The 56,445-nt window shown below is 70.2% G+C and carries 53 protein-coding genes and 1 pseudogene (2 of these 54 cut by a window edge); 27 read left to right on the plus strand and 27 right to left on the minus strand.

Annotation, left to right across the window (positions count from 1 at the left end):
* Positions 1-413, minus strand: partial view of a discoidin domain-containing protein gene (locus AC5WRL_RS14535; RefSeq protein ID WP_496089153.1) — the 5' end (the start) only. It extends 1,333 nt beyond the left edge of the window; the window shows 413 of its 1,746 coding nt (coding positions 1-413); its start codon is at positions 411-413; its stop codon lies off the left edge, out of view.
* A 329-nt stretch (positions 414-742) separates the two neighbouring features.
* Between AC5WRL_RS14535 and AC5WRL_RS14540 the strand changes: the two genes are divergently transcribed.
* From AC5WRL_RS14540 to AC5WRL_RS14555, 4 genes are read left to right on the plus strand one after another with little or no spacing between them, the layout of a single operon-like run.
* Positions 743-2,122: an extracellular solute-binding protein gene (locus AC5WRL_RS14540; RefSeq protein WP_496088916.1), complete on the plus strand. Its 1,380-nt coding sequence runs from the start codon at positions 743-745 to the stop codon at positions 2,120-2,122.
* Complete coding sequence (locus AC5WRL_RS14545) at positions 2,097-2,999, plus strand: carbohydrate ABC transporter permease (RefSeq protein ID WP_496088917.1); 903 nt, start codon at positions 2,097-2,099, stop codon at positions 2,997-2,999. The genes AC5WRL_RS14540 and AC5WRL_RS14545 overlap by 26 nt, the downstream gene beginning before the upstream one ends.
* Positions 2,996-3,829 carry a carbohydrate ABC transporter permease gene (locus tag AC5WRL_RS14550; RefSeq protein ID WP_496088918.1) on the plus strand — a complete coding sequence of 278 codons (834 nt, stop codon included), beginning with the start codon at positions 2,996-2,998 and terminating at the stop codon, positions 3,827-3,829. The genes AC5WRL_RS14545 and AC5WRL_RS14550 overlap by 4 nt, the downstream gene beginning before the upstream one ends.
* Complete coding sequence (locus AC5WRL_RS14555) at positions 3,829-4,905, plus strand: ABC transporter ATP-binding protein (RefSeq protein WP_496088919.1); 1,077 nt, start codon at positions 3,829-3,831, stop codon at positions 4,903-4,905. The genes AC5WRL_RS14550 and AC5WRL_RS14555 overlap by 1 nt, the downstream gene beginning before the upstream one ends.
* A gap of 80 nt (positions 4,906-4,985) precedes the next feature.
* On the opposite strand, the gene AC5WRL_RS14560 is transcribed toward AC5WRL_RS14555, so the two are convergent.
* From AC5WRL_RS14560 to AC5WRL_RS14600, 9 genes are all read right to left on the minus strand, one after another.
* Positions 4,986-5,600, minus strand: coding sequence for a DUF4232 domain-containing protein (locus AC5WRL_RS14560; RefSeq protein ID WP_496088920.1), 615 nt, complete (start codon positions 5,598-5,600; stop codon positions 4,986-4,988).
* A gap of 182 nt (positions 5,601-5,782) precedes the next feature.
* Complete coding sequence (locus AC5WRL_RS14565) at positions 5,783-6,874, minus strand: protein-L-isoaspartate O-methyltransferase family protein (protein ID WP_496088921.1); 1,092 nt, start codon at positions 6,872-6,874, stop codon at positions 5,783-5,785.
* On the minus strand, positions 6,871-7,005 hold the full coding sequence (locus AC5WRL_RS14570) for a hypothetical protein (protein WP_496088922.1): 135 nt from the start codon (positions 7,003-7,005) through the stop codon (positions 6,871-6,873). The genes AC5WRL_RS14565 and AC5WRL_RS14570 overlap by 4 nt, the downstream gene beginning before the upstream one ends.
* 129 nt (positions 7,006-7,134) lie before the next feature.
* A complete protein-coding gene (locus AC5WRL_RS14575) occupies positions 7,135-7,938 on the minus strand; it encodes a helix-turn-helix domain-containing protein (protein WP_496088923.1) in 804 nt (267 codons plus the stop codon).
* A gap of 20 nt (positions 7,939-7,958) precedes the next feature.
* Complete coding sequence (locus tag AC5WRL_RS14580; protein WP_496088924.1) at positions 7,959-8,483, minus strand: DUF6879 family protein; 525 nt, start codon at positions 8,481-8,483, stop codon at positions 7,959-7,961.
* A complete protein-coding gene (locus tag AC5WRL_RS14585; RefSeq protein ID WP_496089154.1) occupies positions 8,467-8,658 on the minus strand; it encodes a hypothetical protein in 192 nt (63 codons plus the stop codon). Before AC5WRL_RS14585 ends, AC5WRL_RS14580 begins: the two co-directional genes overlap by 17 nt.
* Positions 8,659-8,765: 107 nt before the next feature.
* Complete coding sequence (locus AC5WRL_RS14590; protein ID WP_496088925.1) at positions 8,766-9,134, minus strand: hypothetical protein; 369 nt, start codon at positions 9,132-9,134, stop codon at positions 8,766-8,768.
* Positions 9,131-9,481, minus strand: coding sequence for a hypothetical protein (locus tag AC5WRL_RS14595; protein ID WP_496088926.1), 351 nt, complete (start codon positions 9,479-9,481; stop codon positions 9,131-9,133). Before AC5WRL_RS14595 ends, AC5WRL_RS14590 begins: the two co-directional genes overlap by 4 nt.
* Positions 9,478-9,891: an ATP-binding protein gene (locus tag AC5WRL_RS14600; protein ID WP_496088927.1), complete on the minus strand. Its 414-nt coding sequence runs from the start codon at positions 9,889-9,891 to the stop codon at positions 9,478-9,480. The genes AC5WRL_RS14595 and AC5WRL_RS14600 overlap by 4 nt, the downstream gene beginning before the upstream one ends.
* A gap of 262 nt (positions 9,892-10,153) precedes the next feature.
* On the opposite strand from AC5WRL_RS14600, the gene AC5WRL_RS14605 reads away from it, so the two are divergent.
* Genes AC5WRL_RS14605 through AC5WRL_RS14620 form a run of 4 tightly spaced genes read left to right on the plus strand, consistent with a single transcriptional unit; the run spans position 10,154 to position 11,633 of the window.
* Complete coding sequence (locus AC5WRL_RS14605; protein WP_496088928.1) at positions 10,154-10,984, plus strand: helix-turn-helix domain-containing protein; 831 nt, start codon at positions 10,154-10,156, stop codon at positions 10,982-10,984.
* A gap of 9 nt (positions 10,985-10,993) precedes the next feature.
* On the plus strand, positions 10,994-11,197 hold the full coding sequence (locus AC5WRL_RS14610; protein ID WP_496088929.1) for a DUF397 domain-containing protein: 204 nt from the start codon (positions 10,994-10,996) through the stop codon (positions 11,195-11,197).
* A gap of 26 nt (positions 11,198-11,223) precedes the next feature.
* A complete protein-coding gene (locus AC5WRL_RS14615; protein WP_496088930.1) occupies positions 11,224-11,424 on the plus strand; it encodes a DUF397 domain-containing protein in 201 nt (66 codons plus the stop codon).
* Between the two features lie 17 nt (positions 11,425-11,441).
* A complete protein-coding gene (locus AC5WRL_RS14620; protein ID WP_496088931.1) occupies positions 11,442-11,633 on the plus strand; it encodes a DUF397 domain-containing protein in 192 nt (63 codons plus the stop codon).
* A gap of 56 nt (positions 11,634-11,689) precedes the next feature.
* Here the strand turns inward: AC5WRL_RS14620 and AC5WRL_RS14625 are convergent, their stop codons facing one another.
* On the minus strand, positions 11,690-12,292 hold the full coding sequence (locus AC5WRL_RS14625) for a DUF4232 domain-containing protein (RefSeq protein WP_496088932.1): 603 nt from the start codon (positions 12,290-12,292) through the stop codon (positions 11,690-11,692).
* A gap of 229 nt (positions 12,293-12,521) precedes the next feature.
* Between AC5WRL_RS14625 and AC5WRL_RS14630 the strand changes: the two genes are divergently transcribed.
* Entirely contained in the window at positions 12,522-13,769 is a 1,248-nt protein-coding gene (locus AC5WRL_RS14630; protein WP_496088933.1) for a CehA/McbA family metallohydrolase, read from the plus strand.
* Positions 13,770-13,783: 14 nt separating this feature from the next.
* Here the strand turns inward: AC5WRL_RS14630 and nhaA are convergent, their stop codons facing one another.
* The 3 genes from nhaA to AC5WRL_RS14645 all read right to left on the minus strand — a co-directional run bounded on the left by nhaA (position 13,784) and on the right by AC5WRL_RS14645 (position 17,293).
* Entirely contained in the window at positions 13,784-15,007 is a 1,224-nt protein-coding gene (nhaA, locus tag AC5WRL_RS14635; RefSeq protein WP_496088934.1) for a Na+/H+ antiporter NhaA, read from the minus strand.
* 81 nt (positions 15,008-15,088) lie between these two features.
* Positions 15,089-15,820, minus strand: coding sequence for a potassium channel family protein (locus AC5WRL_RS14640; RefSeq protein WP_496088935.1), 732 nt, complete (start codon positions 15,818-15,820; stop codon positions 15,089-15,091).
* Between the two features lie 21 nt (positions 15,821-15,841).
* On the minus strand, positions 15,842-17,293 hold the full coding sequence (locus AC5WRL_RS14645; RefSeq protein ID WP_496088936.1) for a TrkH family potassium uptake protein: 1,452 nt from the start codon (positions 17,291-17,293) through the stop codon (positions 15,842-15,844).
* Positions 17,294-17,453: 160 nt separating this feature from the next.
* Here AC5WRL_RS14645 and AC5WRL_RS14650 point away from each other — a divergent pair, with 160 nt between their 5' ends.
* From AC5WRL_RS14650 to AC5WRL_RS14675, 6 genes are all read left to right on the plus strand, one after another.
* Complete coding sequence (locus AC5WRL_RS14650; RefSeq protein ID WP_496088937.1) at positions 17,454-18,050, plus strand: hypothetical protein; 597 nt, start codon at positions 17,454-17,456, stop codon at positions 18,048-18,050.
* Between the two features lie 183 nt (positions 18,051-18,233).
* Positions 18,234-20,264, plus strand: a complete 2,031-nt coding sequence (locus tag AC5WRL_RS14655; protein WP_496088938.1) for a flotillin family protein — start codon at positions 18,234-18,236, stop codon at positions 20,262-20,264.
* A gap of 301 nt (positions 20,265-20,565) precedes the next feature.
* The gene (locus AC5WRL_RS14660) at positions 20,566-25,308 is read left to right on the plus strand and encodes a DNA repair ATPase (protein ID WP_496089155.1); all 4,743 of its coding nucleotides are present in this window, start codon (positions 20,566-20,568) and stop codon (positions 25,306-25,308) included.
* Positions 25,309-25,403: 95 nt separating this feature from the next.
* On the plus strand, positions 25,404-26,060 hold the full coding sequence (locus AC5WRL_RS14665) for a hypothetical protein (protein ID WP_496088939.1): 657 nt from the start codon (positions 25,404-25,406) through the stop codon (positions 26,058-26,060).
* A gap of 66 nt (positions 26,061-26,126) precedes the next feature.
* Entirely contained in the window at positions 26,127-26,849 is a 723-nt protein-coding gene (locus AC5WRL_RS14670) for a Clp protease N-terminal domain-containing protein (RefSeq protein WP_496088940.1), read from the plus strand.
* 42 nt (positions 26,850-26,891) lie between these two features.
* Positions 26,892-28,412: a N,N-dimethylformamidase beta subunit family domain-containing protein gene (locus AC5WRL_RS14675; protein WP_496088941.1), complete on the plus strand. Its 1,521-nt coding sequence runs from the start codon at positions 26,892-26,894 to the stop codon at positions 28,410-28,412.
* 9 nt (positions 28,413-28,421) lie between these two features.
* Here the strand turns inward: AC5WRL_RS14675 and AC5WRL_RS14680 are convergent, their stop codons facing one another.
* The 9 genes from AC5WRL_RS14680 to AC5WRL_RS14720 all read right to left on the minus strand — a co-directional run bounded on the left by AC5WRL_RS14680 (position 28,422) and on the right by AC5WRL_RS14720 (position 35,981).
* Complete coding sequence (locus AC5WRL_RS14680) at positions 28,422-29,210, minus strand: hypothetical protein (RefSeq protein WP_496088942.1); 789 nt, start codon at positions 29,208-29,210, stop codon at positions 28,422-28,424.
* A 254-nt stretch (positions 29,211-29,464) separates the two neighbouring features.
* Positions 29,465-30,133 carry a hypothetical protein gene (locus tag AC5WRL_RS14685; RefSeq protein WP_496088943.1) on the minus strand — a complete coding sequence of 223 codons (669 nt, stop codon included), beginning with the start codon at positions 30,131-30,133 and terminating at the stop codon, positions 29,465-29,467.
* A gap of 143 nt (positions 30,134-30,276) precedes the next feature.
* Complete coding sequence (locus AC5WRL_RS14690; RefSeq protein ID WP_496088944.1) at positions 30,277-31,314, minus strand: hypothetical protein; 1,038 nt, start codon at positions 31,312-31,314, stop codon at positions 30,277-30,279.
* Between the two features lie 3 nt (positions 31,315-31,317).
* Positions 31,318-32,037 (minus strand): DUF8017 domain-containing protein, encoded by a 720-nt coding sequence (locus AC5WRL_RS14695; RefSeq protein ID WP_496088945.1) that lies wholly within the window; start codon positions 32,035-32,037, stop codon positions 31,318-31,320.
* 223 nt (positions 32,038-32,260) lie between these two features.
* The gene (locus AC5WRL_RS14700) at positions 32,261-33,220 is read right to left on the minus strand and encodes a hypothetical protein (protein ID WP_496088946.1); all 960 of its coding nucleotides are present in this window, start codon (positions 33,218-33,220) and stop codon (positions 32,261-32,263) included.
* Positions 33,217-33,879: a hypothetical protein gene (locus AC5WRL_RS14705; protein WP_496088947.1), complete on the minus strand. Its 663-nt coding sequence runs from the start codon at positions 33,877-33,879 to the stop codon at positions 33,217-33,219. Before AC5WRL_RS14705 ends, AC5WRL_RS14700 begins: the two co-directional genes overlap by 4 nt.
* 5 nt (positions 33,880-33,884) lie before the next feature.
* On the minus strand, positions 33,885-35,249 hold the full coding sequence (locus tag AC5WRL_RS14710) for a putative T7SS-secreted protein (RefSeq protein ID WP_496088948.1): 1,365 nt from the start codon (positions 35,247-35,249) through the stop codon (positions 33,885-33,887).
* Positions 35,246-35,545: a hypothetical protein gene (locus tag AC5WRL_RS14715; protein WP_496088949.1), complete on the minus strand. Its 300-nt coding sequence runs from the start codon at positions 35,543-35,545 to the stop codon at positions 35,246-35,248. The genes AC5WRL_RS14710 and AC5WRL_RS14715 overlap by 4 nt, the downstream gene beginning before the upstream one ends.
* Before the next feature lie 136 nt (positions 35,546-35,681).
* Positions 35,682-35,981 carry a WXG100 family type VII secretion target gene (locus AC5WRL_RS14720; protein ID WP_496088950.1) on the minus strand — a complete coding sequence of 100 codons (300 nt, stop codon included), beginning with the start codon at positions 35,979-35,981 and terminating at the stop codon, positions 35,682-35,684.
* 214 nt (positions 35,982-36,195) lie between these two features.
* On the opposite strand from AC5WRL_RS14720, the gene AC5WRL_RS14725 reads away from it, so the two are divergent.
* The 12 genes from AC5WRL_RS14725 (at position 36,196) to clpX (ending at position 51,896) form a co-directional block, all read left to right on the plus strand.
* On the plus strand, positions 36,196-40,749 hold the full coding sequence (locus tag AC5WRL_RS14725) for a type VII secretion EssC family protein (RefSeq protein ID WP_496088951.1): 4,554 nt from the start codon (positions 36,196-36,198) through the stop codon (positions 40,747-40,749).
* Between the two features lie 155 nt (positions 40,750-40,904).
* Positions 40,905-41,606, plus strand: coding sequence for a hypothetical protein (locus AC5WRL_RS14730; RefSeq protein WP_496088952.1), 702 nt, complete (start codon positions 40,905-40,907; stop codon positions 41,604-41,606).
* 22 nt (positions 41,607-41,628) lie between these two features.
* Positions 41,629-42,531, plus strand: a complete 903-nt coding sequence (locus tag AC5WRL_RS14735; protein ID WP_496088953.1) for a hypothetical protein — start codon at positions 41,629-41,631, stop codon at positions 42,529-42,531.
* Positions 42,528-43,829, plus strand: a complete 1,302-nt coding sequence (locus AC5WRL_RS14740; protein WP_496088954.1) for a TadA family conjugal transfer-associated ATPase — start codon at positions 42,528-42,530, stop codon at positions 43,827-43,829. The genes AC5WRL_RS14735 and AC5WRL_RS14740 overlap by 4 nt, the downstream gene beginning before the upstream one ends.
* Before the next feature lie 7 nt (positions 43,830-43,836).
* Entirely contained in the window at positions 43,837-44,775 is a 939-nt protein-coding gene (locus AC5WRL_RS14745) for a type II secretion system F family protein (protein WP_496088955.1), read from the plus strand.
* A complete protein-coding gene (locus tag AC5WRL_RS14750) occupies positions 44,772-45,740 on the plus strand; it encodes a type II secretion system F family protein (protein ID WP_496088956.1) in 969 nt (322 codons plus the stop codon). The genes AC5WRL_RS14745 and AC5WRL_RS14750 overlap by 4 nt, the downstream gene beginning before the upstream one ends.
* 21 nt (positions 45,741-45,761) lie before the next feature.
* Positions 45,762-45,992 (plus strand): hypothetical protein, encoded by a 231-nt coding sequence (locus AC5WRL_RS14755; RefSeq protein ID WP_496088957.1) that lies wholly within the window; start codon positions 45,762-45,764, stop codon positions 45,990-45,992.
* A gap of 222 nt (positions 45,993-46,214) precedes the next feature.
* Positions 46,215-46,655: a TadE family protein gene (locus AC5WRL_RS14760; RefSeq protein WP_496088958.1), complete on the plus strand. Its 441-nt coding sequence runs from the start codon at positions 46,215-46,217 to the stop codon at positions 46,653-46,655.
* Between the two features lie 5 nt (positions 46,656-46,660).
* The gene (locus tag AC5WRL_RS14765) at positions 46,661-47,074 is read left to right on the plus strand and encodes a TadE/TadG family type IV pilus assembly protein (RefSeq protein ID WP_496088959.1); all 414 of its coding nucleotides are present in this window, start codon (positions 46,661-46,663) and stop codon (positions 47,072-47,074) included.
* Positions 47,071-47,505, plus strand: a complete 435-nt coding sequence (locus tag AC5WRL_RS14770; RefSeq protein ID WP_496088960.1) for a Tad domain-containing protein — start codon at positions 47,071-47,073, stop codon at positions 47,503-47,505. The genes AC5WRL_RS14765 and AC5WRL_RS14770 overlap by 4 nt, the downstream gene beginning before the upstream one ends.
* A 26-nt stretch (positions 47,506-47,531) precedes the next feature.
* Entirely contained in the window at positions 47,532-50,522 is a 2,991-nt protein-coding gene (locus AC5WRL_RS14775) for an AfsR/SARP family transcriptional regulator (protein WP_496088961.1), read from the plus strand.
* A 96-nt stretch (positions 50,523-50,618) separates the two neighbouring features.
* Positions 50,619-51,896, plus strand: a complete 1,278-nt coding sequence (clpX, locus tag AC5WRL_RS14780) for an ATP-dependent Clp protease ATP-binding subunit ClpX (RefSeq protein ID WP_496088962.1) — start codon at positions 50,619-50,621, stop codon at positions 51,894-51,896.
* A gap of 8 nt (positions 51,897-51,904) precedes the next feature.
* Here the strand turns inward: clpX and AC5WRL_RS14785 are convergent, their stop codons facing one another.
* The 4 genes and pseudogenes from AC5WRL_RS14785 to AC5WRL_RS14800 form a co-directional block, all read right to left on the minus strand.
* Positions 51,905-52,234, minus strand: coding sequence for a heavy metal-responsive transcriptional regulator (locus AC5WRL_RS14785; RefSeq protein WP_496088963.1), 330 nt, complete (start codon positions 52,232-52,234; stop codon positions 51,905-51,907).
* Positions 52,235-52,275: 41 nt separating this feature from the next.
* Positions 52,276-53,131, minus strand: a pseudogene (locus AC5WRL_RS14790) (ABC transporter ATP-binding protein); the annotation flags it as partial.
* Positions 53,132-53,171: 40 nt separating this feature from the next.
* Positions 53,172-54,557: a dihydrolipoyl dehydrogenase family protein gene (locus tag AC5WRL_RS14795; protein ID WP_496088964.1), complete on the minus strand. Its 1,386-nt coding sequence runs from the start codon at positions 54,555-54,557 to the stop codon at positions 53,172-53,174.
* Positions 54,558-54,566: 9 nt separating this feature from the next.
* Positions 54,567-56,445, minus strand: the 3' portion of a protein-coding gene (locus tag AC5WRL_RS14800) for an MMPL family transporter (RefSeq protein WP_496088965.1). Its footprint extends 386 nt past the window's final position; only the last 1,879 of its 2,265 coding nucleotides appear in the window; its start codon lies beyond the right edge, outside the window; it ends in the stop codon at positions 54,567-54,569.

The following is a 56,445-nucleotide window of genomic DNA, read 5'->3' on the forward strand; positions in this document are numbered from 1 at the left end:
ATCCAGCCCTTGTAGTCGTAGTCACTGATGTAGTCGACGCAGCCGCCGCTGCCCGGGCCGCCGCCCGGCTGGAGCCAGAAGCCGGCGATCACCTTGATGCCGTGCGCGGCGGCGGCGTCCAGCAGCGGGGCGCTGGCGGCGTCGGTGCCCCAGGTGCGGATGGTGTTGACGCCCATGGCCGCCAGGTCGGGCATGTGGCGGGCGGCGTCGGCGGCGGCCGGGCCCCAGGTGAGGCCCTTCACCTCGTACGGGGCGCCGTCGACCTGGAGTTGCCAGTTGCCCTGGCCGCCGGTGACCCGGACGGTGCTGGCGGCGGCACTCGGTTCGGCGACGGGCTCGCCGGCCGGCCCGGCCGCCGACGCGGGCAGGGCCAGGGCGAGCAGGGCGGTGGTCAGGACGGCCGGGATCGCCATCGCCAACCTGGGACGGGTACGGCGGCGGTGCGTCGTCGGCTCGCGATCGTTCGCTTGACGCGGCACAACCTCTCCTTTTGGTGGGGGTTGATGGTGGGGGCGCGCGTTGCACCGGGGCTCTGAGAGCGCTCTCAGAGCCCCGGCCGGCTGGCAGCGTCGCGTGCCGGGACCGCGCTGTCAACGGCGGTTGGCCGAAACGAGCGGCCCGCCGTACACCCCCATCCGCCGGGCGCGCGGGTGTTGTTCACGTCCGCGGCCCTTTACGATGATCCGTTCCTCGGGTAGTTCTCCCTCATCAGGCGTCTCGACGACGAGAGGGGCTGAGGGCGATGACGGTACGGGCGGTGTCGTACGCGGGCGGGGCGGTGGCCCTGGGACTGCTGCTGGCCGGCTGCGGGGGATCGGGCGGCGGTGCGGGGGACGGCGCGGCGCGGCTCACCATCAGCGCCAACGCGGTGGCCGGCGGCAAGAACGCCGAGGAGGCCCGCTGGATCGAGGAGTGGGTCATCCCGCGCTTCGAGGAACAGCAGGCGGCGGCCGGGGTCGAGGTGTCGGTCTCCTTCGAGCCCAGCGGCGTGGACGACGAGCAGTACAAGACGAAGACCGCACTCGACCTCCAGGCCGGGGCCGGGCCCGACATCATCACCCTGGACGGCATCTGGGTGGGGGAGTTCGCGCAGGCCGGTTACATCGAGCCACTGAGCGCGGGCCAGTCGGCGTGGGAGGGCTGGCAGCAGATACCCGAGGCGGTGCGGCAACTCGCGGGTTTCGAGGGCGAGCTGTACGGCATCCCGTGGGGAACCGACGGCCGCGTCCTCTACTACAACAAGGACCTCTTCGCGCAGGCCGGGCTGCCGGCCGAGTGGCAGCCCACGTCCTGGGCGGAGATCCTGGCCGCCGGGGAGGCGCTGAGCACCCTGGACGGGGTGATCCCGATCCAGCTCAACGGTGGCACCGCGATGGGCGAGGCGACCACCATGCAGGGCGTCCTGCCGTTGCTGGCCGGGGCCGGCGGCGAGATCTGGGACGGCGGGAAGTGGCTGGGCGCGGGCCCGGCGCTGGAGGCGACCCTGGGCCTGTACCGGGACATCTACGGCGGCAGCGGCCTGGGCGATCCGCTGCTCCAGCGGGAGACGCAGGGCCGGGACAAGTCCTTCCAGCGGTTCGCGGAGGGCCGGATCGGGATTCTGGCGGAGGGCGACTACTTCTGGCGCGGGGTGCTTGACCCGGACAGCGGTACGGCGCCGATGGCGGACCGCGACACGGTCGTCGGGTACGCGAAGATCCCGGCCCGCTCCCCGGGCGCCGGGGCCGGCGGGCAGGACTTCGTCAGCATGTCGGGCGGCAGCGTCCGGGTCATCAACCCGGCCGGCGACCACCCCGATCTCGCCTTCGAACTGCTCGCGTTCATGAACTCGGCGGAGGCGCTGCAAGCCGCCATGAGCGGTCAGGACGCGCGGATCACCGCCCGGACCGATGTCAACGAGATCGTGCTGGCCGATGACCCGATGCTGTCGTTCGTCTCGGCGGAGGTGCTGCCGCTCACCTTCTACCGGCCGCCGCTGGCCGAATACCCGCGGGTGTCACAGCTGTTGCAGGAGGCCACCGCCGAGGTGATCTCGGGCGGCGATCCGGCGGCGGCGGCCGACGCGTACCAGGACGCACTCACGGGGATCGTCGGCGGTGCCGGGCATATCGCCGGGCGGTGACGCGGCCGGCCTCGGCCGGGCCAGGGCCGGGGCCTTCGCCGCGCCCGCGCTGCTGCTGATCACGGCGTTCTTGCTGTTCCCGGCGCTGTGGACGCTGTATCTGGGGGTCACCGACTACCGGTTGACGGGGCTGTCCGCGGCCGATCCGCAGAACGTCGGCCTGGACAACTTCGAACGCGCGCTGGGCGAGGACCGGTTCACCGACTCGCTGTGGCTCACGCTTCAATTCGTGGTCGGTTCGGCGGTGCTGGGCCAGGCGGTGCTCGGCTTCGCCATCGCCTGGCTGCTGCGCGACCGCACCGGGCCGCTGCGCCGGCTGGTCGAGGCGCTGGTGCTGCTGGCCTGGATCCTGCCCAGCTCGGTGGTCGCGTTCCTGTGGATCGCCCTGCTGGACCGCGACGACGGGACGCTCAACGCGCTGCTGGGCACCCCCGGCAGCGCGTGGCTGCTGGAGCACCCCATGGCGTCCATCATCGTCTTCAACATCTGGCGCGGCACCGCCTTCTCGATGATGCTGTACGCGGCGGCGCTGGGGAGTGTGCCGCCCTCGCAGCTGGAGACCGCGCGGCTGGCCGGGGCGTCCACCTGGCAGCAGTTGCGCGATGTGGTGCTGCCCCGGATCAAGGGCCATGTGCTGACCAATCTGCTGCTGATCAGCCTGTGGACGTTCAATGACTTCACCCCGTTCCTGCTGACCGGGGGCGGGCCCGACGGCCGGACCGAGATCATGCCGGTGCTGCTCTACCGCACCGCGCTGACCGGCGGTGAACTCGGTTACGGGGCGGCGCTGTCGGTGCTGATGCTGCTGGCGAATCTGGTGATCGCGCTGGTGTATGTGCGGCTGCTGCGGTCCAGGAGCAAGGAGCCGGCCGCATGACGATCAACGAGACCGTGCGCGGAACACTGCGCACCACGGCCCGCTACACGGCTCTGTCCGCGCTGCTGGCGTTCTTCTCCCTGCCGCTGCTCTGGCTGGCGTTCGCCCCGTTCGACAGCAACCCGGGCATCACGGCGTCGCTGCCGGAGTTCACGCTGGACAACTTCCGGCAGCTGCTGGACAACCCGGGCGCGATCCGCTCGCTGCGCAACTCGGTGCTGCTGGCGGCCGGCACCGGCGCGCTGGTGGTGGTGACCTCGGCGCTGGCGGCGTACGCGCTGAGCCGGGTCCGGCTGCCGGGCCGGGACGCGCTGCTGTACGTCCTGCTGCTGCTGTCGTCCATCGTGACGGGGACCGCGGCGATGGTGCCGCTGTTCAATCTGGCGTACGAACTGAAGCTGATCGACTCGCAGTTGGGGGTGATCCTGGTGATGGGCGGCGGGCTGCTGCCGAGCGCCGTGTTCATCCTCAAGGACTTCATGGACGGTACGCCGCGCTCGTACGAGGAGTCGGCGCGGGTCTTCGGCGCCTCGCCGCTCCAGATCGTCCGCCATGTGGTGGTGCCGCTGGTGCGGCCGGGGCTGGCGACGATCGGGGTGTGGTCGGTGGCGCAGGTGTGGGGGAACTTCCTCATTCCGTTCCTGCTGCTGCGCTCGCCGGAGAAGGCCCCGGCGGCGGTCGTCATGTACACCTTCTACACCGAGGGCGGCCGGCCGAACCTGGCGCTCATCGCCACCTTCTCACTCCTCTACTCGCTGCCGGTGGTGCTGATGTTCCTCTTCGTCAGCTCCCGCTACGGCTTCCGCTTCCACGGAGGGATCAAAAGCTGATGGCGGCCATCACGCTGACCGGGCTGACGAAGGTGTACGGGAGCGATGTCACCGCGCTGGACGCGCTCGATCTCGCGGTACGGGAAGGGGAGTTCTTCGCGCTGCTGGGCCCCTCGGGGTGCGGCAAGACCACGTTGCTGCGGACGATCGCCGGCCTGGAGTCCGCCACGGCGGGGACGGTGGCGATCGGCGGGCGGGAGGTGACCGCGCTGCCGCCGGGGAAGCGGGATGTGGCGATGGTGTTCCAGGACTACGCGCTCTTCCCGCACATGACGGTGCGCGAGAACATCGCCTACCCCCTGAAGATCAGGAAGACACCGGTCGCGGCCCGCGCGACGAAGGCGGCGGAGGTAGCGGCAGAACTGGCCCTGTCGGACTATCTGACCCGGCGCCCTGCCCAGTTGTCCGGCGGCCAGCAGCAACGCGTGGCGCTGGCACGAGCGATGGCCTGCCACCCCAGCGTGTTCCTGTTCGACGAGCCGCTGTCGAACCTGGACGCGCGGCTGCGGCTGGAGGCCCGTACCTTCCTCAAGCGGCTGCAACGCGAACTGGGCGTCACCACCGTGTTCGTCACCCACGACCAGGCGGAGGCGCTGGCGCTCGCCGACCGGATCGCGGTGCTGGAGCGCGGCCGTATCCGGCAACTCGGCACCCCCACGGAGATTTTCCGCCGCCCGGCCAATACCTTCGTGGCCTCGTTCATCGGCTCCACGCCGATGAACCTGCTGCCGGGAACGGTGCGCGGCGAGTGGGTGAGCGTGGGCGGCGGCACCCTGCTGCCGGGCCCGATGGGCGGCGGCACCGGCCCGCTGCCGGACGGTGCGGAGGTGGTGTACGGCATCCGCCCGGAGTACCTGCGCTACACCACGCATCACGCCCCGGGGTCGCTGCCCGGCCGGGTCACGGTGATCGAGAACCTGGGCAGTACCCAGCTTCTCACCCTGGACACCGACGAGGCCGGGGCCTCGCTCCAGGTGACCGTCCCCGAAGACCTGCCGGTGACGCTGGGCGAGAGCGGCTACGCGATCCCCCGCCCCGAACGCGTCCTGATCTACCGGGACGGTGAACTGCTGTGAACGGGCGGCTGCCCGGCGGCCGTCATGACCGCCGGGTGGCAACCCTCCCCGTGTACCGCTCTGGTTGTCGCGCGACGGCGTCAGCCGCCCATGTAGCCGGCGAAGTCCGACTGGTCCACGGTCCAGTTGGAGGCGATGGGGCCGTTGATGAGGGTGGCGGAGATCGGGAACTCGGCCGCGTCGCCCGCCTCGTCGCCCGCGATGCTGATGAAGATCTGCTCGAACTCGATGCCGTTATCCTCGTCGTTGGTCTTCGGGTTGATGCCGGCGTAGGCGATGACATCGCCGGACAGCTCGATGTCCGCCCCCGGGGACTCGATGGCGATGGCCTCGCTCTCCTCGGACGAGCCGAAGAACGCCACGGGGTTGGTGCCCTCCAGGGTGCAGGAGACCCCTTCGGCGGCCTGGGCGGAGACCACGAGGTAGGGGTTGCCGTCGACGGTCTCCTCGCTGACCGACAGCTCCAGGTCGCTGTTGCCGCAGCCGCTGACGACGGGCTGGCCGTCGTAGCCGGAGCCGGGAGCGTCCTCGTCGGAGCTGTCGCTGTCGGAGCCGCCGCCCGAGCCGCCGGTGGAGGGGGCCGCCGGAGTGGTGCCGGCCTCGTCCTCACAGGCGGTCATGGTGGCGGTGAGCGCGACGGCCGCGGCGGCGGCCAGGACGAGACGGGCGGGGCGGGTGGCGAGACGCGAACGCATGGAAATTTCCTTCGAGTTGAGGGTTTATTCGGTGTGTCGTCGTGCTGACAGGGAAAACATTAGGCCCGATGCGTTCATCAAATGATCGCGTCCATGTCCGCGTTCTGTCTCACCCCACCGCCCCCACGACCGCGCCGACGGCCCATCGGGCCCACCGGGTTGCCCTTCCCGGCCCACCCGGCCTACCGCGACGGCGGACCCAACCGGACCTCCTGCCCCTGCGGCCCGACCCGCACCCGGAATGCGGTCAGCTCTGGCCGCCCCGCCTGTTCCCACCACCGCCGGGCGGCGACGATCTCATCCCAGAGATCCCGCGCACCACGTTCATGGACCTCGCCATCACCGTGCACGGTGGCCTGAGCCCCCTCTCCATCCCAGAGAGCAAGCCGCCACGTCCCCTGCGGATCTCCCTCGTTCCACTCCTCCCGGTACCGCACCCCGGGCACCCGCAGCCCGATGGCGAAGGCGGCATGCACGGATTCGAGCGCGAGCCGGGGCTCGATGGGGGAGCGGGACGTACGACCCTCACCCGCCACCACAACAGGCTCCCTTGGGGGCCGCTGCCCCCGAACCCACATGAAGTTGACGTTGTCGACGAACCCTCCCTCGGCGGTCCCGTCGTCCATCACCCGCAGCTTGAGCAGCCCGGCATTGCAGTACGGCGTCCCCCACGGTGTGACGATCACCCCACCCGGCCGGCACTGGTCCACCCAGGCGTACGGGACGCGCGCGACGGCGGCGGTCGAGCTGACCCGATCGAAGGGCGCGTGCCCGGCACAACCGAGCTCCCCATCCCCGACCAGAAGCCGAGGCCGCAGCCCCACCCGGTCGAGCGCGCCGGCGGCACGGTGCGCGAGGGCCCCGTCGATTTCCACGGAGCTGACCTGCCGGTCCCCGACCCGGGCACAGAGCAACGCGGTGGACCACCCGGACCCGGTGCCCACTTCCAGCACTCGATCGCCGTTTCTGAGTTCCAGATGTCCCAGCATGCGGGCGACGAGCGAGGGCATGGACACCGAACTGCTGGCCACCCCCTGATCGAGCTGGGTCACCACCACTTCGTCGGAGTTGACCTTCCCCCACCACTCACCCGGCTGCTGTCGCCGGCTGACTGCCCGATACCCGCTGCTGCCCTCCTCGACCCAGATGGAGTCAGGAACAAAAAGACTGCGCGGGGTACGCAGAAACGCCCCCCGCCAGCCCTCCGCGAGATCACCGGCCTCGCCCATCCGCACGACGAGCCGCTGATACTCCGCGTCTTCCTCAAAGGTCACTTCTTCCCGCCCCCGGGCTGCTCGGGCCCGGCCGGCGGAACCGGCCGGTTCCACTGCCCATCCGACTCCCGGGGCGACTGCTGCTGATCCCCTTCGGAGCCACCCTTGCCATCACCGTGCTTGTCACTCATGACACCAATTCCCTTCCCTTTGCCGAACCGACGCCACCAGCATGCCCACCGGGAATGCCTTCGATCAGCCACTTTCCCGTTCCGTCAAGAAATCCTCACGGAAGGGCTGCCCGAAGCCATTTCCCTTGATCATCTGTTCCTGCCGTTCAGTAGTTCGTCGCGAATGGAGCTCAAGGCAGCCCGTAGCTCATCGTCGGCAAGGGCTGATTCCTCAAACCTTGCGAACTTCCGAATGTAGAGGCTGACATCCCGGGGATCTGTGACCGTCAACTCGGCATGGACCGTTTCGACGGTCACCACACGATCGTCGCGGATGACGAAGGAGTGGTTCGCGATATCCGTCTGCCGGATCGACAGGGGAACGCATCGGACATTTATATGGGGCAGCCTTGACAGGGAAATGATGTGGTCCAGTTGCAGCGCCATGACATCTGGGGGAACGATCAGCCAGCGAAGGACCGTCTCTGTGATGACAAAATGGAACGTCTTGCTGGTGTCGTAGAGAACTTCCTGTCTCTCCAGCCGGGCAAGCAGGGTGCGCTGTAAGGAATCATCGCTCAGGTCGTGCCGGCCCAGAATGGCGCGAATATAGTCAGGGGTTTGCAGCAGCCCAGGGATCAGGGCCGGCTGGAACAGCCGCAGGGTCGTCATCTGTGCTTCAAGGGACTTCAGTTCTCGCTGGGCCTTGTGCACTCCGGAACGTTTCAGAAGACGCCAGGCAAGTGCCTCTGTGGCCTGCGATCGGGCAGCTTCCAGATACCGGTCTCTCACTTCCCCGGTGACGTCGAGTGCGGAGAGGAGGAGTTCGACATCGGCGACACTCGGGGTGAGCTTTCCCGTTTCGATCTTACTGAGCTTGCTCGGGGACATGACTGCGCTGCGGGCCACGGTTTTGGCCTCCTTTCCGGACGCCAGCCGCAGTTCCCGCAGCACACTTCCAAGCTGCGCTCTGTTCACTCCCCGTGCGCTGCCCACCACTCCGCGAACGGGCGAGCGTGGGCCAAGGCCGTCTCCCGATATCCGATGAACTCTTCCGCCCGATCCACCGGAATCGCCTCCGCACCCAGAAAGGCGCCGGTCCCGTCGTAGTTCATGACAGCGGGTCGTTCGGAATCGAAGAACCAGAAGTCGCCGACGTCGGCCAGGGGGTTGGGCTGATCGGTGGTGTCAAGGATGAAGAACTCCTCGCCACCCGTCATGTTCTTCCGGTAGCCCCAGCCCAGTTCGTACCGGAGGTACGGAGTGAGCGGCCGGGACAGGATGTGTACGCGGTAGACCCGCTTTCCCACGCTGGTGTGGGACCGGACCTCCGCCACCCATCCCGCGTTGTAGTCCTCCGGCTGCGGCTTGCCGTCCAGGAATGCCTGGAGGTTGGCCGCACTCCGGGGGATGTTGTACATGTTCAGCGTCTCCAGCCGGAACGCCTCGTGCTTGAAGGCGGCGAAGAGATCCACGAGGGTCTCAGATGAGCTGGTCACGAATTGCCTTTCGGATCAGGTCCACCGGGATCTCCACAACCGTCTCATGTGCCGGCAGCCGCAAGCCGTGGTCCTCGGGTGTCACTCCCTGCACGAGCAGGGTTCCCCGGTCCGTTGCGTAGAGGGTCGGGCAGTCTCCGAGCTCGCACTCACTCACCAGCCGGGTCACACGCATCGCTATGAAAACCCCCATGTCCGTGGCGGTACACATCGCGCTGTGATCCTCGCAGGGAATTTACGCAGTGCACAAGGCGATGCGGTTTCCGTAACGGGAAAGTGCGGTCAGTCGGGGGCGTGCCAGCGGTGGCGGATGGTGAGTGCTGCCTGGAGTTGGGGGAGGGTGGCCGGGCGGAGGGTGCCGGGGGGTGCGTGGAAGGGGAGGTCGTCGGCGACGGCCCGCAGCCGGACCAGGTGTCGCTCGCGGGCGAGGACGACGCCGACGCGGCGTTGCCTGGCGCACCACAGGAGGCTGCCGGGCGCGTAGAGGCGTCCGGCCCCGGCGAGGGTTCTTATCAGCAGGTCGGCGCCACGGGTGGTGAGGGCCAGGGTGATGAGCTGCCGGCCCTCGGGTCCGACCGTGGACGCCCGGGCGCCGGTGACGAGATCGGCCAGGGCCCGGGCGAGCACCGGGGCGGTCGCGGGGACTCTCATCGCGCGCCCAGCCAGAGTCCGGCGGCGGTGGAGGTGAGGGAGAGGACGCCCGCGATGGTCACCGCCGCGAGGGAGTTGACGGTGATGTCGTAGCGCCGTTCATAGCCGGAGTCGCCGTGGGTGTACGTGGTGGGCTCGCACGGTTCGGGTTCGGCGCCCCGCACCCAGCGGGCCAGCCGGACCGTGCACGGTTCGCACGCCTGGAACGGTCGGCTCCGTCCGAACCCCACCACCGGCCCGAGCCACATCACCATGACGCCCGCGCGCTGGCACATCAGGCAGTCCCCGTCCTCCGCCCACCCGGAGATCACATCGGTCTGCACCCAGACCTGTGTCGAGAGGTTCACAGGGCGCACCGGAACCAGACGATCTTCCCGGCACAGCGGTGGGTGCGTTCGCACCCGAAGGCGTCGGCCATCTCCCGCAGCATCCACAGTCCACGGCCACTTTCCGCGTCCCAGTCGGGCACGCCTTGCACGACGGGCAGTTGCCGGGAACGGTCGAAGAGCTGCACCGTCACCTCCACCCCGATACGGGTCATCCGCAGATAGCAGCGCGGGTTGTCGACGTGGCGCCAGACGTTGGTGATCAGCTCCGTGACGCCCAGCCGGACCAGTTCCGCGGCATCCCGGCCACCGCCCCATGCCAGCACCACGTCCCCCGCCACTGCCCGCCACCGCTCTACCTCGACAGCACACGCCGTTAATGACTGCCCGTACACGTTCTTGCCGTAGGCGACCTGCACCGGATTCCTCATCACACCTCCAACGCATCGGGTGAGAGCAGGCGTTGGCGCGCATGCGAAGCCACTGGCTGTAGCTGGTCAGGGGCGCAACGTCAGCGTCACCAGACTGGCCTAGCTGAGGGCGGTCCGCAAGGCATTGCGTCGCAACTTGCGATGATTCACCCTGCGGAGTGAATAGAGCCCCAATGCGGTCAGCGGGTGCGGCACACTGAGCCGAACGCACCAGACACGAAGGGAGGTTGCCGTGGGGCAGCCAGTGATGACGGTCCGAAGGATGCGGCTGGGGATGGAGCTGCGGCGCCTGCGGGAGCACGCCAGCAAGTCACAGCTGGAGGCCGCCGAGGCCATGGACGCGAGCGACACGAAGATCAGCCGGGTGGAATCCGGGAAGACGGGCCTGAGCCGGCTCGAACTCGTGGCGCTGCTTGACTTCTACGATGTCGAGAACCAGGAGTTGCGCGAGGGTCTGGGCGAGCTCAACCGCAACAGCCGCAAGCGCGGGTGGTGGCAGCAGCGCAAGGATGTCCTCACGCCCAAGCTCATGGAACTGATCGAGCTTGAGTCAACGGCCAGCCACATGTTCGAGTACGAAGCGACGGTGATTCCGGGCCTCTTCCAGACCGAGGCGTACGCTCGCGCGATCATCAGCGGCTTCCCGGAGCCTCATAATCCGTCTGTGGATCAGGCGGTTCAGGTCCGTCTGGAGCGACAGAAGATCCTGGGGGGTCCCAATGCTCCCCGCATCATCTGTGTCCTTGACGAAGCGGCCCTCCATCGAGAGGTCGGAGGCCCGTCTGTCATGGCCGAGCAGCTTCGCAAGCTTGTTGAGATTGCAAAGCCGCCTCATCTGTCCATCCAGGTGATCCCCTACAACGCGGGTGCTCACGCTGGCATGGGTGGTCCGTTCCTGCGCTTCGTGTACCCGTCTCCCGGGCACATGGACATCGTCTTCCTCGAACAGAAGACGAGTAGGCTCTTCATCGAGGAAGAGTCCGATCTGGAGCCGTACCGGATCGCTGAGGAGCACTTGCGGACTCAGGCTCTGTCTTCCGCTGACTCGATGAAGTTGATCTCTGCCATCGCGGCAGAACTCGATCGCACATAGGGGATCGTCATGCGACATGGCCTGCCGATAGCGAGGTGGCGCAAGTCCAGCTACTCGGACGGGGGGAGCGGCAGCTGCATTGAGACTCAGCTCACGGACGACGGTCTGTTGGCGGTCGGTGACAGCAAGGACCGCTCGCGCGGGGCGTTCGTGTTCCGTGGCGCCGAGTGGTCCGCCTTCGTGGACGCAGTGCGCGGTGCCCACTTGTGCTGAGCGCGCCCGGTGCGTATGGAGGTGACATGGAACAGAACCCTCACAGCCTGGTCATATGGCGCCGCAGCAGCTACAGCAGTGCCAACGGCCAGTGCGTCGAGATCGCCGAGCTGCCGCAGACGCAGACGCTGACTGTCGCGGTTCGGGACAGCAAGGACACGTCCCTCCCGGCAGCGGTGCTCCCCGGTTCGGCTTGGACCGCGTTTCTGAACCACCTGAAGAGCTAGTCACGTGGAGACAACGCATGCGACATGACCTGCCGTCGTCCAGGTGGTGCAAGTCCAGCTACAGCAGTGGTGACACGGGGGCCTGTCTGGAGACCCAGGTCACGGACGATGGGCTGGTGGGGGTCGGGGACAGTAAGGCCCGGTCGCGGGGGGCCCTGGTGGTTCGTGGGGTGGCCTGGGCCGCTTTCGTTCGTCACGTCAGGGGCTGAACGGGGGGGTGCCCGGCGGTCGTTGTGGCCGCCGGGTGGCGCCCCCCGTGTGGCGGTCAGACCATGGGGACCGCGTCGATCTCGCGCAGGCTCCAGTTGGTGGCCTCGGGCTGGTCGACGAGGGTGGCGGAGATCGGGAACTCGGCCGCTTCGCCGTCCTCGTCGCCCAGGATGGTGATGAAGATCTGCTCGTACTCGGCGCCGTTGTCGTCGTTGGTGGTCTTCGGGTGGACCCCGGCGTAGGCGATGGTGTCGCCGGACATCTCGATGGGGTCGTCCAGCGCCTGACCGGCGGGGGAGACGTGGCTCTCCTCCGCGGAGCCGAAGAACGCCATGGGGTAGGCGCCCTCCAGGGTGCAGGTGACCCCCTCGGCGGCCTGGGCGGCGACCAGGAAGTAGCCGCCGGCCTGGCTCTCCTCGCTGACCGTGAAGGTCAGGTCGTCCGTGCCGCAGGCGTTGGTGATGGGCTGGCCGTCGTAGCCGCTGCCCGGTGCGTCCTCGTCGTCCGCGCCGTCGTCGTCCGCGCCGCCGCCCGGGTTGGAGGGGGCCGCCGGGGTCTGCGCCTCGTCCTCACACGCGGTCATGGTGGCGGTGAGCGCCACCGCTGCCGCGGCGGCCAGGACGAGGCGGGCGGGGCGGGTGGCAAGGCGGGAACGCATCGGATGCTCCATCACGGGGGGTGGGTTGTGCTGCGGTGTCGTGTTGACAGGGAAAACATTAGGCCCCGAGCGATCATCGGACGGTCGCGTACAGGTCCGGGTTCTGTCTCACCGAACGGTCCCGGGTGACCTCACAGACCGCCCTTTGGGTCCCTCCCACTGCCCTCCCGGGGCAGGGCGGGGTGTTGCGGCCGGCGGGGATTGGGGGAGGCTGGTGGTGGGAGGTGGTGTGGGGTTGAGCGAGGTGGTGCTCCGGGGCAGATGGAGCGTTGCGGACCGGGTGGCGGGGGAGGTACGCCGGCTGCCGTTCGAGGTGGGTGGCGGGGTCGCGGGCGTGCGGGTCGAGCTGGACTACGACCGGGACAGCGGTGGCGTGCTCGATCTCGGCTGCTGGGGAGCCGCCGGGTTCCGGGGGTGGTCCGGCGGCGCCCGGGACAGTTTCACCGTCGCCGCCGACTGGGCCACGCCCGGCTATCTGCCGGGCGAGCCGGAGCCGGGCCTGTGGCACGTACTGCTGCGGTTGCACCGGGTGCCGCCCGGCGGAGTGGCGTACACGCTGCGCGTCGTCACCACCGGGCGGCGGCCCGTACCGCCGGCCCAGTCCGTACCCCCGTCGCCGCCCGTGCGGCCGCCGCGTGATCCGCTGCCCGGCGTGGGCGGGATGCGCTGGCTGGCCGGGGACTTCCACACGCACACCGTGCACAGCGACGGGGCGCTCACCGTGTCCGAGCTGGCGGCGCTCGCCGTGACCCGGGGGCTCGACTTTCTGGCCGTCACCGACCACAACACGGTGTCGCACCACGCGGAGTTGGCGGCGGCCGGTGCCCGGTACGGGATCACCTTGATCCCCGGGCAGGAGGTCACCACCGACCTGGGGCACGCCAATGTGTTCGGCGACACCGGCTGGGTCGACTTCCGCGAGCCCGCCGACACCTGGGCCGCGCAGGTCGAGCGGCGCGGCGGGGTGGTGTCGGTCAACCATCCGGTGGCCACCGACTGCGCCTGGCGGCTGCCGCTCACCGCGCGGCAGCGGCCCCGGCATGTGGAGCTGTGGCATCCCAGCTGGCGCGACCGCCGGTACGGGGCGCCGCTGGCGTGGGCGCTGGCCTGGCGGCCGGATGTGATCGCGATCGGCGGCAGCGACTTCCACCGGCCGGGTGGCGAGCGTCCGCCGCCCGGTTCGCCGACCACCTGGGTGCTGGCCGCCGACGACAGCCCGCGGGCGGTGCTGGCGGGGCTGGCGGCCGGTCGTACCGCCGTGCACGCGGGCGGTCCGCGCGCGCCGCTGCTGCTGCGCACCGGCGATGAGCTGCTGGCGCTGCGGGCGGACGGTACGGTGCTGGTCCGCCCGGACGGCGGGCGGCAGCTGGTGGCGGGGGAGCGGGCCGTACTGCCGGCGCCGGTCACGGTCGCGGAGCCCGCCGGGCCGTACCGGCTGGAGGGGCCGGGCAACGAGGTGCTGGCCTTCTGCCAGTAGCCCGGCCGCCGCGGCTACCCGTCCGACGTGCCGGCCCGCTCGTGGGCCCGGCCGCGCAGGGTCAGCAGGATCGATGCCGCGACGGCGGCGATGACCGAGCCGAGCAGGACGGCCGCCTTGACGTGGTCCTCCAGTTGCGGGGAGCCGGCGAAGGCGAGTTCGGCGATCAGCAGCGAGACGGTGAAGCCGATGCCGGCCAGGGTCGCGGCGCCGAAGATGTCCGCCCAGCGCAGGGAGGGGTGGAGCGTCGCCCTGGTGAAGGTGGCGGTCAGCCAGGTGGCGCCGAAGACGCCGATGATCTTGCCCGCCACCAGGCCCAGGGTCACCCCCAGCGCCTCCGGTTCGTGGAGCATCGCGGAGAAGGTGTCCCCGGAGACGGCGACCCCGGCGGCGAACAGCGCGAACAGCGGCACGCACAGCCCGGCCGACCACGGGTGCACCAGGTGCCCGATGTGTTCGGCCGGCGCGGTGTCCTCGCCCGGCTTGGTGGTGGTGCGCAGCAGCATGCCGATGGCGACGCCGGCGATGGTGGCGTGCACCCCGCTGTTGAACATCAGGCCCCAGATGACGAGCGCGAGCGGCACGTAGATGTACCAGCCGCGTACGCCCCGGTGGTGCAGGAAGCCGAAGAGGACGAGTCCGGCGATTGAGCCGAGCAGCGCCCACAGGTTGAGGTCGGAGGCGAAGAACACCGCGATGATGACGATCGCGATGAGGTCGTCCACGATGGCGAGGGTGAGCAGGAAGGTGCGCAGCGCGGCGGGGAGTTTGCGGCCGACGACGGCGAGGACGCCGAGCGCGAAGGCGATGTCGGTGGCCATCGGGACGGCCCAGCCGTCGAGTGAGCCGCCCTGGATGCCGTTGACGAGGACGTAGATGAGGGCGGGGACCGCCATGCCGCCGACCGCGGCGATCACGGGGAGTGCGGCGGCGGCGGGGTTGCGCAGCTGGCCGACGACCAGTTCGCGTTTGAGTTCGACGCCGGCGATGAAGAAGAAGACGGCCAGCAGCCCGTCCGAGGCCCAGTGGCCGATGGAGAGGTTGAGCCCCAGCCAGGGGATGTCGAGGTGGTGATCGCGTACCGAGGTGTACGTGTCGCTCAGCGGGGAGTTCGCCAGGATCAGCGCCAACAGGGCGGCGATCAGCAGCATCAGTCCGCCGGTGACCTCCAGCCGCAGGAACTCCGCCAGGGTGCGGCGGTCGCGGGCTTCTGCGCTCTGCGGGGGTGCGGTGGTCATGGCGGGAGCCTCCGGGCAGCTGGAAACGGACAAATGTTTACACATTGCCGACCAGACTTCCCGGCGCACCTGACCGCAAAGCTAACCCAGATTCGCGAAAGCCTCCACGGCCGAGGTCTCGCCGGTGACGATGATCACATCCCCGGGTTCGATCACGGTCTGGGCGGTGGCGTACGTGAAGTGGCCGCCCGGCCGCTTGAGGCCCACGACCGTCACCCCGTGTTCGGTACGGATTCCGGTGCTGCCCAGCGGGCGGCCGGTGGCGGTGCGCGGGGCGACGGTCTTGGCGAGGGCGTAGTGCTCGTCGAAGGGGATGAAGTCCAGCATCCGGCCGGTGACGAGGTGGGCGACGCGTTCGCCCATCTCGTGTTCGGGCAGGACGACATGGTGGACACCGAGCCGTTCCAGGATGCGGCCGTGCTGGCGGCTGATCGCCTTGGCCCAGATGTCGGGGACCTCGGCGTCGAGGAGGTTGCCGGCCACCAGGATGCTGGCCTCCACCGCGCTGCCGATGGCGACCACCACCTTGGGGAAGTCGGGGACGCCCAGCTGGCGCAGCGCCTCCGGGTCGGTGCCGTCGGCGATGACGGCGTGGGTGAGCGCGTCGCTGTGCCGCTGTACGAGCTGTTCGTCGGCGTCGATCCCCAGGACCTCCCAGCCGGTGTGCATGAGTTCTTCGGCCAGCGACATGCCGAAGCGGCCGAGGCCGATCACCGCGACCCGCTGGTCGGCGTGGCCGTGCCGCCCCTGGCGGTGGAGGGCGAGGGCGAGAGAGCGGGGGCGGGTGCGCGTGCGGGGGCGGGGGCGTTTCATGGCGGTGCTCCTTGTGCGGCGTCAGCCGATGATCGGGGGTTCCTGCGGCAGCCGGTAGCGCCGCTTGCGTTCGCGCAGGGCCAGCGCGGAGGCCAGGGTGATCGGCCCCACCCGGCCCAGGAACATCAGGGTGATCAGGATCAGCTGGGCCGCCCCGGGGAGTTCCGGGGTCAGTCCGGCGGTGAGTCCCACGGTGCCGAACGCCGAAGCCGCCTCGAACAGCACCACCTCGGCGCGCGCGTCCACCAGCACCAGCAGGGCGATGGTGGCGGTGAGCACCACGGCGACGCCCAGCAGCGCCACGGTCAGCGCCTGCCGCAGCACCTGCGGCGTCAGCCGCCGCCCGAAGACGCCGGCGCCGGCCTCGCCCCGTACCTCGGCCAGGATCGCCACGGCCAGCACGGCGAAGGCGGTGATCTTGATGCCGCCGGCGGTGCCCGCGCTGCCGCCGCCGATGAACATCAGGACGGAGGAGCCGAGCAGGGTGGCCGGCTCCATGGCGGCGATGTCGGTGGCGTTGAAGCCCGCGGTGCGCAGCATCGCCGAGTGGAAGAACGCGCCGAGTGCCTTGTCCTCGGTGCCCAGTGGTCCGAGGGTGCCGGGGTTGGCCCACTCCAGGAGGAGGGTCATCGCGGTGCCGGCGGCGAGCAGGGCGGCGGTCAGCCACAGGGTCAGGCGCAGATGGAGCGACCAGGGGCGCGGCGTGCGCGTACGGCTGGGGTGGCGGCGGTGGTCCCCGCTCGGCGTCCGGTCCCCGTTCGGGGTCCGGTCCCCGCTCGGCGTCCGGTCCCCGTTCGGGGTCCGGTTCCCGTTCAGCGTCCTCCGGTGCCGGTTCCCGTTGCGGTGACGCAGGAGTTCCAGGATCACCGGGAAGCCGAGGCCGCCCAGGATGACGGCCCCGGCGACGGGCAGCAGGATCCACGGGTCGTGGGCGTACCGGGTCAGGCTGTCTCCGTACAGTCCGAAGCCGGCGTTGTTGAAGGCCGAGACGGCGTGGAAGATCCCCGAGTAGAGGGCGGAGCCGGGGGACTGGCCGTGGGCCAGCCAGAAGCGCAGCGCCAGGACGAGCGCGGTCAGGGCCTCCACGGTCAGGGTGATCAGCGCGATCCGCTTGAGCACCCCGCCTACCTCGCCCAGGCCGATCTTCGATTCGGCCTGGGTGTGCAGCAGCGTCATCAGCCGCAGTCGGCCGACGACCAGGAGGGCCAGCAGGGAGGCCAGCGCCATGATGCCGAAGCCGCCGGCCTGGATCAGGAAAAGAATCACCACTTCACCGAAACCGCTCCAGTACGTTCCGGTGTCTACTACGGCGAGACCGGTCACGCAGACGGCGGAGGTGGCGGTGAACAAGGCGGTCAGCAGGGGTGCCGTACCGTCACCCGCGCGGGAGACCGGCAGCGCCAGCAAGGTGGTGCCGATCACGACCGCGAGGGCGAAGCCGAGGGCCACCATGCGTGCCGGGTGGGTGTGCACGACCAGAACGTAACGCCGATCGATACGCCCCAGGGGTACCAACTCAAACGATCGTCGCGTATAAATATTGTCAATATCGCCATAGGGGGGTTGCAGGATGGGGGACTTCTTCGCAACGGCCTTGGCGTTTCCGGCCGTTATCTTCACCTTTCCTCTCGCCGTGGTGCTCCTCTACTGGATCTTCGGGGTGCTGTTCGGCATCGGCGGCTCGGTTGCCGAGGGCGGCGACGGCGCGGGTGACGGCGGCGACGGTGACGGAGTGGGCGGCTTCGCGGGTGTCATGGCCCTGCTCGGCCTGAGCGGCGTGCCCGCCGCCATCCCGATCTCGCTGCTGATCGCCGTCGCCTGGTTCACCGCCATGGCCGGCACCGAACTGCTGGACGCCACCGCGCTGCGCGTCGCCACCGTTCCGGTCGCCCTCGCGGCCGGCTGGACCTTCGCACGGCTGCTCGTCCTGCCGCTGCGCAAGGTCTTCCCCACCGAAACCGGCGCCCAGCGCGAGGACTTCGTCGGCAGGGTGTGCGTCGTGCGCACCAGCCGCGTCACCTCCGACTTCGGCCAGGCCGAGGTCACCGCCGAGGACGGCGGCACCGCCATCGTGCAAGTACGCGCCGAAGGACCCGAGGGCGCCGACCTCGGATCCGGCAGCCGGGCGCTGATCTTCGGCTACGAACCTGAACGTGAGTTCTTCTGGGTGGCGCCGTACGACGCCGGCCCGGCGACCGGCGGCTCCTTCGAGAACCAGCTGCCCCGCTGAGCGCGTCCCCACCGCGACGGCACCACCCCTGAACCGGCACGCCGGCGCCACTGGCACCACCGGCACCACCGGCTCACCGATACGTCAGCACACCGGCGCACCCGCGCGCCACGCGGCCTTCACCGCGCCCCCACTTCTTCAGCAGTACGTCTCTCCCGACCGACACGAGGGGTTCACAACCGGATGGACACCATAGGAACCAGCCTCGGCGTGCTCATCGCCGCGGTGCTGATCATCGTCATCGCCGTCGTCTTCATGCTCAGCCGGCTCTTCCGCAAGGTCGAGCAGGGCAAGGCCCTCATCGTCTCCAAGGTCCGCAAGGTCGATGTCACCTTCACCGGCGCCGTGGTGCTCCCCGTACTGCACCGCGCCGAGACCATGGACATCTCCGTGAAGGCCATCGAGATCGGACGCACCGGCCGGGACGGTCTGATCTGCCAGGACAACATCCGCGCCGACATCCGCATCTCGTTCTTCGTCCGGGTCAACAAGACCGTGCAGGACGTCATCAAGGTGGCCCAGGCGATCGGCACCGAGCGCGCCAGCGACCGCGAGACGCTTCAGGAACTGTTCAACGCCAAGTTCTCCGAGGCGCTCAAGACGGTCGGCAAGCAGCTGGACTTCGCCGACCTCTACACCAAGCGCGACGAGTTCCGCGACCGGATCATCGCCGTCATCGGCACCGACCTCAACGGCTACAGCCTGGAGGACGCGGCGATCGACTACCTGGAGCAGACCCCGCTCTCCCAGCTCGACAAGAACAACATCCTGGACGCCCAGGGCATCCGGAAGATCACCGAACTCACCGCGCACCAGCACGTCCTCACCAACGAGTTCCGCCGGAACGAGGAGAAGGAGATCACCCGGCAGAACGTCGACGCCCGCGAGGCCGTCCTGGAACTGGAGCGCCGGCAGGCCGACGCCGAGATCAAGCAGACCCGCGAGATCGAGACCGTACGCGCCCGCGAGGAGGCCGAGACCGCCCGCGTCCAGGCCGAGGAGCGGCTGCGCTCGCACACCGCGCACATCAAGACCGAGGAAGCCCTCGGCGTACAGAACGAGAACCGCGAGCGCGAGATCGCCGTCGCCAAGCTCAACCGCGACCGCGTCGTCGCCATCGAGAACGAGCGGATCGAGAAGGACCGGCTGCTGGAGGTCATCGCCCGCGAGCGCGAGACCGAACTCCAGCGCATCGCCAAGGACAAGGAGCTGGAGGGCGAGAAGCGCGACATCGCCGACGTGGTGCGCGAGCGGATCGCCGTCGAGAAGACCGTCGCGCAGCAGGAGGAGGACATCAAGAAGCTGCGCGCCGTCGAGGAGGCCGAGCGCGACCGGCAGGCGCTGATCATCGCCGCCGAGGCGGAGGCCCAGGAACGGCTCGTCAAGGACATCAAGGCGGCGGAGGCGGCGGAGGTCGCGGCCGTCCACAAGGCCAAGGAGGAGCTGACCCTGGCCGAGGCGCGGCTGAAGTCCGCCGACCTGGACGCGCAGGCCGCGATCCGGCTGGCCGAGGGCAAGCGCGCCGACACCTCCGCCGAGGGTCTGGCCGAGGCCGAGGTGAAGGAGCGGATGGCGGACGCCATCGCCAAGACCCGGCACGCCGAGGCCCAGGCGGCCAAGGAGATGGGCCTGGCCGAGGCGGAGGCGCTGCGCGAGAAGATGACCGCCGAGGCGGACGGTCTCAAGCTCAAGGCCGAGTCGATGGCCGCGCTGGACGCCGCCAGCCGGGAGCACGAGGAGTACCGGCTGCGCCTTGAGGCGGAGAAGGACATACGGATCGCCGGCATCGATGTGCAGCGGCAGATCGCCGAGGCGCAGGCCACGCTGGTCGCGGCCGGCCTGGAGAACGCCAAGATCGACATCGTGGGCGGGGACAGCGTCTTCTTCGACAAGCTGGTGGGCGCCGTCTCGGCCGGCAAGGGCCTGGACGCGTTCGTGAACGGCTCCGAGCACGCCCGGGCGATGGCCGGGCCGTGGCTGGACAAGGAGAACTCCACCTTCACCCAGGACCTCGGCGCGATGGTCGCCGGGCTCGGCGCGGGCGGGGTACGGGATCTGACCCTGGCCGGGCTGCTGGGCTCGCTCATCGCGGGCGGCGGCGAACACACCGGGCAGCTGCGCGGGGTACTGAAGGCGGTCACCGCGCAGGGCCTCGGTGAGCTGCGGCTCGCCGACCTGGCCAAGGTCAATGGCGCGGTGGCCCTGGACAAGTAGGGCCTGCCGGCCGGCCCGTGCCGTACGGCCGCCGCCCCGGCTCCGGCCCCGGCCTTGTGCCGGGGCCGGGGCCGGGGCGAACAGGGCCCAAAGGGGACGGGCGTCGGGCACCGCACCGCCCCGGTACGGGAGCGGTGCGGACGGCGGGGGAGGACCCGGTGGCGGGTGACGTGGCCGGAGCGGACCGGATATGAGAACGGGAACGGGAACGGGAACGGTTGACGACGTGAGCACCCAGGACAGCCAGGACACCCAGGACACCCGGCTGGACGCCGGCACCTACGACGTACTGCGGGCCCGGATGTCCGCCGCCGCCACCGAACTGGCGGCCCGCGCGCAGACGCTCAACGCCCGCCGCATCGAGACCTTCGGCGGCAGCGAACTCGCCCTGCTCGCCACCGAACGGATTCGCACCGGGCGCGAAAGCCTCCCGCGCGACATCGTGCAGGTCGGCGGCGTACTGCTGGCCGGCTACAACCCGCGCTCCACCGCCGGGCAGGAGACCACCGCCATCGGCGACGTCCTCACCCTGCACCGGCTCAGCGCCGACCCGGGCGACGGCGGCCACTTCCTGCCCGCCCCGCCCGACACCGTCCCCGGGCTGCTCGACGACCCCGGCTTCCAGCGCGACTTCGACAGCCTCTACCGCTACTTCCGGCACGCCCAGCTGCTGCGCCTGCGCCTCACCGGCGGCCTGCTGCTGGCCGTCTTCCGCACCGGCGACCGGCTCAGCGACATCCGCGTGCTGCGCTGGCGCATCCACCCCGACGGCCGCCCCGAGTACCTGGACGCCAAGGGCGAGCGCGACCATGTCTTCCCCGAGCCGCACGACTTCACCTGGACCGGCACCGGGCGCGAGCAGCACATCCTGGGCACCCACCCGCATGTGTCCATCGAGGGTGCCCTGTACGTCGCCACCGTCGGGGGCCGGCTCACCCTCAAGACCGTCAACGACACCGACACCCCCGACGGCATCCACCACGAGCCGGTCGACGAGCCGCTCCAGTCGCTCGCCGACGCCGAGATCGCCTACGCCCGGGTCGGCCCGCTGATCCTGCTGCGCGTCCTGCCCTACAACGAGAGCGCGCACCGCTATCTCGTCTTCAACACCCGCACCGGTGACGTGGTCCGGCTCGACGGCATCGGCCAGGCGTGCCGCACCCTCCCCGACGACCAGGGCATCATCTTCCCCGGCGGCTACTACCTGGCCGCCGCCCCGCCCGGCGGCGCCGCCCGTACCTTCGAGGCCACCGACACCGCCGGGCTCGCGTACGAGAAGGCGATCCGCTCGCCCAACGGCGAGGACGTGCTGTACGTCTTCCACGCCCCCGCCACCGGCCGCACGCTGCTGCTGCCCTACAACCTGATCCGTAAGGAAGTCGCCAACCCGCTGCCCTCGCACGGCTTCGCGCTCTTCGACGACGGCACCCTGGCGATCAGCCGCGCGGAGAGCGACGGCGAGCCGGCCCTCGTCCACCCCGTACAGGTGTGGCGCAGCCCCTTCACCTCCGACGCGTACGCCGCCGCCGCGCCGGGGCCGGCCGACGGGCCGCTGACCCGGATCGGCAACGCGGAGCTGGTGCGCGGCATCTCGGACGCGCTGACCGTGGCCCGGATGGCGGGCGAACTCGCCCCGGGCACCGCCGTGTTCGAGGCGATCACGGCCGCCTGCGACCGGCTCACCGACCAGTACCACTGGCTGGGGCTCGACGGCCTGGCCGGGCTCGACGAGCCGGCCGCGACGCTGCGCGCCACCGCCGAGCAGGTCATCGACGAGTACCAGCGGGTGCAGGAGCAGCGCACCCGGGCCGCCGCCGAGCTGCGGGACGCGGCCGAGAGCGCCGACCGGCTGATCCGGCGGGCGCGCGGCGAGGCACCCAAGGGCGCCGCCGAGTGGGTCACCGTTCTCACCGAACTGCGCCGCGCCCAGGGGCACGCCGAGTCGCTGCGCGAGGTGCGGCACATCGACCTGGACGCGCTCGGCGCGATCGGCGAACGGCTCGGCGCATCGCTGGCCGCCACCGGGCGGCGGGCGGTGGCGTTCCTGTCCCGGGAGGACGCCTTCGACGACACCCGGGCCGCGATCGCCGCGCTGACCGAGCGGGCGGCGGCGGTGGACAGCGTCGCGGTCGCCGACCCGCTGCTGACCGAGATCGGCGAACACGCCGACGGCCTGCGGATCGTCACCGACGTGATCGGCGGCCTGGACATCGCGGACGCCACGGTACGCACCGGGCTGCTGGAGCGCATCGGCGAGGTCATGGGCGCCGTCAACCGGGCCCGGGCCGTGCTGGACGGGCGGCGCCGGGAGCTGCTGGAGCGCGAGGGGCGGGCCGAGTTCGCCGCCGAGTACGCGCTGCTGGGGCAGGCCGTCTCGGGCGCGCTGGCCGCCGCCCGCACCCCGGAGGAGTGCGACGAGCAGCTGGGCCGGCTGCTGCTCCAGCTGGAGAACCTGGAATCGCGGTTCGGGTCGTTCGACGACTTCCTCACCCAACTGGCCGGGCAGCGCGAGGAGATCTACGAGACGTTCTCGGCGCGCAAGCAGGCCCAGCTGGACGAACGGGCCCGGCACGCCGAGCGGTTGGCGTCCTCCGCCAACCGGATCCTGTCCACCGTCACCCGCCGCGCCACCGCGCTGCCCACCCTGGACGACATCAACGCCTACTTCGCCGCCGACCCGCTGGTGGAGCGGGTCCGGGCGACGGCGGCCGAGCTGCGCGAACTCGGCGAGACGGTACGGGCGGAGGAGCTGACCGGCCGGCTCAAGGCGATCCGGCAGGAGGCGGGGCGGGCGCTGCGCGACCGGGCCGATCTGTTCGGCGCGGACGGTACGGTGCGGCTCGGCCGGCACAGCTTCGGCGTCAACACCCAGCCGATCGATCTGACGCTGGTGCCGCAAGACGGCGCGCTGTCCTTCGCGGTGACGGGCACCGACTACCGGGCGCCGGTCACCGACCCGGAGTTCGCGGCCACCCAGGACTTCTGGGACCAGCCGCTGGCCTCGGAGTCCCCGTCCGTCTACCGGGCCGAGCACCTGGCGGCCACCGTGCTGGCGGCGGGGGCGGCCGGGGAGACCGAGGCGGAGCTGCTGCCACTGGTCCGCCGCACGGCGGAGGCCGCGTACGACGAGGGGTACGACCGCGGCGTCCACGACCAGGACGCGGCCCGCATCCTGGCCGTACTGCTGCGGCTGCGCGCGCACGCCGATCTGCTGCGCTACGGGCCAGAAGTGCGGGCCGCCGCCCAGCTGTTCTGGGCGTACGGGGCCACCGAGGCCGACCGCCGGGCCTGGACCACCCGCGCCCAGTCGCTGGGCCGGGCCCGTACCGCCTTCGGGCAGGTGGCGGCGGTGGCGCGGCTGGCGGCCGAACTGACCGAGGCGATCGAGGCGTTCCGTGCCGCGCACGCACTCCCCGGGGTGGCCGGCGCCGACAGCGGCGGCTATCTCTTCGAGGAACTCGCCCTGGCCACCGGCCACACCCCGCGCTTCGCCACCAGCGCCGCCGCCCGCACCCTGCTGGAGGACTTCCGTACCGCGCTGGGCACGGCGGGCACCAAGGAGTTCGGCCAGGACGTCGCCTCGCTGGGCGGCGACCTGGCCGCCCGGCACCAGCTGGTCACCGCGTGGCTGGCGGCGTTCACCGGGTCGACGGAGCGCGAGCCCGCCGACCTGCCCGAGGCGGCCGTCCTCGAACTGTGCGGGGAAGCGCTCGACCACCGCGCCATCGACGCGCCGCTCACCGCCCGGGTGGACGGCCTGCTGGGCGCCCACCCGCGCGTCGCGTCCGGCGAACTGCCGCTGCGGCTGGATGAGTTCCTGTCCCGTACGGCGGACTTCGCCACCCACCGGGTGCCCGCCCACCGGCAGTACATCCGGCGCCGCAACGCGCTGCTGGAAGCGGAGCGGCGGCGGCTGCGGCTGGACGCGTACCGCCCGCAGGTGATGCCCGCGTTCGTCCGCAACCGGCTGCTGGACGAGGTGTATCTGCCGCTGATCGGCGACAACCTCGCCAAGCAGCTGGGCACGGCGGGCGACGAACGGCGCACCGACAGCCAGGGACTGCTGCTTCTGCTGTCGCCGCCCGGATACGGCAAGACAACCCTCATGGAGTACGTGGCGGCCCGGCTCGGGCTGGTGTTCGTGAAGGTGGACGGCCCGGCGCTGGGCCACGACACCACCTCGCTCGACCCGGCGGCGGCGCCGGACGCGGCGGCCCGGCGGGAGGTGGAGAAGCTCAACTTCGGCCTGGAGATGGGCAACAACGTCTTCCTCTACCTGGACGACATCCAGCACACCTCGCCCGAGCTGCTGCAACGCTTCATCCCGCTGTGCGACGCGCAGCGCCGCATCGACGGGGTGCGGATCGGCGACGGCGAGGCCGTGACGTACGACCTGCGCGGCAAGCGGTTCGCGGTGTGCATGGCGGGCAACCCGTTCACCGAGTCGGGGACCCGGTTCCGGGTGCCGGACATGCTCGCCAACCGCGCCGACGTGTGGAACCTGGGCGATGTGCTGTCGGGGCGGGACGAACTCTTCGCGCTCAGCCACATCGAGAACGCCCTGACCGCCAACCCGGTGCTGGCCCCGCTGGCGGCGCGCGAGCGCTCGGACGTGGATCTGCTGGTCCGGCTGGCGCGCGGCGACGAGTCGGTGACGGCGGACCGGCTGGCGCATCCGTACGGGGCGGCCGATCTGGAGCAGATCCTGTCGGTGCTGCGGAAGCTGCTGTACGTGCAGCGCACGACGCTCGCCGTCAACGCGGCGTACATCGCCTCCGCCACCCAGGACGACGCCAACCGCACCGAGCCGCCGTTCCGGCTCCAGGGCTCGTACCGCAACACCAACAAGCTGGCGGAGCGGATCGTGCCGGTGATGAACCAGGACGAGCTGGAGGCGCTGATCGACGACCACTATCTGGCGGAGGCGCAGACCCTGACGACGGGAGCCGAGGCGAACCTGCTGAAGCTGGCGGAGCTGCGCGGCCGGCTGGGCCGGGAGCAGCTGGCGCGGTGGACGCAGATCAAGCTGTCGTTCCGGAAGTAACGCATGAGCAGCTGAGACAGTGGTGTGACAGAACGCGGACGTGTGCTTCCTAGAGTGAGAACGCTTAGACGTACACGCACCACGGGGAGTTCCACATGTCACACCGCAACACCATCTGGCTGCGCGCCGCCGTCCCGGCCGCCGTGCTCGCGCTGACGCTGACCGCCTGCGGCGGCGACGAGGACGGCGACGGCGATGCCGGCGACGGCGCGCAGGGCTCCGAGCAGAGCCAGGAGCAGGACGAGGACAACCCGACCGACCCGGAGCCGGGGCAGGACCCCGGGGAGCAGACCCAGGGCCAGACCCTGGCCCTGGGGGAGACGGCCGGCCCGGCGCCGTACGAGTACGGGGACGCCACCGCGCAGCTGGAGGTCACGGTCCAGAAGCTGGAGACCGGCGACCTCGCCGACGTGGAGGCGGCGGGCGCCTTCGATCCCGAGGACATCGCGGGCACCACCCCGATGTATCTGTACACCGACTTCGTCCACACCGGCGGCGAGACCCTGGAGTACGGCCGGCCGGGCTCGGAGCTGTCGATGTACACGGCGGACGGCGCCTATCTGCCGGCCGTGATCGCCATCGGTGACCTCGGCATTCCGGGCGGCTGTCCGGCGAGCGAGACGCCGGACACCTTCGCGGAGGGGGAGTCCTTCACCGAGTGCAAGATGTATCTGGTCCCCGAGGGCGCCGAACTGGGCGAGCTGACCTGGACGGCCGCCGATGACACGGAGTACGCCTGGGCCGTGAACTGACGGCCGTCGAAGGATGATGTCAACCTAGGGTTGACGCTCGGAAGGGTGTCAACCTAAGGTTGACGCATGAGTGAATCGACCCCGAGCACCACCCGGTCCGTACGCCTCGACGACCTCATCGAGGCCATCAAGCAGTCCCACACCGACTCCCTCGCCCAACTCTCCAGCGCCGTCATCGCCGCCGACCACCTCGGCGATGTCGCCGACCACCTCATCGGCCACTTCGTCGACCAGGCCCGCCGCTCCGGCGCATCCTGGAGCGACATCGGCAAGAGCATGGGCGTCACCCGGCAGGCCGCCCAGAAGCGGTTCGTCCCCGGCGAGGGCGACGTACCGGACTTCTCGCAGTTCACGCCGCGCGCCAAGCAGGTCGCCGAGGCGGCCCAGCGCGAGACCCAGGCCGCCCGCAACACCATGACCACCCCCGAACACCTGCTGCTCGCCCTCGTCAGCGACCCCGACGGCCTGGCCGCCAAGCTGATCACCGACCAGGACGTCCTGCTGGACACGGTGCGCCAGGCCGCCACCGCCGCCCTCCCCCCGGCCACCGACGGGGAAGTGCCGGCCCTGGTCCCGTACAGCGTGCGCGGGAAGAAGGCCCTGGAACTGACCTTCCGGGAGGCGCTGCGCCTGGGCCACAACTACATCGGCACCGAACACCTCCTGCTCGCGCTGCTGGAACTGGAGGACGGCGACGGGGTGCTGTCCGGGCTCGGCATCCGCAAGGACCGGGCCGAGGCCACCCTCACCGAAGCACTGGCCGCCTTCCTGGAGGCGAAGCAGCCGTGACCTGCGGTTGCCCGCCGGTGGGGGGTATCCCAGCCTGATCCCATGACAGGGATGGCGCAGGGCCTGGACCGCAGGGGCTTCCTGGGCGTGTGCGTGGCGGCCGGGGCCGGGCTGGCGGGAGCCGCCTGCACCGGCTCCGGCTCCGGCGCCGACCCGCCGCCCGAGAACGAACAGCCCGGCGACGCCGACTGGCGCATCGCCGACACCGGGCCGGACGACGCCATTCAGGGGTACGCCGACCGGGTGAGCGTGGACCCGGGGGAGGAGTTCGGCCTGTACGTCTCCACCCCGGCACCCGCCTACCGGGTCTCGGCGTACCGGATCGGCTGGTACGACGGCGCGCAGGCCCGCCGCATCTGGCACTCCGAGCCGCAGCCGGGGGTGGTGCAGAAGGCGCCGAGCTTCTTCCCCACCACCGGGACCGTACGGGCCGACTGGGAACGCGGCCCGACCGTTTCGACGGACGGGTGGCCGGAAGGCGCGTATCTGCTGCGGCTCGACGCGGAGGGCGGAGGACAACGCTACGTCCCCCTGGTCGTGCGCTCCCGGGAGGCGGCCGGCCGCACCGTCCTGATGCACGCGCCGGCCACCTGGCAGGCGTACAACCTGTGGGGCGGCTACAGCCTGTACGAGGGCAAGGACGGCGACTACCGCACCCGCGCCCTGGTGGTGAGCTTCGACCGGCCCTACGACAAGGACGGCGCCGAGAAGTTCATGGCGTACGAGCGGGCGGCGGTGGTCCTGGCCGAACGGCTGGGGCTGCCGCTGTCGTACACCACCGGGCTGGACGTGGACCGCGACCCGGCGGTGCTGCGGGACGCGGCGCAGGTGGTGATCCTGGGCCACGACGAATACATGACCCCGGCCCAGAAAACGGCCCTGACGGAGGCCCGCGACGCCGGCACGAACATCGCGATCCTCGGCGCGAACACCTGCTTCCGCCGGGTCCGCCTGGACCCGACCCCACTGGAGCCGAAACACACCGGCGACCGCAGAATCGTCGCCTGCTACAAGTCGGCGTACACCCAGGACCCGAACCACCGCCACAACGACGCCCTGGTCACCACGGACTTCCGCGCCTCCCCCGGCGCGGACCCGGAATCATCCCTGACCGGAGTCCTGTACGAGGGCTTCCCGGTGGACGCCCCGTATGTGGTGCACCGCCCCGACCACTGGGTGTTCGAGGGCACCGGGGTACGGGCGGGCGACTCCTTCGACCACCTGGTGGGCGTGGAATACGACCGCGTCACCCCGGAGGCCCCCACCCCCGAGGGCATCGAGATCATGGCGCACTCGCCGCTGGTGTGCAACGGAAAGGCCAGCCACCAGGATTCGGCGTACTACACGGTCCCCAGCGGCGCCGGCGTCTTCGCCACCGGCACGATGCGCTGGGTGGAAGCCCTGATGGCGGGCACCGACGAGAACGGCGCCAACCACGGGATGGACGCCAGAACGGGCCGGTTCGTCACGCGCGTCACGGAAAACGTCCTCCAGACCTTCGCGGAGGGCCCGGCCGCCCACACCCGACCGGCGAACGGCAACGTGAACGAGGTCTACGGATAGCGGTGACACTTACCGCACGATGGCCTGCACCTCACGCACGGCGATCTCATGCGTGGTCTCAAACACCCCGGCGGGCAGCGTGTCCCCGCTGCCGTCGGACCCCTCCCAGGAGATCTCCCAGGTGAGCGAGGCCGTCAGCCCATAGGACCCGGTGCCGTGCGTGGCCCGCAAGTAGGTCACCCCACACCCCGGCTCCTCCCCGGCCCGCCCCCGACTGTACGGCTCCCCAATACTGCCGTCGCTGCCGACGGCACACTCGCCGGAGGCAGGATGCAACCGGGCATCGGGGGTGCCCGGCTCGATGGTGAGCGTGGTCGGCGTGGCGGTGGTGGTGGCCCACAACCCGTAGTCATCGAGCGAGGCGGTCACGGAAACGGGCCCGAACCCCGCCTGATCGAGCCACACCCAGGTCGCGAGGTTGACGGTCTGATCGCCGTCCGGATTCAACTGAATCTCCGTATCGGGAACCCGCACCCGCTCATACGCCAACTCGGCGAGCGTGGAGATGTTCACGACGCCCGGCACGTCGGGAGGCGGGTCGCCGAATTCGACGAAGAAGGTGCGGGACTCGCAGGCGTATCTGGCCTCGTAGTCAGGATGATCCTCGTTCCTGACCACCTGCCAGAACATCCCCTCCCCCTGCTTGTCGATGTTGTAGTTGGGGTACTCGCCATTCTCCCCGTAGGAATCCTCAAGTCCCTGCCGGAGCAGATCTTTGTCCTCCTGAGGCCATCCGGAGCGATAAAACTGCATGGAGAGCTCATCCCAGTACGCCTGATACTCCTCGGGCGTGTACATCGGAGCGTAGTAGCAGGCGGGCGGCGTCCACGTCGTCCGGGTACTGGTGAGTCCTCCGCTCCCATCAGTACCGTTCCCACTGAACGAGATCCGCGCCTGTCCCGGGGTCCCGACGCTGGCCTCGATATTCTGGCCGGTCCGGTCACCTCCCGAGGTTCCTTGATCGGTGTTGGCCGCGTCGGCGTGAGCTGTGACGGGGAGTGATAGCGTGGCGGCTACGGCCCCCACAAGTGAACAGCGAAAGACAGTACGTTTCATCGGCATTCCGGCGCATCCTGATTCAGGTTGTATTCAACGGTCTGCCACACCCCGTCGTCGTTCTGCTCTGCCCGACCGGCATAGAGTGTGGGATTTGCATCGAATTCAGCCTCCTCTACAATTTCTTTCGTCCCGAAATCGATAGTGGCAACTTCGCTGAAGTCACGGCAGAAGCTGAAGGTGGCGGCGCCATCACCCAGTAGCGTTGCCTTGTAGTTGAAGTATCGGGCAGTTCCGACTGAGGAGATCCCTTGTTCGATGACGTTGTCCAACAACGTCAACGTAGCCGTGCGAGCCGGCCCCGCGATGTAGTAGCGCAACGCGGGCCTTTCGTTGTCATGGCGGGCGATGCCCTCGGCAACGGCGTCCTGGAAACCCTGTACATCGAGGATGACTTCGTTCAGCTCCGGGTCGGTGACATCACTTGACTCGTGGATGTGCTCGAAGTCTCCACCAAGGTCGATCTCGGGACGCCCCTCCCGGCCTTCATCGACCGGGACGTCCTCCGGCTCGTCCTCGGGCTCGGTCGACTCTTCGGTCGTCTCATCGACCCCCGGAATGTCATCGCTGCCGCCATCACTGTCGCTCCCGCCACAGGCGGTCAACAGCAGTGCGGTGGCCGCGGAAGCGGCGATCAGGGCGGTCCTGGTCCGGCGGCGGGTCACGGCGGCTCCGTATGGGTCGACTGTGGGCGCTTTGCCCCTCACCCTACGAACCCGCACCTGCACGGTGCGACCCTGGCCAAGAAGCTGTTACCAACCCGTGGTTGTGCGGAGGGCCGCAATCGCCCCCCGTAGCCGGCAAGCCGTCAACGACGGAGTGCCAACCGGTACACGGCGAACATGAGCAGCGCGGCGCCGGGTATCGCCAGAAAGCCGAGCCACACATGGAGGGTTGCCTGGCCGTGGGCCTGATCGAGCAGACAGTAGAAGCCCTTTTCGCACGGCCCCGGTCCCCGGTAATCACGAGGTTGCGTGACGGAGATGAGAAGGCCCGTCGCGGCCACACTCAGCAGGGCGGCGATCGTGCCCAGCACGGCGGCGACCGGACGGGTCACCGTCTCGCGTACCTTCCACCCGCCCACCATGCCGAGGACCCCGAGTGGGACGCAGCAGCCGGCACCGATCAGGAACACGGGCGCCCCGCCGGGCCAGCTCGCAGCGAAGTTGTACAGTTCCGCCGCGAACCGGGTGGGCAGCACCAGCGCGGTTGCCCCCACGGTCAGGAGCAGGCCGACGCACGCGACGGAGACGACGGCATTCCGCCGGCCGCGGGGCTCCTCGTACGTGAGGACCGAGGCGAGCGCCATGAACCCCAGCCACGCCGTCACGGCGGCGGCGAGCATCCCCGTCACCCCGGCACTCGACCCCCGCATCGCGAGCCAGCACCCGAAGTCGTCGCAGAACGCCGGATTCCTCCGGTTGCCGGGGCCCATCGCCACGACCAGAAAGGCCAGCGCGAGCATGGCTCCCACGCCACCCAGCGTGATGAGGCCGTACAGCACGGGCTGGTTGAACCGCAGCCGGGAAGGCACCCGGTGCGGCTGCTCCTTGGCGCACGCGGCCGTGGTCATCACCAGCAGGGACAGCGCCCCGGCGACGCCCAGCGTCACGGTGAACCCGGTCGGGCCACCAGGCCACCGGCCGGCCAGGGAGATTTGCGCCTCCCCGGTGGAGATCACCAGCACGATCGCGCCGAGGGCGCCCAGCACGCCGGCGACCACCGCCCACTTCCCGGCCCGGCTGGGCCGCCGGGGCCGGTGGAGCGCCGCCGACCGGTTTCGCAGGTCCCGTTTCGCCTGCCGTTTAATGGACTTGGCACTGCGGGCGGGCTTCGGCCGTGCCATGGATCAGTCGGACTCGTAGGGACGGATGCTGCCCAGGATCAGCTCGATGGTTTCCTCGGTCACCGCGTGCTCGTGGCCGGTGCCGGCGACCAGACCCCAGGCCACGATGTCGTGGGAGGAGTTGATGAAGGAGACACCGACGGCACGTCCCTCGGTGGACGCGCACTCGCCCTCGCCGTGTTCGGGAGCACCGGTGGAGGAGGAGTAGGCGATGTGTCCGCTGATGCCGTGCTCGTTCTCGAAGGGCTCTGCCTCCGTGGTGGTCAGATCGCCTTCCAGGCCCTGGTCGAAGAGGGCCCAGGCCAGGTTGCTGGACACGGAACGCACGGCTTCTTCCGTGCCGTTGGCTCCCTGGACGTATCGGGTGCCCGCTGTCGCGACCGCCATCCCGTCGCAGGCGGTGGAGAGGGCCTTTGCGGTGTCCCGCAAGGTATAGGCGTGATCGGAGCCGTGCGCATCCGGATCGTCGGCAGCCCAGAAGGTGTTGCTGCCCTCTTCGTTGAGATACCACTCGGGCGGTACGTCGAAGGCCATCGTGCCCCGCGGGCTGAGGACCACCTGCCAGTCGTCCGCGACGACCGGCTCCATCTCGGCGCGCGGGGACCGGCGAGGATCGCTCGAACCGGTGGGCTCCCATCGTGCTGCGGGGCCGTCCACCTCCGGATCCGGCGCGGCTGCGGCCGTGCTGTCGCGGCCGGTTACGGCGACCACGGCGAACGTCATGGCCCCCGCCACCAGCACGGCTCCTACGACGGCCGCGACGAGGGCCTTGCGTCTGCCCGGGGGTGGACGTTGTGGCTGTATCTCAGCAGCCCTTGCCTGGTAGGGCTGGTGCTGGTGACCCGGGCCCGGCGGGAAGTACGGCGGGGACGAATGGCCCGATTGCTCCTCCGGCCGATGGTCTCGATGTGTCATGGCCGCGATCGTAACCTGTCTGGACGGAGAGTCATCGGCCGCGCAGGGCGGCCACGGCGAAGGCGAAGCTCAGCATGCCGATGAGGAACAACGTGCCGGGGCCGACCTGACGCCAATACCACTTGCGCAGGGCGGACGCCTCGGTCGACATCGCGCGGAGAACGTCGGCCGGCGATTTTCCGCGACGGCCGAAGAACTGCCACAGGCGTTGGCTGTGAAATGCGGGGAAGCGCCAGGGAGCAATGCCACTGGTGGATTCCACCCGCCGCTGGCGATAGGCCAGTTCCATGTGCCAGCCCTGCTTCTGGGTACGGGTGACGCGCCGCGGCCCAACGTATTTCAGACCCGCGATCCGCAGGGTCAGCAGCGTGCCGGCGGTCCAGCAGAGGGTGGTGAGGGCGAAGGGTACCATGGCGGCGTCGCCCAGCAGCATGGCCATCGTCAGCGCGAAGAACGCGAATGACGCGGCTCCGAGGAGAATCATGACGATCCCCCAATGAGCCGACCGGGCCATCTGTTGATACATGCGCGAAAGATCGGCACGGTCCCTGATGGCGGCCTCGTCATCCGCCTGCTGGGCCTGCCCGTACACCTCACTTATGCCGTGCCAGTCGCTTGCGTCAGCCGAGTTCTCTGAACCGGTCGGCAGCGCATAGAGCTCGTCGAGCACCTGAAGGCGGCGCTGGACGGTCCGGGCATGCTCAGTGGCAAGGGGGCCGTGCGGGGCATGAAGGCGCCGGACGACGCGCCAGGCGAACCAGAGTGTGATGATCGAACCGGGAATGCCGGGCAGTAGGATCCATCGATATTCTCCTTCTGCCAAAGGGATGCAGACCAGAGGTATCAGGATCAGCGATGCGATGAATGTCGAGAGCAGGGCGTAGAAGAGCGAGAGTCCACCCGTCTTCTCTACGTGTCGCCGTTCAATGTTGATGAGTTGCGCGTTTAGTTCCCTGAGCCTACTGATCAACTCTTCATGGTTATTCTTCATATGGCAAGCGATGGATCCTTCTCAATGGTTTCAAATTTAATTGTCTGGGCGATCAGGGAAAGATACCCGCTGTACATTTCCAGATGCATCGGTGTCGCCGTCATGATAGTCACGTAGATGCAGTAGTCCCGGGGCGCCGGCACGATGAGCTGCGCGTTTCCTATCGCCATGCGGAGAGGCTCAGCGTGCAGGGGGGAGGTGAGCGCCATGGAACGGAGGGAGATCGAGGTTACGGCTGGGCCACATCGTATCTTGGCCGCCAGCAAGGTATCTTCGGGTCCCTGAACGCCTTTGGCATACTCGTGGTCAATCTCGATCAGGTTGGTTGTGTCCTGGAAAATCTTCGCCTTCTTGGCTTGATAGATGGATTCTCCAGCAACCAGGGCACTCGTGTGTTCAGAACGGACGACGGAGACGGTGAGCACGCCCATGGTGATCTCATCATTGTCCACGACTCCGACACACAGTGCCGCCCTCAACGTATTCTCAATATTGAGATGAGGAAGAGCCTGTCGCATGGAATCAGCGCAACGCTTCAAGCCTTCCTCGTCAGCTCCTGGCATGAGTTCAGCGATGGCATGGTGCCATTCCTCAGGGTCGTCCGAGTCCGGCAGTGGGACGAAATCCTCGGGCACGGTCAGAGAGAAGTCGTACATCATCTCTGTCACGCTACGGTTCTCCCCGAGTTCTGGCCGAGCCCCTCGGCGAACGATGTGCCGGAGCCCGTGAGTACATCCTGTGGCTGAGTCGGGCCCGGTGCCATGGTCGTGCTGTTGATGTTTTGCCATTGGTTCATCAGTCCTCCCAGAGGTGCCACGAAGGGGAGGTGAGGGCTTCTCAAGAAGTCGGTGCCGGCTGCCGCGTTTCCTCCGATGGATATGCCCAGTTCGATGGCCTGACCCTTGAAGATGAGATGTCTTCCTTCTCGGATCATTCCTGCTCCCTCGCGGAGCAGATTGCCGCCTTCGCTCATCAATCCAATGCCCCAGTTGCTCGGTCGGCCCGGTCCGCCCAACAGCCTCCACTGGGACGGGCGCACAGGATGGGTCAGGGTCCGGAACAGATTCGATCTGCCGGTCGACCGCAGGATCTGACCCGCTGAGCGCATCGCCTGGCCGCGGGCGACCATGGCCGCACCGGACCGGGCGAGAGCGCTGCCGCCCGGTACGAAAGAGAAAACCACCCCGATGGTGTCGAAGAAGATGGTCCATCCGTCGACACCGTCGGCTCCCCCGATCAGTGCTGCGGAATGGAACGCCAGGGCACCAACGGCCGCGATCATGGCCAGTCCGGTGACCCATCCCACCGGATTGCTGAAGATGAGCAGCGCCAGGGCCACGACACCGAGGATCATGGCGAGGTTGGAGAAGAGGTCTCCGATGAGCTTCCAGGTGTTCGGGTCGGTGATGAACTCTATGACGTCACTGAAGAAATCACCGACGCTGTCCCAGAACCCCGGTTTCGCGGGCGCGTCGTCGGCCGTGTTGATGAGTTGGGTCGCGGTGTTGCCCGCGGCGGTGATGAATTCCTCGTGGAGGGATTCGGCCCTGCCGCGGATGTCGGCGAGGTCGTTGGTGGCGGTGGTGAGTGCGTCGTTGCGGCGTTCGACCTCGTCCTCGTGGTCGGAGAGGTCGTCGTCGGACATGTCGGAGGTGTCCGAGGGCAGGCCGTCGACCGCGGTCTGCGCGGTGCTGACGGCCTGGGCGGCGGTGGCGGCCTCCCCTTCCAGGGTGGCGGCGCGGGACTTGAAGCCGGCGAGGTCGAGCGCCCATTGTTCGAGGGCTTGGGCGGCCGCGTCCAGTGAGCTGACCGCCCGGTCGAGGTAAGGCGGGACTTCGTCGAAGGACTCGCTGAACGCGTCCGCCGATCTGCCGGCCCAGATGCCCTCGGAGGTGGTGATCTGCACCAGGGTGGTGTGGGTGGTGGAGCCCTGGGAGGTCACATCACGGATGGTCTGCGCGAGTTCATCGGCGGCGTCGAGGTCACCGGGGGCCGGGTCGAATCCGAGATGGGGGTAGCTGTCACTCACGCGGCACCTCCCTGGTCGCGGAGGGCCCGCTCCAGCTCTTCCTCGGTCGCGCCGAACGCCTCGGCCGCGTTGTCCGCGAAGTCGCCGATGCCTTTGGTCAGGTCGCCGAGCTGCCCGAACCCGTAATCCCAGGAGTCGGCGAAGTCGTCGCACGCCCTGGCCAGGTCCGTGGTGCCGATCCGGGAAGCGTCGGTCTGGGACAGCCGGCGGGAGGCCGTTCGCATGTCCTCGCCGCTGCTTTCGAGGCGGGTCGCCAAGTCCCGCACCTCGTCTTCGAAGAACCTCAGGAAGGACACGCCTTCTCCCCCATGTGTTCGTGGCTTCCCGGACGCCGGGAGGCACTCCGGTGAACGTGGTTGTCGCAGTTGTTCGTCCACTGAGGCGGCGCCGTGACCAGACTGCGGCGCCGCCTCGGCGGGGTGTCGCTGTAGGTCAGCCGTTCCGCGCGGCTGCCTCAAGGTCGGCATCGGTGCCCTCGATCGTATCGGCAGCGGTCTGGAGGAATCCGCCCATCCCGTCGAGGCCCTCGATGACATTCCGCGCCCCGGAGGTGAACTCCCGGTAGGAGTCATCGAACGCGCGACCCGAGCCGGACGAGTATCCACTTTCGACGAGACCCTCGATGTAGGTCTGGAGGTTTTCCAGCGTCGTTGTGATGGTGGTGTGCTCATCCTTGAGCCGCGTAGCGGCATCGCGCATGTCCTGGTACGTGATCTTCATGTCTTCGCTCATGGCACTCCTTGTGTTCTGGGTGTGCGGAATGGCTACCGCGGCTTGCGCAGCACAGGATAGGAGACAACAACCTGCCAGCATCAGTACAGACGCCGTCTCTCGCGGGGCGGTTGCAGAAGCTGGCCAGGTGCTGGGGAGCGGCCCCCGGCCGGTGGCGGTTATCGTCGAAGTCGGAGTCAGCCACGGGGGATGACACAGCCGGCCTGGAGGAAGCGTGCGATTGACCCTGACCGTTGTCGATCCGGTTCAAGGCAACAGCGCGGACACCGTGATCGACGCCTCGCCGCAGACGCTGGTCGGAAGTCTGGCTCCGCAGCTGTTCCACACGGTGGGGGGCAGGTTCACCGGGCAGATGTCCGCGATTCCGCTATTCGTCGACGGCGAGTACCTCGACCCCTCCATGGCGATCGCCGCGTCGCCGCTCAGGGAGGGGGTGACCGTCAGCCTGCACCACGCGGGCGGCTGCCCTCCGGCGGAACCTGCCGGGCTTGTGGAGGTCCGCGTCGTCGGTGGGCCGGCCGCCGGCGCGGTGCACCGGCTCGGCATCGGTCGGGTCGACATCGGGTCCGGGCCCGGCGTACACATTCATATCCAGGATCCCGCCTTGTCCGCCAGGGCGTTCACTCTGCGGGTTGCCCATGACGGTACGTGCAATATCACCGTCCATGACGCGGCCGACGTGTACGTCGACGGGCAACCGCTGGAACAGCGCGAGCGGGTCGCATGGAAGATCGGCAGTCAGCTCGCCATCGGTGGATGCCTTCTGGAACTGACCCCTTACTATCCACCGGACGCGGCGCTGCGGATTTCCGAGGACGGTCTTGGGCTCGATTACAACCGGCCGCCACGACTCCTGCCTCCCGACCGGCCCACCGCATTTCGGCTGCCCAAGCCGCCCTCGGACCGTGAAAAGCGGCCCCTTCCCTGGCTGATGGCCATTCTGCCGGTGGTCGGCGCTCTGGTTCTGGCCAATATCACCGGCCGCTGGACCTTTATGATCATGGCTTTCATGGGCCCGGTGATGTTGCTCGGGAACTACTTCATGGACAAGAAGCGGGGCCGGATCTCGCACGCCAAGAAGGTGGCCGACTTCAAGGAACAGAAGGCCCGGATCGAGCAGGATGCCCGCGACGCCCTGGTTGCCGAACGGTTCGCCCGCCGGCACGCGATCCCGGACCCCGCTGCCGTCCTCGTCACGGCGACCGGACCGCGCACCAGACTGTGGGAGCGCAGGCGCACCGACGCCGACCACTTGCTGATCAGGGTCGGAACGGCCGAGCTCGATTCCGAGGTGGTTCTGACCGACCCGGAGCAGGACGATCACAAGCGTGAGGTCGTTTGGAAGATCGCCGACGCGCCGGTGGCGGTCTCGCTGCGTACCCACGGCGTGGTCGGACTCGCGGGGCCGGAGGACTCCGCGCGCTCCCTGGCCCGCTGGGCGGTCTGTCAGACGGCGGTGCTGCACAGCCCCGTGGATGTGCAGCTCTATGTGCTCACCGACGCCTCCGGGCAGCGCTGCTGGGAGTGGGTGAAGTGGCTGCCGCACGCGCGGCCGGGCGCCGGGCAGGACACGAATGTGCTCATCGGTACGGACGCCGAGACGGTCGGGGTCCGGATCGCGGAACTCACGGCGGCGCTCGACGCCCGGCAGAAGGCCCAGCGGGAGGCGCGCTCCAGGGGGGCCGCGACCTTCAAGGACCCTGACATCGTGGTCGTCTTCGACGGATCCCGCCGGCTGCGGTCCCTTCCCGGAGTCATCCGGCTACTGCGGGAGGGGCCGGAAGCCTCGATTTTCGCCATCTGCGTCGACAGTGAGGAGCGGCTGCTGCCGGCCGAGTGCCAGGCCGTGATCGTGGCCGAGGCGGCTGCGGACCGGATGGCGGCCGGATTGGTGCGGCAACCGGGTTATGCGACGGGATTTCACCACTTCATGACCGCCCCGGGGGCGGCGTATCAGCAGCAGCCCATGAGTTCCGGGCCGGGCGCGGACGCGAGCGTGGGGATGATGAAGCGGCCCAGGGTCGAACAGCTGCGCGTGGAGCAGTCCAACATGGCTCGTATCCGCGAGGTGCGCCCCGACTGGGTGCTACCCGACTGGTGCGCCCTGGTGGCACGTTCGCTCGCGCCCCTGCGCGACATCAGCGCGGAGTCCGACGACGCCGCCATCCCGGCATCGAGTCGACTGCTCGACGTGCTCCGCCTTGAGCCCCCCACGGTCGGGGACATCGCCGCCCGCTGGCGGGCCGGCGGACAGTCCACGGAGGCGCTCATCGGCGAGTCCTACGACGGCGCGTTCGCGATCGATCTGCGCAGGGACGGTCCGCACGGGCTGATCGCGGGAACCACCGGCTCCGGCAAGTCGGAGCTGCTCCAGACGATCGTCGCCTCGCTCGCGGTCGCCAACACCCCCGAGAACATGACCTTCGTCCTGGTCGACTACAAGGGCGGATCCGCGTTCAAGGACTGCGTGGAACTGCCGCACACCGTGGGCATGGTGACCGACCTCGACAACCACCTGGTGGGGCGGGCGCTGCGCTCGCTCGGGGCCGAGCTGACCCGTCGCGAACATGTCCTCGCCGAGGTCGGGGCCAAGGACATCGAGGACTATCAGGATATTGTCCGCCGGGCGGCCGGCCGGATCGCGCCGCTTCCCCGACTCCTCATCGTCATTGACGAGTTCGCCTCCATGGTGCGCGAGCTGCCCGACTTCGTGAAAGGTCTGGTCAACATCGCGCAGCGCGGCAGGTCCCTGGGCATTCACCTGTTGCTGGCCACCCAGCGCCCGACCGGCGTGGTGTCCCCCGAGATCAAGGCGAACACCAACCTTCGCATCGCACTGCGGGTGACCGACGCGAGTGAGTCCTCGGATGTGATCAGCGCCCCGGACGCCGGCTTCATCGCCAAGTCCACCCCGGGACGCGCGTATGTACGGCTCGGACATGCCTCGCTCGTGCCGTTCCAGTCCGGCCGCGTCGGAGGGCGGCGGCCCGGCGCCGCCGCCGCCTCGGAGGATCCGGTGTGGAGCGGCCTGCTGGAGTGGAGCAACCTCGGCCGGGCGGCCCTCAAGCGCCCCGCCGGCGCGAAGCGGGAGGAAGAGGAGATCACCGACCTCAAGGTGCTGGTGGACTCCATCGTCCGAACCGATGCCCAGCTCCGGCTGCCGAAGCAGCACAGCCCGTGGCTGCCCGCGCTGGAGGAGAAGGTTCTCCTCGGCGATCTCCCCGAGCCCCGGTCGGCCGGTGCCCTGCCCGCCGCCCCCTTCGGGCTGGAGGACCTCCCCGACCAGCAGGCGCGTCAGGCGGTCTCCATCGACTTCCACGACTTCGGTCACATGCTCGTCGCGGGCGGCCCGCGCAGTGGGCGTTCGCAGCTGCTGCGCACCATCGCCGGATCGCTTTCCAGGACCCATTCCACAGAAGACGTGCACATCTACGGCATCGACTGTGGGAACGGCGCCCTCAATGCCCTGACCCGGTTGCCCAACTGCGGTGCGGTGGTCGGCCGGAATCAGACGGAACGGGTGAAGCGTCTGATCCAGCGGCTCAAAGCGGAGATGGCGCGACGACAGGACCTCTTGGGCGACGGCGCGCTGGCGGACATCGGTGAGCAGCGGGCCGCGGCCGAGCCGGACAAGCGGCTGCCGCACATCGTGGTGCTGCTGGATCGCTGGGAGGGCTGGGTCACGACTCTCGGCGAGATCGACCACGGGAGTCTCACCGATGAGTTGTATGTGATTCTCCGCGAAGGGGCGAGCGTCGGCATTCATGTGATTGTGGTGGGCGACCGGACCACGATTTCCGGCAGGCTCGGCGGGCTGACGGAGAACAGATTCGCTCTGCGGCTGCCCGATCGTGGGGATTACGCCAATATCGGGCTGTCGGTGCGGAAAGTCCCGGAGGACATCATCGACGGCCGGATGTTCCGGAATCAGGTACACACCGAAGTGCAGATCGCGGTCCTCGTCCCCGAGGTGACCGGACAGGCCCAGGCCGCGGCCCTCGCCGAGATCGGAGAGTCGGCGACGCGGCGGGACGCCGCGGTGCCCCGGTCCCGTCGACCCTTCCGGGTGGACGTGCTGCCCAGCCGGCTCACCTTCCGGGACGCGTGGGAGATGCGTGATCCCGACGCCTCGGAGTCCCGGCTGTGGGGGCTCATCGGGGTGGGTGGCGATGAACTCATGGGCTATGGTCCGGATCTGGCGCAGGGAACGCCTTCCTTCGTGATCGCGGGGCCCACCAAGTCGGGCCGGAGCACGGTGCTGATGACGTTGGCGAAGTCCTACCTGGCGCAGGGCGTGCGCCTGGTGGTCGCGGCCCCCCGGCCCTCGCCTCTCCAGGGGTTGGCCGGTCAGGACGGTGTGCTGCGGGTGTTCACCGAGGCCGAGCTCACCGGCGCAGAGGTGAGCGAGGCGCTCGCCACCTCGTCGCCGGAACATCCTGTCGTCCTCATGGTGGATGACGCCGAGGACCTGCGCAGGTGTGAGGCCGACAAGGAGCTCAGGAGCCTGATCACCACGGGGGCCCAGCGTGGCCGGTACCTCGTGCTGGCGGGCGATGAGGCTGAGGTCTGCTCCGGATTCTCGGGATGGCAGGTCGACGCGAAGAAGGCCCGCCGGGGCGCTTTGCTGTCGCCGAGCAGCCATCGCTATGGGGAGCTGATCGGGGTGAAGCTGTCCCGCAGTGAAGCGAGCGAACAGCCCACTCCGGGACGGGCCATCCTGCATCTCGGCAACGGATACGCGTTCACCGTGACCACCCCGGTCCCGTAACGCGCTCCGCCCCAAGGCTGTCGCGGAGCTGTTGCCCAGGTGTGACGCCGGTGGCGTTGTTGGGTGTCCGGAGTGGCTGATAGCGTTTCGACGGCTTAACGGGAGATGTAAAGATTGCACCTTTGCTTGGGCATTTCGATGGCGGGGATGATCGCATGAGAACTCAGGACCGGGCATCTGCGGCCGCGAAGAAGTCCATCGCTGCCGGGCCGGTGATGGGGGATCGGCTGCCCGCCCCGCCGCGGGAGCGGAAGCCGGCGCTGGCCGCTCTTGCCGCCCTGTTGGTGCTGGCCGGGGCGCTGGGGGCGACGATGCTGGTCATGCAGGCGGGGGACCGGATCGAGGCGATCAAGATCACGGAGCGGGTGCCGATGGGGGGGACCATTCCGGAATCCGCCATGACACCGGTGCTGGTCGCCGACGATTCGTCCGTCAACTATGTGCGCTGGGAACAGCGGGGGCAGTTGAAGGATGAACTCCGGGCCGCCACCGATCTGGTGGGCGGCACTCTTCTGGTCGGGGAAATGCTGACCGGAGAAGAGACCCTTCCCGATGACGAGGTCATTGTCGGAGTTTCCCTTCAGCCGGGGCAGTTCCCCGCCGGGCTCAAAGCGGGGGACACCGTCGCCGCTTACTGGGTCGGGCGGGAGCGGAACAACGGGGATGCGGAGAGCACTCCGCAGCAGGCGGTCATCACCGAGGAGGCCCATGTGTCCGTCGTGCACGGCAGCGGGGACTCCATCGGCAACACCTCGCTCCCCGTGACCCTGCGGGTCGCGCGGTCGGATGCCGCCGCGCTGACCCGGGCCGCCTCCGCCGGTGAGGTCTCGCTCGTCGTCATCGCCGCCAGCAAGTAAGTGACAGGGAGAAGCTGAGCAGATGGCGCTGATCGCACTGGCCGCGGACAAGGGGGCCCCGGGGGTCACCACCACGGCTGTCGCGCTGGCCGCGCTGTGGCCGCGCCGGGTGCTGCTCGCCGAGGCCGATCCGGCCGGCGGGGATCTCGTCTACCGGTCGGTCGGCGCGGGCGGCCGGCCGCTCGATCCCGGTACCGGGATACTGTCGCTCGCCGCCACCGCCCGGCGCGGGATCGCCGCCGAGCAGTTGTGGGACCACGCGCAGCGCATGGCGGGCGGGCTCGACGTCATCATCGGCCTTGCCTCCTCCGATCAGTCGGGTGGGCTCACCGGCCAATGGGGCGCGCTGGGGCGGGCGTTCGCCGAGCTGGCGCAGTCCCCGTACCAGGAGGCCGCCGCCGATGTGCTCGCGGATCTGGGCCGGCTGGACGCGCATTCCCCGGCGCAGGCGCTGCTGCCGCACGCCGCGCTGCTGCTGCTCGTCGCCCGGGGGCAGCCGGAGAACATCGCCCATGTACGGGACCGGGCCGCCGCGTTGCACAACAAGCTGCACGGGCAGCAGCGCGGCACCTCGCATCTGGGACAGCCCCGGATCGGGGTGCTGCTGATCGCCGAGCCGCAGCACGGCGCCAAGATCGCCACGCAGGTGAACGAGATGCTCATCGCCTCGCAGAGCGGCGCCCGGGTCATCGGGCTGATCGCCGAGGACCGCACCGGCGCCGAACAGCTGGCCGGGCGCAAGCGCGGCCGGCTCGACAAGTCGCTGCTGGTGCGGTCGGCGCGCAAGGTCGTCACCGATCTGCACCAGACCTACCGGGGCGACCTCACGCCCAGCGGTCCCGGCCCGGTCCGGCCCACTGTTCCGCAGCAGGCCACGGCCTACGCCCCGCCGCCGTCCTACGGTCAGCCGGGGGCCGGCGCATGAGCGAGGTCAATCACCAGCTGGTGAAGCGGTTCCGGCAGGAGGCGGGCGACCGGCTCGCCGAGCAGCGGCGCATCGACCAGGCCAGCGGCGTACGGCCGATGACCTCCGAGGACGAGCGGCATTACGCGCGCGCCGTCATCGCGCGGGTGCTGGAGGAGTACGCGCGGGCCGAGATATCCGAGGGCCGGGCGCCGCTGGACGCGCAGTCCGAGGAGGATTACGCGTCGGCCGTGCACGCCGCGCTCTTCGGGGTGGGGCGGTTGCAGCCGCTGCTCGACGACACCGATGTGGAGAACATCGATATCAATGGGTGCGACCAGGTATTCATAGGCTACTCCGACGGGCGGGAGGTCCGGGGGGATCCGGTCGCCGAGAGTGACGAGGAGCTGATCGAGCTCATCCAGATTCTCGGCGCCTATTCGGGGCTCTCCTCCCGGCCGTTCGACTCCGCCAATCCGCAGCTGGACCTGCGGCTGCCCGACGGGTCGCGGCTCTCCGCCGTCATGGACGTCACCCGGCGGCCCGCCCTGTCCATCCGGCGGGCCCGGCTGGGGAAGGTCTTTCTCGCCGATCTCGTCGGAAACGGCACCCTCACACCGGAGTTGGGGACGTTCCTCAGCGCCGCCGTCCGGGCCAGGAAGAACATCATGATCGCCGGGTCCACCAACGCCGGGAAAACCACCCTGCTGCGGGCCCTGGCCAATGAGATCCCCGCCGAGGAGCGGCTCATCACCGTGGAGCGGGCCCTGGAGCTGGGGCTCGACCAGTTTCCCGAACTGCACCCCAACGTGGTCGCCTTCGAGGAGCGGCTGCCCAACTCCGAGGGGCAGGGGCTCATCTCCATGGCCGAGCTGGTACGCCGCTCGCTGCGCATGAACCCCTCGCGCGTCATCGTGGGCGAGGTGCTGGGCGATGAGATCGTCACCATGCTCAACGCCATGTCGCAGGGGAACGACGGGTCGTTGTCGACCATCCATGCCAATTCCTCCGCCGAGGTCTTCAACCGCATTTCGACCTACGCGTTGCAGGCCAGTGAGCGGCTGCCCATCGAGGCCAGCCAGATGCTGATCGCCGGCGCCGTCAACTTCGTGGTCTTCATCGAGCGCCGCAACACCTACGCCCAGGGCGGCAAGCTGCACCGGCTGGTCTCCTCCATCCGTGAGGTCAACGGCGTGGACGGCCGGGTGCTCTCCAGCGAGGTCTTCGCCGAGGGTCCGGACGGTGTGCCGCGCGCCCACGCCGCGCTGTCCTGCGGTGAGGAACTGGCGATGCACGGCTATCGAGGGGCCTGGGGGTGAGCGGCGCATGAGTGGATCGGGGATGTTCTCGCTCACCGCCCTGTACGCGCTGGTCTGCGGCGTCGCCGTCGGCGGCGGTATCGCGCTGCTGGTGACCGCCCTGCGCGGCATCCCGCCCAAGACCGCCGAGGAACGCGCCCGCGCCGAGCGCCGTACCGCCGAACTCGCCCGGTTCGCCGGCCGTCGCGGCACCATCGCCGGGGCCGCCGCCCTGCTGGTGCTGCTGCTCACCCGCTGGCCCATCGCCGCCATCGGCACCGCGCTGCTCGTCTTCAGCTGGGACAAGCTGTTCGGCGGTGCCGCCGAGGAACGCGCCAACATGCGCCGGGTGGAGGCGCTGGCCGGCTGGACCGAGTCGCTGCGCGACACCATCGCCGGCGCGGTCGGCCTCGAACAGGCCATCCCCTCCTCGGCCCGCGCCGCCGCCCCCGCGCTGCGCGTACCGCTCAACAACCTGGTGGACCGGCTGCGTTCGCGGATGCCGCTGCCCGAGGCATTGCAGGAATTCGCGGAGGAACTGGATGATTCCTCGGCGGATATCATTATTGCCTCCTTGATACTCAATGCCCGGCTGCGTGGGCCGGGGCTGCGTGAAGTGCTGGGCGCGCTCGCCAAGTCGGCGCGGGAGGAAGTGGACATGCGCCAGCGGGTCATGGCGCAACGCGCCTCCACCCGGCGCAGTGTGCAGATCGTGGTCGGCGTGTCCGTCGCCTTTCCGCTCGGGCTCGCCATCTTCAACCCCAGCTTTGTCGAACCGTTCGGCGACACCCTCGGCCAGGCCGTACTCGCCATCGTCTGCGGCCTGTTCGGCCTCGGCTTCTGGTGGATGCGGCGGCTGGCCAAGATCGAGGTGCCCGAGCGGTTCATGTCCCGGGCGGACGCCTCCGAGCAGCTTCGGGAGCGTCCGGCCGCACCCGAGGGGCCCGAGAAGGGAGTGCGGTCGTGAGCTCCGACATCACCACCGCCGTTGTGGTCGGCGCGGTCTTCGGCCTCGGGGTGTACGCCCTGATCCGGGCCCTGCTGCCCACCCGGCGCAGCTCCGTCGCCACCGTCGCCCGGATCGACGCCCTGCGGCACCGCGGCAGCGGGTACGGTCCCGCCTCCTTCCCCGCCTACCCGTCCGCGACCGCGCACGGTGCCGGGGACGGGGGCAAGAAGGCGAGCCGGTTCGCCGAGGCGCAGCAGCGGGTCGGGGAGCGGCTGGCCGAGCTGTATGTGCAGCGCGGCTGGGAACAGCGCTCGCTGCGCGCCGACCTGGCGCTGCTCGACCGCACCTGGGAGTCCTTTCTGGCGACGAAGGTGGTGCTGTCGGCTGCCGGACTGTTCTTCGGGCCCTTCCTGTTCTCCATGGGCTGGCTGATCGGCTTCGGGGCCAGCCCCGTCGTCCCGCTGTGGATGGCCCTGGTGTTCGCCGCGGTGTTCTTCTTCCTGCCCGACCTGGAGGTACGCCGCGACGCCAAGGAGCGGCGGCGTGACTTCCGCCGCGTGGTGGCGGCCTATCTGGATCTGGTGGCCATGAGCCTGGCCGGCGGGCGCGGGCTGCCCGAGGCGCTCAAGGCGGCGGCCGAGGTCAGCGACGGCTGGGCGCTGCGCCGCATCCAGTCGGCGCTGGCGGACGCCCGGATCACCGGGCTGACCCAGTGGCAGGCGCTGGGCAAGCTCGGCGACGAGGTGGGGGTGGACGAGCTGAAGGACCTGTCCGCGTCGCTGGCGCTGGTCGCGGACGACGGCGCGAAGGTACGGGCCTCGCTCTCCGCCCGTTCGGAGACCATGCGGCACCGCGAACTCGCCGAGATCGAGGGAAGCGCGGGGGAGAAATCGCAGTCGATGCTGATCGCGCAGCTGCTGCTGTGCTTGGGATTTCTGATCTTTCTGATCTACCCCGCCGGAATGCGGGTGTTCTCGGCATGACCAGCTTGAGAGGTATGTGACATGAGGAAGTTTCGTTTTCCGGTGGCCGACTATCTGGTTGCCCTGGTGCGGTCCCGGACGGCGGGTGCCGACCGCGAGCGCGGGGCCTCCGCCATCGAGTGGGTCATCATCGCGGCGGTCGTCGTCGGCATCGTCGCCGGCGTCGCGGCCGTGATCATGAACGCGCTCGACGACCGGGCCAGCGGTGTGGGTGACTGCATTCAGGGCGCGGTCAGTTACGCCGACTGCTAGGTCCGGTCTGACAAATGGCGCCGGTCAGGCCCGCGTTGTCTGGTGCAGGGGCACCTCCCGGCCGAAAGCTGGGGGAGCCTCGGAGCGTTGCCGGACTGCCCGAAGGACATCACTGGGAGGGCACCCCGGGCGCCTTGCGATGCACCGCATCCGACGACGCGGCCTGATCCACGAAGATCCAGAAGAGACGACCTGGGCCAGCCATTCACGGGGAGTACGGGGATGATCAAGCGAGCGGGCAGCCGGCTGCGCCGCCGGATGCGGGACGGCGCCGACGGCGGGGGTTCGGCGATCGAGTTCGTGTTTCTGACCCCGCTGATGTTCTTCCTGATCTTCGGCGCCGTGCAGTTCGCCATGTACTCCTTCGCCCAGGATGTCGCCAAGGCCGCCGCCCAGGCCGGCGCCCGTACCGCCCGTGCGGAGGCGGACGCCGATCCGGTCGGCTGGCAGACCAAGGCGCGGGACAAGTCCTACGACTACATCGACCAGCTGGGCCGGGGTCTGTTCAGCTCCCAGCCCTCGGTGTACACCACGCTGCCGGCGCCCGACACCGTACGGGTGGAGGTGCACGCCACCGTGCCGTCGATCCTGCCGGGCATGACCATGACCGTACGGGCCTCCTCGGAGGGGCCGGTCGAGCGCTTCGTCCCGGATGAGGGGTGAGGGTGATGTCCGGCGGACCGCGCGACGATCGGGGCCTCTCCTCCATCGAGGTGGTGTTTCTCGCCCCGCTCATGGTCGCCTTCATCCTGGTGCTGGTCGCCATCGGCCAGCAGGTGTCCGGGCGCGGCGCCGTCAGCGGCGCGGCCCGGGACGCCGCCCGGGCCGGCTCCCTGGAGCGGGACGGGGTCTCGGCCGCCTCGGCGGCGGCCAGGACCGCCGAGCGCGAGCTGGGCGAGGTGTGCGTCGGCGGTACGGTCCGGGTCGAGGTCACCTCGGACGGCGGGCACGAGGCGGGCTCGCTGTTCAGCGTGCGGGTCAGCTGCAAGGTGCGGGCCCTGGACATGCTGGGGGTGCCGATCGCCTCCACCCTGACCGGGGCGTCCAGTTCGCCGATCGATCCCTATCGGAGGTCCGGATGAGACGGATCGGGGGCCCCGGGGGAGACCGGGGGTCGGGGGCCGTGCTGGTCATCTTCTTCGCCGTCGTGGTGCTGGCGCTGGCCGCCTTCGTGGTGGACGGCGGGCTCGCCATCCAGCAGCGGGAGCGGGCCGCCGACATCGCCGAGCAGGCCGCCAGGTACGCCGCGCAGGACCTCGACGAGGAGGCGCTGCGGGAAGGGCTCGGCAACGCCCCCATCAACTTCGGCAACTGCGCGAACCGGGTCGCCGAGTACGCTGCTTCGGTGGGCATGAACGCGGCAGACATCGCCGCGGCCGAGTGCTCGCAGGCGTCCGTGGACCGGGTCACCGTACGGATCCGGCTGACCTACCGCCCGGTGTTCACCGGGTTCTTCTTCGACCGTCCGCTTGAGGTCTGGGGCACGGCCACCGCCGAGGCCCAGATCAACTGATCCACCACCATCGGGGAGTTCACGTCATGGCGAACCGTACGCCGGTGCCCGTGAAGGCCGGGCGCAGCTTCGGCGACATCGTGAAGGCGTTCTTCGCCTTCGTCGCCCTCGCCGCGCTGGTGGTCGGCGTGCCGTTCTCTTTGGCGACGCTGATCGGCTGGCCGCTGCCGCGCACCGTGCCGGGCCTGGACACCCTCCAGAACGAGATCAGCACCACCGCCTTCCTGAAGGTGCTGGCGCTGCTGGTGTGGGTGGCCTGGGCGCAGTTCACCGCCTGTGTGCTGGTGGAGGTCAAGGCGGCGCTGTCCGGGGTGGGGATTCCCGCCCGGGTGCCGGGGGCCGGGCCCAGCCAGCTGCTGGCACGGCAGCTGGTGGGGATGCTGCTGCTGATCACCGCCTCGGCGGCGTCGTTCGTGCCGGGGCTGAGCGGCATCGGCGGGGCCTTCGACGGCGGCAACTCCTCGCAGGTGGTGGCGGAGGCCCAGCAGATCCCGGGCGGCGGGGGCGGCGGGGTGGAGCACGCGTACCGGCTCGACGGGAGTGGCGGCCACGATGTCGAGCCGGCCATGGCGCTGCCCAACGAGGCGGCGGGCGAGGAGGATTCGGCCGAGGCGCCGACCAAGTACTACCGCATCCAGCCGCCGGAGGGCCGGCATCACGACACCCTGTGGGAGATCTCCGAGCGGCATCTGGACGACGGGCTGCGCTACAAGGAGATCTACCAGCTGAACAAGGACCGGGTGCAGCCGGACGGTTCGAAGCTCACCGAGGCGTCGCTGATCCGCCCGGGGTGGATTCTGGAGATGCCGGCCGACGCCCACGGCGGCGATCTCGTCGAGATGCCCACCCACGTCGAGGAGCTGTCGCGGGACGAGGTCGAGGAGTACCGGGACTATCAGCGCACCGGGGACACCGAGTGGCCGTCCGCCGACCCGGCCCGCGACCCCGACCCGGCCCCCGATGCCGCGCCCGGCGGCGGCCCGGATCAGGCCGGCATCGGCCTGCCCGAGCTGGGGCTGGCGCCCGAGGAGACCGGGGGCGGGCCCTCGCTGCCGGCCTTTGACACCACCCCGCTCCAGGACGACGCGGCGGCCGAAGCACCCGCCGAGGACGGCGGGTTCGGGCTGCCCGAGGCGCTGCTCGGCGCCCCGCTGCTGGCCGCCGGGCTGCTGATGGCCCTGGGCCGTACCCGTCGCAACGCCCTGTGGGCGTCGGCCGCCGGCACGCTGACCGGCCGGGGCGTCGGCGACGATCTGGCGCCGGGATCGGCCGCCGCGCACAACGTACGGGACGCCCTGCTGGTGGGTGCCGCGCCCGACGCGGTGGCCTTCTTGGACCACGCGCTGCGCGCCCTGTCCGCGGCGCTCGACGCCGAGGGCAAGACGCTGCCGCCGGTGTACGCGGCCTGGCTCACCGACCACGAGCTCCATCTCCAGCTGGCCGCCCCGGCCGGCCGCCCGCCCGCGCCGTGGCGGCCGGGCCAGTCCGCCACGTACTGGACGGTGCGGCGCGACCTGCTCCAGGTCACCGGAGAGCCGCCGGCGGCGGAGGCCCCGTACCCGGGTCTGGTGTCGCTGGGGGTACGCGATGACATGCGGCTGCTGCTCAATCTGGAGGCGGTGCCGGGCATTGTCTCGGTGACCGGGGCCCGCGCCGACCGGGAGGCGGTGCTGGCGTCGATCGCGGCCGAGCTGGCGACCAGCGGCTGGGCGGACCGGATGACGGTCACCCTGGTGGGCTTCGGCGGCGAGCTGACCGCGCTGGCCCCGACCCGGGCGCGTTATCTGGACGATGTGGCCGGGCTGCTCGAAGTCATGGAGACCGAGACCAACTTGCGGCGCGGCGCGCTGCGGCACACCGGGCAGGAGTCGATTCTCACCGGCCGGACCGGGCCGGCCAGGCAGCAGCAGTGGGCGCCGCATCTGGTGCTGATCGGCGCGGTGCCGACCCCCGAGCAGGCGGACCGGCTCGCCGGACTCGCCTCGGTCTCCGCTCAGTTGGGCATCGGCTACCTGGTGACCTCGGACCGGCCCGATCTGCCGGGCATCGCCTGGGAGTTCGAGATCTCGCCGAGTGGCGTGCTGACCGAGCCGGAGATGGGTCTGGAACTGTCCGCCCAGCTGCTGCCCGCCGGGCAGCGCGCCGCGGTGGTGGAGCTGTTCGCGGAGCTGACCCGGGAGGGGCAGGGCCCGGGAGACGGGCCGGCGTTCACGGTGGATCTGAGCCAGCGCGGCAAGCCCGATGTGTACGCGCAGGTGATGGGCGGCTACGAGCTGACCGGCCTGCCGGAGCCGGACCCGGAGCGCGGCGGGCAACTGCGGGAGGCGCTGGCGCTGTTGCTGCTGCACCGGGAGGGCGTGCACCCCCGGGTGCTGGCGTCCGCGCTGTGGCCGCGCGGGGTGCCGGACGACGTACGGGACGCCCTGATCGGGCGGCTGCGGGAGTGGCTGGGTACGGACGCGGCGGGCACCCCCCGGCTGCTGACCGCTGAGGACGGGCGGCTGTCGCTGGCGGCGGGCATCGTGTCGGACTGGGATGTGCTGCGCACCCTGCACCATCAGGCGGTGTCGGTCGGCGGCGGGGTCGCGGCGGAGCGGAGGCGGCAGTTGACGGACGCGCTGAGCCTGGCGCGCGGGCCGTTGTTGCAGGGCCTGCGGGAGGGCGGCCGGTTCGGCTGGCTGGAGCATGAGATCGTGGAAGCGCAATACCCGCTGCTGGTCTCGGAGATCGCGCTGAAGCTGGCGGCCGAGCAGTTGGCGGGCGGGAGCAGTGAGCAGGCGTACGTGGCGATCCGTTCCGCGCTCGCCGCCTCGCCGACCGATGAGCGGCTGTGGAACGAGCTGCTGCGGTCGGCGAAGGCGACCGGGAAGCCGGACTGGCTGCGCGGCGCGGCCGACTGGCTGGTCGCGCATCACGCGCATCTGTACGGTCCGGCCCAGGCGTTGCCGGCGCAGACGGAGGCGCTGCTGGACGAGCTGCTGCCGGGGTGGCGGAGCACGGTGGCGGCGGCCGGGTAACGGGACGGCCCGCCCCGGGGTCCTCACCTGCGATCAGGTGGCAAGATCATCTGATGACATGTCGTGAAGGGCTCCGAGGAGGGCTGACACTTGGTCATGGCGCGCGACGATGACGCCGACCACTCGCTCAAGTGTTCGTTCTGCGGCAAGACCCAGGAGCAGGTACGCCGGCTGATCGCCGGCCCCGGCGGGGTCTACATCTGCGTCGAGTGCGTCGGGGTGTGCAACGACCTGATCGAGGAGGAACTCGGCCGGCCCGACGAGAGCGAGCCCACCGAACCACCCAGACCCCGCGAGATCCACCGCTACCTGGACCAGTACGTGATCGGCCAGGAGGACGCCAAACGCGCCCTCGCGGTGGCCGTGTACAACCACTACAAGCGGGTGCGCGGCACCGCCGAGGACGCCGCAGGGGGCGGCTCCGGCGGCGAACCCCCCGTCGAACTCGCCAAGTCCAACATCCTGCTGCTCGGCCCGACCGGCTGCGGCAAGACCTACCTCGCGCAGACCCTGGCCCGCTCCCTCAACGTCCCCTTCGCCATCGCCGACGCCACCGCCCTCACCGAGGCCGGCTACGTCGGCGAGGACGTCGAGAACATCCTGCTCAAGCTGCTCCAGGCCGCCGACTTCGACGTGGCGCGCGCCGAGACCGGCATCATCTACATCGACGAGATCGACAAGATCTCCCGCAAGAGCGAGAACCCCTCCCTCACCCGCGACGTCTCCGGCGAGGGCGTGCAACAGGCGCTGCTGAAGATCATGGAGGGCACGGTCGCCGCCATCCCGCCGCAGGGCGGGCGCAAGCACCCGCAGCAGGAGCTGATCGAACTCGACACCTCCCAGGTGCTGTTCATCGCCGCCGGGGCCTTCGCCGGCCTGGAGACCATCGTCAGCGACCGGCTCGGCGGGCGCGGCATCGGCTTCGGCGGCGAACTGCGCGCCGCCGCCGCCCCGCCACCCGGCGACCCCTTCGCCGGGGTCCAGCCCGCCGACCTCGTACGGTACGGGCTGATCCCGGAGTTCATCGGCCGGCTGCCGGTCATCACCCGGGTCACCGCGCTGGACCGGGCGGCCCTGCTGCGCACTCTCACCGAGCCCCGCAACGCGCTGGTGAAGCAGTACCAGCGGCTCTTCGAACTCGACGGCGTACGCCTGGAGTTCGACCGGCCCGCACTGGACGCCATCATCGATCGGGCGATCAGCAGGGGCACCGGCGCCCGGGCCCTGCGCGGCGTCATGGAACGGGTGCTCCAGCCCCTCATGTACGAGATCCCCGGCCGCGGCGACATCAGCCATGTGGTGGTCGACGAGCGCACCGTCGTCGAGAACGCCGACCGGGGCCGCTTCCCCCGCCAGCGGCGGGCCGGGGATTAGGCCGGGGATCAGCCGTGCAGGGCGCGCAGCGCGTCCCGGGTGTGGGTCAGCGCCTCGATCCGGGACTCTATGCGGTGCAGATGCGTGGAGATCAGCCGGGCCGTCTCCGGCGGCGGGTGGCTGCTTTCGGACAACCGCAGCAACTCGCCGATCTCGGCGAGGGAGAGACCGGCGGACTGGGCGGTGCGGATGAACACCAGCCGGTCGGCGCTCTCCGGCGGATAGTCCCGGTAGCCGGAAGGAGTGCGCGGGGGTTCGGGCAGCAGCCCGGCCTGTTCGTAGAACCGCACCGTCTTGGTGGTCACCCCCGCCACATGTGCGAGCGTCCCAATGCGCATGCCTCGTAGCTTAGGTGAGCGTTGCCTGACCACGGACGTTTTCACGAGGTCGCGGCCAGAAACTGAGTGGCCGCCAGCTCCGCGTACAGGGCGTTGTCCGCGACGAGTTCGGCGTGCGTGCCCACCGCCTGCACCCGCCCCGCGTCCATCACCACGATGCGGTCGGCGGAGGTCACCGTCGACAGCCGGTGCGCCACCACCAGCACCGTCGTCCCGCGCGCCGCGTCCGCCACCGTGTCGCGCAGCGCCGCCTCGTTCACCGCGTCCAGCTGCGAGGTGGCCTCGTCCAGCAGCAGCAGCCGGGGGCGGCGCAGCAGCGCGCGGGCGATCGCGATCCTCCCCCAGCCTTCGGCCGGGAGGTGCCCCCGGCCGCTCGCCGCCGGACAGCTTGGTGCCGCGGTGCCCCACCAGCGTGTCCAGGCCGTCCGGCAGCCGCTCCACCAGGGCCGCCAGCCGCGTGGTGCGCAGCACCTCCGCCAGCGCCGCCTCGTCCGCGTCCGGGGCGCCGAGCAGCAGGTTCTCGCGCAGCGAGCCGGACAGGACGGGCGCGTCCTGCTCGACATAGCCGATGGCGGCGCGCAGTTCGCCCAGCTCCCAGTCGGCCAGCGGCCGGCCGTCGAGGGTGATGTGGCCGCCGGTCGGGTCGTAGAACCGCTCGATGAGCGAGAAGACGGTGGTCTTGCCCGCGCCGGACGGGCCGACGAAGGCCGTCATGCCGCGCGGCGGGATCGCGAAGCTCACCCCGTGGTGGACTTCCGGGAGTTCCTCGGTGTAACGGAAGCGGACCTGGTGGAAGGAGACGGCGGCCGGTGCGGCGGCGGGCGGCCGGGCGCCGGCCGACGGGGGTTCGGCCGGGAGCCCGCGTACCTCCTGGATCCGGGTGATGGCGGCGGCGCCTACCAGGACGTGTACGGGCCGCCCCGGGTTGATCAGCGCGTTACGAGAGGTCCGCGAGCGCCGTCTCCACCGCGCGGTGGAAGGTGGGGTAGGAGTAGATCATCTGGCGCAGCCGCTCCAGCGGCACCTCGCCCTGGATGGCCACGGCCAGCCCGTACAGCACCTCGCCGCCGGCCGGCCCGGCGGAGGTGGCGCCGACCAGCACCTGGCGGCGGGCGTCGGCCACCAGCTTGATGAAGCCGTCGTTGCCCGCCTTGTGGATCCAGCCCCGGGTGCTGGCCGGGATGTCGGCGGTCCCGGTGCGTACGTCGATGCCCGCCTCGCGGGCCGCCGCCTCGGTGAGGCCCACCGAGCCGATCTCCGGGTCGGTGAAGGTGACATGGGGCAGCGCCCGGTAGTCGGTCGCCGGTGTCTGCTCGCCGAGGATGGTACGGGCGGCCAACTGCGCCTGGTACATGGAGACATGGGTGAACTGGCCGACCCCGGTCACATCGCCGATCGCCCACAGCGCGGGCGCGGCCAGCAGCTTGTCGTCCACCGGGAGCGCACGTGCTTTCGGGTCCAGCTCGATGCCGGCGTGCTCCAGGCCCAGCGACGCCAGGTCGGGGGCGCGGCCGGTGGCGACCAGGAGGCGTTCGGCGGTCAGCTCCTCGCCGTCCTCCAGGAAGAGGGTGAAGCCGGTGGCGTCGTCGTAGCCGACCCGGGCGGCCCGGGAGCGGACGTGCACGATCAGGCCCTCGCGGGTGAGCACGTCGGTGATCAGCCGCGACGCCTCGGGCTCCTCGCGGGCCAGCAGCCGCTCGCCGCCCTCCACGATGGTCACGGCGGTGCCGAAGCGGGCGTACACCTGGGCGAGTTCGAGCCCGACCGGGCCGCCGCCGAGCACCAGCAGTGAGCGCGGCGCGGCCTCGGCGGAGATGGCCTCGCGGTTGGTCCAGTACGGGGACCCGGCCAGCCCGGGCAGCCGCGGGACGCGGGGGCGGCTGCCGGTGGCGATGACGATGCCGACCCGCGCCCCGTACTCGGTCTCCGGGCCGTCGTCGGAGGGCTTGACCGCCACCCGGCCGGGCCCGGACAGCCGCCCCCGGCCGCGTACCAGGCGCCCCCCGGCATCGGTGAAGCGGTCGGCGGCGACGGTGTCGTCCCAGTTGTCGGTGGCCTCGGTACGGATGCGGGTGGCGACGGTGGTGAAGTCGGGCCGGGCCTCGCTGTCGCCCGCCATGCTGGGCACCCGCCCGGTCTCGGCGAGCAGCCCGGCGGCGCGGACCATCATCTTGCTCGGCACACAGGCCCAGTACGGGCATTCGCCGCCGACCAGTTCGGCCTCCACGCCCACCACGTCGAGCCCGGCGGCGGCGAGCCGGCCCGCCACGTACTCGCCGCCGGGGCCCATGCCCAGCACAATCACATCGGTCTCTTCGGCCACGCCGTCAGATTAGATCAACCGGGACATCTCCGCCCGGTGTACGGCATCGCCCGCCGCCGGCCCGTCCCCGGCCGGTTCGCCGTCGTGCAGCCCGAACCGGTCGTGGAAGCGGCGCAGCGGCGCGGGCAGCCACCAGATGGCCCGTCCGCCCAGCCGCATGGCGGCCGGCAGCAGCGCGCCCCGGATGAGGGTGGCGTCCATCAGGACGGCCAGCGGCAGCCCGATGCCCATCGCCTTCATGAAGCTGATGTCGGAGACCAGGAAGGCCAGGAAGACGATGGACAGCACGGTGGCGGCGGCGGTGACGATGCGGCCGATCCGCTCCAGGCCGAGCGCGACGGCGGCGGTCGGGTCCCCGGAACGCTCGTACTCCTCCCGGATCCGGGAGAGCAGGAACACCTGGTAGTCCATGCCCAGGCCGAAGGCGACCGCGAACAGCAGCACGGGGACGGTGCCGTTGATGGAGCCGGTGGCGGTGAAGCCCAGCAGCCCGGCGAGATGGCCGTCCTGGAAGCCCCACACCAGGGCGCCGAAGGTGGCGGTCAGGCCCAGCGCGCTCAGCAGCATGGCGACGAACGGCAGCAGTACGGAGCCGGTGAGCAGGAACAGCAGCACCACCATGGCGACGCCCAGGGTGAGCGCGGCGATCGGCAGCCGGTCGGTGATGGCGTCGATGCCGTCCAGCGCGACGGCGGCCGGGCCGCCGACCAGGGCGGGGGAGGGCGGCTGCGCGGCGGCGCCGGAGCGGATGTCGCGCACCAGCTGCTCGGCGCGGCCCTGGTCGCCGGGGGCGGGCACCACGGTGAGGGTGGTGCCGGCCGATCTGTCGGTGGCGGTCAGCGCGGCGTGCGGCGGGCCGGGTTCGGCCACCTGGGTGCCGTGCGCGTACGAGCCGGTGGCGGCGTCCACCCGGGCGGCGTCGGGGTGGGCGGACAGGGCGGCGGCGTAGGCGGCGAGTCCGGCCTCGGGGGCGCCGTCGGGGAGCACCACCCGTACGGCCATGCTCTCGCCGCTGTCGAACTCGGCGCGCATGACCTCGGCGACCTGCCGGCCGGCGGAGGAGGGGGGCAGGGCGCGTTCGTCCAGGGAGCCCATGTTGAGGGAGAGGAAGGGCAGCCCGAGCAGCAGCAGGAAGAGGGTGCCGAGGGTGGCGAAGGGGATGGGGCGGCGCATCACGAGGGAGGCGAGCCGGTGCCAGAAGCCGTTTTCCGCGCTCGCGTCGCCGGCGCCGGCCCGGCGGCGCAGCACCCGGCCGGCCTCGAAGCGCGGGCCGAGCACGGCGAGCAGCGCGGGCAGCACGGTGAGGGTGGCGAGGGCGGTGAGGACGGCGACGGCGATGCCGGAGTAGGCGATGGAGCGCAGCGCCAGCAGCGGGAACCAGGCGAGCCCGGCGAGGGTGACGGCGACGGTGACGGCCGAGAAGAGCACGGTGCGCCCGGCGGAGCCCATCATCACCCGGATGGCGGTCGCGCTGTCCCGGCCGGCCCGCAGCTCCTCGCGGTAGCGGTTGACCATGAGCAGGCTGTAGTCGACGGCGAGTCCGAGCCCGAGCAGGGTGACGACGTTGACGGCCAGGATGGAAACCTCGGTGACCTGGGCCATGACCCACAGCAGGCCCATCGACACCAGGATGGTGATCAGCCCGGTGGCCAGCGGCAGGGAGGCGGCGACGAGGCTGCCGAAGACCAGCACCAGGACGACGAGCATGATCGGGAAGGCGATGGCCTCACCCTTCATCACATCGCGTTCGCTGTTCTCGCTGACCTCGTTGGTGACCATGGCGGGGCCGCCGACGGCGACCGACAGGCCGTCGTGCTCGCCCTGGTAGTCGGGCAGCAGTTCGGCCAGCCGGTGCCCGGCCTCGGTCTCGTCGCCGGCCAGGGTGGCC

The organism is Streptomyces sp. NTD107 (assembly GCF_059510435.1).

Excerpts from the sequence above, each read along its gene's own strand:
- AC5WRL_RS14765 (WP_496088959.1), top strand. The coding sequence starts at position 46,661 with ATGTCCGGCGGACCGCGCGACGATCGGGGCCTCTCCTCCATCGAGGTG.
- AC5WRL_RS14570 (WP_496088922.1), bottom strand. The coding sequence starts at position 7,005 with ATGAGTGACAAGCACGGTGATGGCAAGGGTGGCTCCGAAGGGGATCAG.
- AC5WRL_RS14730 (WP_496088952.1), top strand. The coding sequence starts at position 40,905 with ATGAGAACTCAGGACCGGGCATCTGCGGCCGCGAAGAAGTCCATCGCT.
- nhaA (WP_496088934.1), bottom strand. The coding sequence starts at position 15,007 with ATGACCACCGCACCCCCGCAGAGCGCAGAAGCCCGCGACCGCCGCACC.
- AC5WRL_RS14590 (WP_496088925.1), bottom strand. The coding sequence starts at position 9,134 with ATGAGAGTCCCCGCGACCGCCCCGGTGCTCGCCCGGGCCCTGGCCGAT.
- AC5WRL_RS14620 (WP_496088931.1), top strand. The coding sequence starts at position 11,442 with ATGCGACATGACCTGCCGTCGTCCAGGTGGTGCAAGTCCAGCTACAGC.
- AC5WRL_RS14695 (WP_496088945.1), bottom strand. The coding sequence starts at position 32,037 with ATGACGTTCGCCGTGGTCGCCGTAACCGGCCGCGACAGCACGGCCGCA.
- AC5WRL_RS14775 (WP_496088961.1), top strand. The coding sequence starts at position 47,532 with ATGGCGAACCGTACGCCGGTGCCCGTGAAGGCCGGGCGCAGCTTCGGC.
- AC5WRL_RS14675 (WP_496088941.1), top strand. The coding sequence starts at position 26,892 with ATGACAGGGATGGCGCAGGGCCTGGACCGCAGGGGCTTCCTGGGCGTG.
- AC5WRL_RS14735 (WP_496088953.1), top strand. The coding sequence starts at position 41,629 with ATGGCGCTGATCGCACTGGCCGCGGACAAGGGGGCCCCGGGGGTCACC.
- AC5WRL_RS14665 (WP_496088939.1), top strand. The coding sequence starts at position 25,404 with ATGTCACACCGCAACACCATCTGGCTGCGCGCCGCCGTCCCGGCCGCC.
- AC5WRL_RS14600 (WP_496088927.1), bottom strand. The coding sequence starts at position 9,891 with ATGAGGAATCCGGTGCAGGTCGCCTACGGCAAGAACGTGTACGGGCAG.
- AC5WRL_RS14640 (WP_496088935.1), bottom strand. The coding sequence starts at position 15,820 with ATGAAACGCCCCCGCCCCCGCACGCGCACCCGCCCCCGCTCTCTCGCC.
- AC5WRL_RS14660 (WP_496089155.1), top strand. The coding sequence starts at position 20,566 with ATGTCCGCCGCCGCCACCGAACTGGCGGCCCGCGCGCAGACGCTCAAC.
- AC5WRL_RS14555 (WP_496088919.1), top strand. The coding sequence starts at position 3,829 with ATGGCGGCCATCACGCTGACCGGGCTGACGAAGGTGTACGGGAGCGAT.
- AC5WRL_RS14540 (WP_496088916.1), top strand. The coding sequence starts at position 743 with ATGACGGTACGGGCGGTGTCGTACGCGGGCGGGGCGGTGGCCCTGGGA.
- clpX (WP_496088962.1), top strand. The coding sequence starts at position 50,619 with ATGGCGCGCGACGATGACGCCGACCACTCGCTCAAGTGTTCGTTCTGC.
- AC5WRL_RS14670 (WP_496088940.1), top strand. The coding sequence starts at position 26,127 with ATGAGTGAATCGACCCCGAGCACCACCCGGTCCGTACGCCTCGACGAC.
- AC5WRL_RS14610 (WP_496088929.1), top strand. The coding sequence starts at position 10,994 with ATGCGACATGGCCTGCCGATAGCGAGGTGGCGCAAGTCCAGCTACTCG.
- AC5WRL_RS14615 (WP_496088930.1), top strand. The coding sequence starts at position 11,224 with ATGGAACAGAACCCTCACAGCCTGGTCATATGGCGCCGCAGCAGCTAC.
- AC5WRL_RS14745 (WP_496088955.1), top strand. The coding sequence starts at position 43,837 with ATGAGTGGATCGGGGATGTTCTCGCTCACCGCCCTGTACGCGCTGGTC.
- AC5WRL_RS14655 (WP_496088938.1), top strand. The coding sequence starts at position 18,234 with ATGGACACCATAGGAACCAGCCTCGGCGTGCTCATCGCCGCGGTGCTG.
- AC5WRL_RS14605 (WP_496088928.1), top strand. The coding sequence starts at position 10,154 with ATGCGGCTGGGGATGGAGCTGCGGCGCCTGCGGGAGCACGCCAGCAAG.
- AC5WRL_RS14680 (WP_496088942.1), bottom strand. The coding sequence starts at position 29,210 with ATGTACACGCCCGAGGAGTATCAGGCGTACTGGGATGAGCTCTCCATG.
- AC5WRL_RS14625 (WP_496088932.1), bottom strand. The coding sequence starts at position 12,292 with ATGCGTTCCCGCCTTGCCACCCGCCCCGCCCGCCTCGTCCTGGCCGCC.
- AC5WRL_RS14755 (WP_496088957.1), top strand. The coding sequence starts at position 45,762 with ATGAGGAAGTTTCGTTTTCCGGTGGCCGACTATCTGGTTGCCCTGGTG.
- AC5WRL_RS14705 (WP_496088947.1), bottom strand. The coding sequence starts at position 33,879 with ATGATGTACGACTTCTCTCTGACCGTGCCCGAGGATTTCGTCCCACTG.
- AC5WRL_RS14770 (WP_496088960.1), top strand. The coding sequence starts at position 47,071 with ATGAGACGGATCGGGGGCCCCGGGGGAGACCGGGGGTCGGGGGCCGTG.
- AC5WRL_RS14585 (WP_496089154.1), bottom strand. The coding sequence starts at position 8,658 with ATGCGTGTGACCCGGCTGGTGAGTGAGTGCGAGCTCGGAGACTGCCCG.
- AC5WRL_RS14560 (WP_496088920.1), bottom strand. The coding sequence starts at position 5,600 with ATGCGTTCGCGTCTCGCCACCCGCCCCGCCCGTCTCGTCCTGGCCGCC.
- AC5WRL_RS14690 (WP_496088944.1), bottom strand. The coding sequence starts at position 31,314 with ATGGCACGGCCGAAGCCCGCCCGCAGTGCCAAGTCCATTAAACGGCAG.
- AC5WRL_RS14700 (WP_496088946.1), bottom strand. The coding sequence starts at position 33,220 with ATGAAGAATAACCATGAAGAGTTGATCAGTAGGCTCAGGGAACTAAAC.
- AC5WRL_RS14785 (WP_496088963.1), bottom strand. The coding sequence starts at position 52,234 with ATGCGCATTGGGACGCTCGCACATGTGGCGGGGGTGACCACCAAGACG.
- AC5WRL_RS14550 (WP_496088918.1), top strand. The coding sequence starts at position 2,996 with ATGACGATCAACGAGACCGTGCGCGGAACACTGCGCACCACGGCCCGC.
- AC5WRL_RS14740 (WP_496088954.1), top strand. The coding sequence starts at position 42,528 with ATGAGCGAGGTCAATCACCAGCTGGTGAAGCGGTTCCGGCAGGAGGCG.
- AC5WRL_RS14720 (WP_496088950.1), bottom strand. The coding sequence starts at position 35,981 with ATGAGCGAAGACATGAAGATCACGTACCAGGACATGCGCGATGCCGCT.
- AC5WRL_RS14760 (WP_496088958.1), top strand. The coding sequence starts at position 46,215 with ATGATCAAGCGAGCGGGCAGCCGGCTGCGCCGCCGGATGCGGGACGGC.